General features: G+C 61.5%; 48 protein-coding genes and 1 tRNA gene (1 of these 49 running past the window's edge). 29 read left to right on the top strand and 20 right to left on the bottom strand.

Annotated elements, in window-relative coordinates:
- The 4 genes from RWJ89_RS12285 to RWJ89_RS12300 form a co-directional block, all read left to right on the top strand.
- A protein-coding gene (locus RWJ89_RS12285; RefSeq protein ID WP_316030956.1) for a CHASE2 domain-containing protein crosses the window boundary here: on the top strand, positions 1-389 show its 3' portion. Its footprint begins 1468 nt before the window's first position; 389 of the gene's 1857 nt are visible here — the last part of the coding sequence; the start codon falls outside the window, past its left edge; it ends in the stop codon at positions 387-389.
- A 99-nt stretch (positions 390-488) separates the two neighbouring features.
- Positions 489-2459 carry a DEAD/DEAH box helicase gene (locus RWJ89_RS12290; RefSeq protein WP_222011742.1) on the top strand — a complete coding sequence of 657 codons (1971 nt, stop codon included), beginning with the start codon at positions 489-491 and terminating at the stop codon, positions 2457-2459.
- Between the two features lie 65 nt (positions 2460-2524).
- Entirely contained in the window at positions 2525-2959 is a 435-nt protein-coding gene (locus RWJ89_RS12295) for a GNAT family N-acetyltransferase (RefSeq protein WP_222011741.1), read from the top strand.
- 25 nt (positions 2960-2984) lie between these two features.
- Positions 2985-3689 (top strand): class I SAM-dependent methyltransferase, encoded by a 705-nt coding sequence (locus tag RWJ89_RS12300; protein ID WP_316030957.1) that lies wholly within the window; start codon positions 2985-2987, stop codon positions 3687-3689.
- On the opposite strand, the gene RWJ89_RS12305 is transcribed toward RWJ89_RS12300, so the two are convergent.
- Genes RWJ89_RS12305 through RWJ89_RS12325 form a run of 5 tightly spaced genes read right to left on the bottom strand, consistent with a single transcriptional unit; the run spans position 3658 to position 9116 of the window.
- A complete protein-coding gene (locus RWJ89_RS12305; protein WP_316030958.1) occupies positions 3658-4881 on the bottom strand; it encodes a molybdopterin molybdotransferase MoeA in 1224 nt (407 codons plus the stop codon). The two genes, RWJ89_RS12300 and RWJ89_RS12305, sit on opposite strands and share 32 nt — an antisense overlap.
- Positions 4878-5375: a cyclic pyranopterin monophosphate synthase MoaC gene (gene moaC, locus RWJ89_RS12310; RefSeq protein ID WP_131665331.1), complete on the bottom strand. Its 498-nt coding sequence runs from the start codon at positions 5373-5375 to the stop codon at positions 4878-4880. Before moaC ends, RWJ89_RS12305 begins: the two co-directional genes overlap by 4 nt.
- Position 5376: 1 nt before the next feature.
- Positions 5377-6189, bottom strand: coding sequence for an indole-3-glycerol phosphate synthase TrpC (gene trpC / locus RWJ89_RS12315; protein ID WP_316030959.1), 813 nt, complete (start codon positions 6187-6189; stop codon positions 5377-5379).
- Between the two features lie 9 nt (positions 6190-6198).
- Complete coding sequence (gene trpD, locus RWJ89_RS12320) at positions 6199-7215, bottom strand: anthranilate phosphoribosyltransferase (RefSeq protein ID WP_316030960.1); 1017 nt, start codon at positions 7213-7215, stop codon at positions 6199-6201.
- 8 nt (positions 7216-7223) lie between these two features.
- Entirely contained in the window at positions 7224-9116 is a 1893-nt protein-coding gene (locus RWJ89_RS12325; protein ID WP_316030961.1) for a peptidylprolyl isomerase, read from the bottom strand.
- A gap of 219 nt (positions 9117-9335) precedes the next feature.
- On the opposite strand from RWJ89_RS12325, the gene RWJ89_RS12330 reads away from it, so the two are divergent.
- Positions 9336-9617 carry a hypothetical protein gene (locus RWJ89_RS12330; RefSeq protein ID WP_025394620.1) on the top strand — a complete coding sequence of 94 codons (282 nt, stop codon included), beginning with the start codon at positions 9336-9338 and terminating at the stop codon, positions 9615-9617.
- Positions 9618-9718: 101 nt separating this feature from the next.
- On the opposite strand, the gene RWJ89_RS12335 is transcribed toward RWJ89_RS12330, so the two are convergent.
- Together RWJ89_RS12335 and RWJ89_RS12340 are read right to left on the bottom strand one after the other, a co-directional pair.
- Positions 9719-9973: a GlsB/YeaQ/YmgE family stress response membrane protein gene (locus tag RWJ89_RS12335; protein WP_020050024.1), complete on the bottom strand. Its 255-nt coding sequence runs from the start codon at positions 9971-9973 to the stop codon at positions 9719-9721.
- 535 nt (positions 9974-10508) lie between these two features.
- Positions 10509-10646: a hypothetical protein gene (locus tag RWJ89_RS12340; protein WP_165504446.1), complete on the bottom strand. Its 138-nt coding sequence runs from the start codon at positions 10644-10646 to the stop codon at positions 10509-10511.
- Positions 10647-10735: 89 nt separating this feature from the next.
- On the opposite strand from RWJ89_RS12340, the gene RWJ89_RS12345 reads away from it, so the two are divergent.
- The 3 genes from RWJ89_RS12345 (at position 10736) to RWJ89_RS12355 (ending at position 13200) form a co-directional block, all read left to right on the top strand.
- Positions 10736-10891, top strand: a complete 156-nt coding sequence (locus tag RWJ89_RS12345; protein ID WP_018445292.1) for a hypothetical protein — start codon at positions 10736-10738, stop codon at positions 10889-10891.
- A gap of 492 nt (positions 10892-11383) precedes the next feature.
- On the top strand, positions 11384-12256 hold the full coding sequence (locus RWJ89_RS12350) for a transglutaminase family protein (RefSeq protein WP_131665335.1): 873 nt from the start codon (positions 11384-11386) through the stop codon (positions 12254-12256).
- 137 nt (positions 12257-12393) lie between these two features.
- Positions 12394-13200 carry a transglutaminase-like domain-containing protein gene (locus RWJ89_RS12355; RefSeq protein WP_131665336.1) on the top strand — a complete coding sequence of 269 codons (807 nt, stop codon included), beginning with the start codon at positions 12394-12396 and terminating at the stop codon, positions 13198-13200.
- Between the two features lie 78 nt (positions 13201-13278).
- Here RWJ89_RS12355 and RWJ89_RS12360 read toward each other — a convergent pair whose 3' ends face one another.
- Together RWJ89_RS12360 and RWJ89_RS12365 are read right to left on the bottom strand one after the other, a co-directional pair.
- Complete coding sequence (locus tag RWJ89_RS12360; RefSeq protein ID WP_020050017.1) at positions 13279-13500, bottom strand: alkylphosphonate utilization protein; 222 nt, start codon at positions 13498-13500, stop codon at positions 13279-13281.
- 104 nt (positions 13501-13604) lie between these two features.
- Entirely contained in the window at positions 13605-14495 is an 891-nt protein-coding gene (locus tag RWJ89_RS12365; RefSeq protein ID WP_131665337.1) for a LysR family transcriptional regulator, read from the bottom strand.
- A 144-nt stretch (positions 14496-14639) separates the two neighbouring features.
- On the opposite strand from RWJ89_RS12365, the gene RWJ89_RS12370 reads away from it, so the two are divergent.
- Positions 14640-16064: an MFS transporter gene (locus RWJ89_RS12370; protein ID WP_316030962.1), complete on the top strand. Its 1425-nt coding sequence runs from the start codon at positions 14640-14642 to the stop codon at positions 16062-16064.
- On the opposite strand, the gene RWJ89_RS12375 is transcribed toward RWJ89_RS12370, so the two are convergent.
- Complete coding sequence (locus RWJ89_RS12375) at positions 16034-16495, bottom strand: hypothetical protein (protein ID WP_316030963.1); 462 nt, start codon at positions 16493-16495, stop codon at positions 16034-16036. The two genes, RWJ89_RS12370 and RWJ89_RS12375, sit on opposite strands and share 31 nt — an antisense overlap.
- Before the next feature lie 92 nt (positions 16496-16587).
- Here RWJ89_RS12375 and RWJ89_RS12380 point away from each other — a divergent pair, with 92 nt between their 5' ends.
- Together RWJ89_RS12380 and RWJ89_RS12385 are read left to right on the top strand one after the other, a co-directional pair.
- Entirely contained in the window at positions 16588-16974 is a 387-nt protein-coding gene (locus RWJ89_RS12380; RefSeq protein WP_316030964.1) for a DUF3024 domain-containing protein, read from the top strand.
- Positions 16975-17063: 89 nt separating this feature from the next.
- The gene (locus tag RWJ89_RS12385) at positions 17064-18197 is read left to right on the top strand and encodes a hypothetical protein (RefSeq protein WP_316030965.1); all 1134 of its coding nucleotides are present in this window, start codon (positions 17064-17066) and stop codon (positions 18195-18197) included.
- 332 nt (positions 18198-18529) lie between these two features.
- Here the strand turns inward: RWJ89_RS12385 and RWJ89_RS12390 are convergent, their stop codons facing one another.
- Positions 18530-19255, bottom strand: a complete 726-nt coding sequence (locus RWJ89_RS12390; RefSeq protein WP_316030966.1) for a 3-keto-5-aminohexanoate cleavage protein — start codon at positions 19253-19255, stop codon at positions 18530-18532.
- Positions 19256-19660: 405 nt separating this feature from the next.
- Positions 19661-19750: transfer RNA gene (locus RWJ89_RS12395), tRNA-Ser, on the bottom strand.
- A gap of 271 nt (positions 19751-20021) precedes the next feature.
- On the opposite strand from RWJ89_RS12395, the gene RWJ89_RS12400 reads away from it, so the two are divergent.
- Positions 20022-20348 (top strand): GYD domain-containing protein, encoded by a 327-nt coding sequence (locus tag RWJ89_RS12400; protein ID WP_316030967.1) that lies wholly within the window; start codon positions 20022-20024, stop codon positions 20346-20348.
- A gap of 188 nt (positions 20349-20536) precedes the next feature.
- Here the strand turns inward: RWJ89_RS12400 and RWJ89_RS12405 are convergent, their stop codons facing one another.
- The 4 genes from RWJ89_RS12405 to RWJ89_RS12420 all read right to left on the bottom strand — a co-directional run bounded on the left by RWJ89_RS12405 (position 20537) and on the right by RWJ89_RS12420 (position 24433).
- Complete coding sequence (locus RWJ89_RS12405) at positions 20537-21499, bottom strand: formylglycine-generating enzyme family protein (protein WP_316030968.1); 963 nt, start codon at positions 21497-21499, stop codon at positions 20537-20539.
- Positions 21500-21609: 110 nt separating this feature from the next.
- Positions 21610-22134 (bottom strand): hypothetical protein, encoded by a 525-nt coding sequence (locus RWJ89_RS12410; RefSeq protein ID WP_170268509.1) that lies wholly within the window; start codon positions 22132-22134, stop codon positions 21610-21612.
- 71 nt (positions 22135-22205) lie between these two features.
- Entirely contained in the window at positions 22206-23843 is a 1638-nt protein-coding gene (locus RWJ89_RS12415; protein WP_316030969.1) for an arylsulfatase, read from the bottom strand.
- A gap of 386 nt (positions 23844-24229) precedes the next feature.
- A complete protein-coding gene (locus RWJ89_RS12420; protein WP_077978174.1) occupies positions 24230-24433 on the bottom strand; it encodes a hypothetical protein in 204 nt (67 codons plus the stop codon).
- Between the two features lie 403 nt (positions 24434-24836).
- Between RWJ89_RS12420 and RWJ89_RS12425 the strand changes: the two genes are divergently transcribed.
- From RWJ89_RS12425 to RWJ89_RS12440, 4 genes are all read left to right on the top strand, one after another.
- A complete protein-coding gene (locus tag RWJ89_RS12425; RefSeq protein WP_094085933.1) occupies positions 24837-25943 on the top strand; it encodes a septal ring lytic transglycosylase RlpA family protein in 1107 nt (368 codons plus the stop codon).
- Between the two features lie 71 nt (positions 25944-26014).
- Positions 26015-27208, top strand: a complete 1194-nt coding sequence (locus RWJ89_RS12430) for a D-alanyl-D-alanine carboxypeptidase family protein (protein ID WP_316030970.1) — start codon at positions 26015-26017, stop codon at positions 27206-27208.
- 131 nt (positions 27209-27339) lie between these two features.
- Positions 27340-28020, top strand: coding sequence for a dTMP kinase (tmk, locus tag RWJ89_RS12435; protein ID WP_131665344.1), 681 nt, complete (start codon positions 27340-27342; stop codon positions 28018-28020).
- Positions 28021-28028: 8 nt separating this feature from the next.
- Positions 28029-29054 (top strand): DNA polymerase III subunit delta', encoded by a 1026-nt coding sequence (locus RWJ89_RS12440; protein WP_316030971.1) that lies wholly within the window; start codon positions 28029-28031, stop codon positions 29052-29054.
- Between the two features lie 39 nt (positions 29055-29093).
- On the opposite strand, the gene RWJ89_RS12445 is transcribed toward RWJ89_RS12440, so the two are convergent.
- Positions 29094-29882 (bottom strand): sulfite exporter TauE/SafE family protein, encoded by a 789-nt coding sequence (locus RWJ89_RS12445; protein WP_131665346.1) that lies wholly within the window; start codon positions 29880-29882, stop codon positions 29094-29096.
- A 234-nt stretch (positions 29883-30116) separates the two neighbouring features.
- Here RWJ89_RS12445 and metG point away from each other — a divergent pair, with 234 nt between their 5' ends.
- From metG to RWJ89_RS12460, 3 genes are read left to right on the top strand one after another with little or no spacing between them, the layout of a single operon-like run.
- Positions 30117-31667 carry a methionine--tRNA ligase gene (metG, locus tag RWJ89_RS12450; protein WP_168283626.1) on the top strand — a complete coding sequence of 517 codons (1551 nt, stop codon included), beginning with the start codon at positions 30117-30119 and terminating at the stop codon, positions 31665-31667.
- 4 nt (positions 31668-31671) lie between these two features.
- Positions 31672-32454 (top strand): TatD family hydrolase, encoded by a 783-nt coding sequence (locus tag RWJ89_RS12455; RefSeq protein WP_168283627.1) that lies wholly within the window; start codon positions 31672-31674, stop codon positions 32452-32454.
- A 4-nt stretch (positions 32455-32458) separates the two neighbouring features.
- Entirely contained in the window at positions 32459-33277 is an 819-nt protein-coding gene (locus RWJ89_RS12460) for an MBL fold metallo-hydrolase (protein ID WP_077978167.1), read from the top strand.
- Here the strand turns inward: RWJ89_RS12460 and RWJ89_RS12465 are convergent.
- Complete coding sequence (locus tag RWJ89_RS12465) at positions 33274-33900, bottom strand: TerC family protein (RefSeq protein WP_025394600.1); 627 nt, start codon at positions 33898-33900, stop codon at positions 33274-33276. The two genes, RWJ89_RS12460 and RWJ89_RS12465, sit on opposite strands and share 4 nt — an antisense overlap.
- A 257-nt stretch (positions 33901-34157) precedes the next feature.
- Between RWJ89_RS12465 and RWJ89_RS12470 the strand changes: the two genes are divergently transcribed.
- The 3 genes from RWJ89_RS12470 to RWJ89_RS12480 all read left to right on the top strand — a co-directional run bounded on the left by RWJ89_RS12470 (position 34158) and on the right by RWJ89_RS12480 (position 36506).
- A complete protein-coding gene (locus RWJ89_RS12470) occupies positions 34158-34826 on the top strand; it encodes a hypothetical protein (protein ID WP_077978166.1) in 669 nt (222 codons plus the stop codon).
- 66 nt (positions 34827-34892) lie between these two features.
- A complete protein-coding gene (locus RWJ89_RS12475) occupies positions 34893-35270 on the top strand; it encodes a hypothetical protein (RefSeq protein WP_077978165.1) in 378 nt (125 codons plus the stop codon).
- Between the two features lie 414 nt (positions 35271-35684).
- Positions 35685-36506, top strand: coding sequence for a universal stress protein (locus RWJ89_RS12480; RefSeq protein WP_131665350.1), 822 nt, complete (start codon positions 35685-35687; stop codon positions 36504-36506).
- A gap of 82 nt (positions 36507-36588) precedes the next feature.
- Here RWJ89_RS12480 and RWJ89_RS12485 read toward each other — a convergent pair whose 3' ends face one another.
- A complete protein-coding gene (locus tag RWJ89_RS12485) occupies positions 36589-37113 on the bottom strand; it encodes a PAS domain-containing protein (protein WP_168287283.1) in 525 nt (174 codons plus the stop codon).
- Positions 37114-37413: 300 nt separating this feature from the next.
- On the opposite strand from RWJ89_RS12485, the gene RWJ89_RS12490 reads away from it, so the two are divergent.
- The 5 genes from RWJ89_RS12490 (at position 37414) to RWJ89_RS12510 (ending at position 41805) form a co-directional block, all read left to right on the top strand.
- Positions 37414-38193 (top strand): LamB/YcsF family protein, encoded by a 780-nt coding sequence (locus RWJ89_RS12490; RefSeq protein WP_316030972.1) that lies wholly within the window; start codon positions 37414-37416, stop codon positions 38191-38193.
- A gap of 111 nt (positions 38194-38304) precedes the next feature.
- The gene (locus tag RWJ89_RS12495) at positions 38305-39012 is read left to right on the top strand and encodes a 5-oxoprolinase subunit B family protein (RefSeq protein WP_170268500.1); all 708 of its coding nucleotides are present in this window, start codon (positions 38305-38307) and stop codon (positions 39010-39012) included.
- Positions 39000-39956: a biotin-dependent carboxyltransferase family protein gene (locus RWJ89_RS12500; protein WP_316030973.1), complete on the top strand. Its 957-nt coding sequence runs from the start codon at positions 39000-39002 to the stop codon at positions 39954-39956. Before RWJ89_RS12495 ends, RWJ89_RS12500 begins: the two co-directional genes overlap by 13 nt.
- Positions 39957-40067: 111 nt before the next feature.
- Positions 40068-40760 (top strand): DUF599 domain-containing protein, encoded by a 693-nt coding sequence (locus tag RWJ89_RS12505; RefSeq protein WP_316030974.1) that lies wholly within the window; start codon positions 40068-40070, stop codon positions 40758-40760.
- A 160-nt stretch (positions 40761-40920) separates the two neighbouring features.
- Positions 40921-41805, top strand: a complete 885-nt coding sequence (locus tag RWJ89_RS12510; RefSeq protein WP_316030975.1) for a LysR family transcriptional regulator — start codon at positions 40921-40923, stop codon at positions 41803-41805.
- 13 nt (positions 41806-41818) lie between these two features.
- Here RWJ89_RS12510 and RWJ89_RS12515 read toward each other — a convergent pair whose 3' ends face one another.
- Positions 41819-42766 carry an alpha/beta fold hydrolase gene (locus RWJ89_RS12515; RefSeq protein ID WP_221944254.1) on the bottom strand — a complete coding sequence of 316 codons (948 nt, stop codon included), beginning with the start codon at positions 42764-42766 and terminating at the stop codon, positions 41819-41821.
- A 128-nt stretch (positions 42767-42894) separates the two neighbouring features.
- Between RWJ89_RS12515 and RWJ89_RS12520 the strand changes: the two genes are divergently transcribed.
- Together RWJ89_RS12520 and RWJ89_RS12525 are read left to right on the top strand one after the other, a co-directional pair.
- Positions 42895-44205, top strand: coding sequence for an epoxide hydrolase family protein (locus tag RWJ89_RS12520; RefSeq protein ID WP_316030976.1), 1311 nt, complete (start codon positions 42895-42897; stop codon positions 44203-44205).
- Between the two features lie 139 nt (positions 44206-44344).
- Entirely contained in the window at positions 44345-46498 is a 2154-nt protein-coding gene (locus RWJ89_RS12525) for a mechanosensitive ion channel family protein (RefSeq protein ID WP_316030977.1), read from the top strand.
- Positions 46499-46778 lie beyond the last annotated feature (280 nt).

Genomic DNA, 46778 nt, shown 5'->3' on the forward strand with positions numbered 1-46778 from the left:
CCGATGACGACGCCGCCCGCGCCGTTGCCTGCGCGGTCAGCCTCTGCGAGCGCACAAGGGCCTGGCTTCAAGCGCAAGCGGGCTTTGCCCAGAAGAAGATCGGCTTCAAGGTCGGCGCCCATTGCGGCCCGATCGTTGCCTCGCGACTAGGCACCGGCGACCGGCAGCAGATCACGGCTGCAGGCGATACCATCAATGTCGGCAGCCGGCTGATGGAGGTCGCCGCCCGCCATGGCGTCGAACTGGCGCTGAGCGCCGAAATCGTCCGCGCCGCCGGTCCCGATAGCGTGCTTACGCAGTCCGGCCGCATGGAGGGACCGTTGGAAACGGAGCTGCGCGGGCGGGCAAGCCGCATCGACGCCTGGCTGTGGCGGAACCGCACGCTTTGACAATCGCCGCGGGAGCGGCTAGGAACGGCGCAAATACCCCGCCGGCTGGCTCCGGCCATGGCGCATCAACGCGCCTGACAGCTCCGAAAGATCGAACTCATGACAGAATTTAACGGCGTCGTTCCGGCGATCGCCAAGGCGTTGCAGAAGCGCGGTTACGCCGAACTCACCCCGGTGCAGAAGGCGATGCTCGATCCGGCGCTCGCCGCTTCCGACGCGCTGGTTTCGGCCCAGACCGGTTCCGGCAAGACCGTCGCCTTCGGACTGGCGCTGGCGCCGACGCTGCTTGAAGGCAGGGAGCGCTTCGGCAATGCCGGCGCACCGCTCGCCCTCGTCATCGCCCCGACGCGCGAGCTTGCCCTGCAGGTCAAGCGCGAGCTCGACTGGCTCTTTGAGATGACCGGCGCGGTGATCGTCAGTTGCGTCGGCGGCATGGACATCCGCAGCGAACGCCGGTCGCTCGAGCGTGGCGCCCATATCGTCGTCGGTACGCCCGGCCGGCTTTGCGACCATATCCGCCGCAGGGCGCTCGACATGTCGGAACTGAAGGCCGCCGTGCTCGACGAGGCCGACGAGATGCTCGATCTCGGTTTCCGTGAGGATCTCGAATTCATCCTCGATGCGGCGCCGGACGAACGCCGGACCCTGATGTTTTCGGCAACGGTGCCGGCTGCGATCGCCAAGCTGGCCAAGAGCTACCAGCGCAATGCCGTGCGCATCAGCACCGCGGCCGAGGAAAAGCAGCATATCGACATTGAATATCGCGCACTGATGGTCGCCCCGAGCGACCGCGAGAACGCGATCATCAACGTACTGCGCTACTACGAGGCGACCAATGCCATCGTCTTCTGCTCGACGCGCGCGGCCGTCAATCATCTGACGGCGCGGTTCAACAACCGCAATTTCGCCGTGGTGGCGCTGTCTGGCGAGCTGACGCAGAACGAGCGCACCCACGCGCTGCAGGCGATGCGCGACGGGCGCGCCCGGGTCTGCATCGCGACCGACGTTGCCGCCCGCGGCATCGACCTGCCGGGGCTCGATCTCGTCATCCATGCCGACCTGCCGACCAATCCGGACACGCTGCTCCACCGCAGCGGCCGCACCGGCCGAGCCGGACGCAAGGGCATCAGCGCCATGATCGTGCCGCTGAATGCACGGCGCAAGGCAGAGCGCCTGCTTGAGAATGCCGGTATTTCGGCTGCCTGGGGGCGCCCGCCTTCGGCCGAGGAGGTCAGTGAGCGCGACGACCAGCGTCTGCTCGCCGATCCGATCTTCCACGAAACGCCGCAGGAGGAAGAGCAGGGGCTGGTACAGCAGCTTCTCGCCAGCCATGGCGCCGAAAAGCTTGCCGCCGCTTTCTTACGTCTTTACCGCACCAATCACTCGGCGCCGGAGGATCTGCTCGAGGTCACCGTGCAGGACGATCGCAGCCGCAAGCGCCGCGACAATGCCGAGCCGTACGAGCCGGCGCAGAAGGGACCGCGCGAAGATTTCGGCGCCAGCGTCTGGTTCTCCGTCTCGGTCGGGCGCAAGCAGAATGCCGAGCCGCGCTGGCTGATCCCGATGCTCTGCCGCAACGGCAATGTGACGAAGCGCGAGATCGGCGCGATCAAGATGCAGCCCGAGGAAACTTTTGTGGAGATCGCCGCGGCGAGCGCCGAAAGCTTCCTGGCGGCGATCGGTCCGAACAAGGCGCTCGAACGCGGCATCCGCGTGACCAAGCTTTCCGGCACACCGGATTTCAGCCGGGCGCCTGCGCCGAAGCCTTATGCCGGCAAGCCATCCCGCGACGAGCGGCCCGACGACGCGTTCCGCGCCGAGCGGCCGAAGAACAAGTTCGGCAAGGGTCCGGGCGGCGGATATGCCGCGGCCGACAATAGCGGCGGGGACAAACGGGATAGCAAGCCCTGGAGCAAGAAGCCGGGCACCCCCCCTTTCGATGGCCCGAAGTCCGACAAGCCGAAATACGACAAGCCGAAATTCGAAGGCCCCAGATCCGACGCCCCCAAATATGAGGGTAAGGGCGGCGCCGGACCGAAAGCTAAGTTTTCAAAGAAGAAGCCCGGCTGATTTTGCCGGCAGCCCTTCGCCGGTCTGGCGGAGGGCTTTGGGCCGTATCCCTTAGGGAGGCAAGGATGGTGATGGAAACGGCGATCCTCAGCGTCCCGGTTTTCAGTACGCTCTGCAATGAGGCCTTCCGGCTGCGGCGCGCCGTTTTCGTGCATGAGCAGAAGGTTCCCGAAGCCGAGGAATTCGATGCCGACGATCTCAGCGCCCATCATCTCGTCGCCGTCACGGCAGGCGAGGTCTCCGGCACATTGCGGGTCATTTACGCCGAGGAACATGTGAAGATCGGCCGGGTTGCGGTTGCCGGCCAATGGCGCGGCCAAGGCATTGCGGCCGCAATGATCGGGCGTGCAATGGAACTGCACAGCGTTGCCCGCGACAACCGCTTCTATCTGACAGCGCAGGCCGACAAGCTGCCGCTCTACGAGCGTTTCGGCTTCGTCGCCTATGGCGCGGAATTTCTTGACGGTGGCATGCCGCATCTTGCCATGAAGAATTACTGAGCTTCGCCGGCAGGAGCAGACGACGATGAAACGCACGCGCACGCCACAACCCGATCTGGCCGCCTTCATCAAGGCCAACCTGCCGATATCACCCGTTCCATCCATCCCCGAGATCTGTCTCCATACGGCAGGACCTGCGAGCGGGCTCTGGCGGCTTGCCGGTCGCAGAGAGGCCGATCCGCCGCCTTACTGGGCCTATCCCTGGGCCGGCGGCGCGGTGCTTGCCCGCCATCTGCTCGACCGGCCGGAAATGGTGAGCGGCCGCCGGGTGCTCGATCTCGGCGCCGGCTCCGGGCTCGTGGCCATTGCCGCGGCGAAGGCCGGCGCAGCCACGGTGACCGCTATCGACATCGATGCCAATGCCATTGCCGCGATCGGCCTCAACGCAGCGATCAACGGTGTGAACATCGTGGCCTGGGCCGCCGATATCATCGCGGATCAGCCACCAGCGACTGACCTTCTGGTGGTCGGCGATCTGTTTTACGATCCCTCGCTTGCCTTGCGGGTGATGGCCTTCTTGCGGCGTTGCCAGGCGAGCGGCGTCGAGGTGCTGATCGGCGATCCCGAGCGCGCCTACCTGCCGCGGGGTGAACTCAGCCGGATCGCCACCCATGCGGTTGCGGATTTCGGCGGGGACACTGGCGGAGGTGCCGTGCCGGCGGGCGTCTTTGCCCTCTCCGGCAAAGCTGGAGGCGAGATTATGCCAGGAGGTCGGGCCGCAACAGCATGACCGGGCAGGGCGATCCGGCCGGCAATTCCGGCGCATGCGGTGGGCGGATGACGAGGCAGTCGGCTTCGGCGAAGACCTTCATCATCGAGGAATCCTGCTTGCCGAAAGGCTCGGCGAGCCAGTGGCCGGCGGCGGATTTCGAAAGTTTCGCCCTGATATAGTCCTGCCGGTGGTCGTTGGCGCGCAGTGTGACGGCCGTATCCACCGTTACCTCGCGCCGCACCGGCGGCAGGGAGGCGAGCTTGCGGATCAGCGGCTCCAGGAAGAGCAGAGAACAGACGAGGCTGGAGACCGGATTGCCGGGCAAGCCGAGCACATGGATCTCGCCGAAGCTGCCCACCATCAGCGGTTTACCGGGGCGCATGGTGATGCGCCAGAAATCGAGCTGCATGCCGGCCTCGATCAGCGTGGCCTGCACCAGATCATGGTCGCCGACCGAAGCGCCGCCAAGCGTGACGATCACATCGACCTTGGCGTCCCGCGCTGCGTCGATCGCCGCGCTGATCCTGGCCTTGTCGTCAGGCACGATGCCGAGATCGAGTACATCGGCGCCGGCTTTGCGGGCAAGGGCTGCAATACCAAACGTATTGGATGCGATGATCTGCGAAGGGCCGGGCGTGCTTCCGGGCGGCAGCAGTTCGTCGCCGGTTGCGAGGATGGCGATCAGCGGGCGCCGCAGCACCTCGACATCAGGTCGGTTCATGCCGGCAGCGACCGTCAGCCGCGAGAAATCGAGCACGGTGCCGGCCGACAGAACGGCTTCGCCTTCGGCGAAATCCTGACCGCGCGGACGCACATGCTGGCCCTGCCGTACAGGGAAACTGGTTCGGATACCGCCCTCGATCTTCTCCGCATCCTCCTGCAGCAGGACGCTGTCGGCGCCGGGCGGAACAGGCGCGCCGGTGAAGATGCGGACGGCCTCTCCCTGGCCGACGCTTCCCTCGAAGCCGTGGCCGGCGGAAGACGTGCCGATGACCTTCAGTTCGGCGCCCGGCTCCGGCGCGTCTTCGCGGCGTAGCGCATAGCCATCCATGGCGGAGGCATTGAAGGGCGGCTGGGTCAGGCCGGCCGTCAGATCGACGGCCAGGACGCGGCCCTCAACCTCGGCAAGCGGCAGCGTCTCGGACGCAGCAATGGGCTTTGCGCTGGAGAGCAAGCGGTTCAGGGCCTCGGCGACCGGGAGAAGGTTCATCTTGCCTCCGGATGACGGAAATCGCCGGATTTTCCGCCGGACTTTTCAAGAAGTCTGATGCCGCCGATCTCCATTGCCTTATCGGCCGCCTTGGCCATGTCGTAGATGGTCAGACAAGCGACCGAGACGGCTGTCAGCGCCTCCATCTCAACACCGGTCTTGCCGGTGAGCTTGGCGGTCGCCGTAACGCGCAGGCCGGGTAAGGCGGTATCGTCCTCGATCTCGACCGTGATCTTCGTCAGCATCAGCGGATGGCAGAGGGGGATGAGATCGGCGGTGCGTTTTGCCGCCATGATGCCGGCAAGGCGCGCGGTGCCGATGACATCGCCCTTCTTGGCATTGCCTTGGCGGATGAGAGCAAGCGTTTCCGGCGCCATCTTCACATGGCCCTCGGCAGTGGCGATGCGCACCGTCTCGGCCTTGTCGGAGACATCGACCATATGCGCCTCGCCGGAGGCACCGATGTGAGTGAGGCCTGGCTTTTGGCCGCTCATATCATTCGGCCGCGATGGCGGCTTCGCCAAAGAGCAGCGCGCGGGTGGCGGCGGCGACGTCCTCCTTGCGCATCAGGCTTTCGCCGACAAGGAAGGTATTGATGTCAACGGCCTGCAGGCGCTTGCAATCGGCATGGGTGAAGATGCCGCTTTCGCCGACCAGCAGCCGGTCGTCAGGCACCATGGGAGCAAGCGCCTCGCTGACCGTCAGGCTGACCTCGAAGGTACGCAGATTGCGGTTGTTGATGCCGATGAGCGGCGAGGAGAGTTTTAGCGCCCGCTCCATCTCCTCGGCGTCGTGGACCTCGACCAGCACGTCCATGCCGAGGGCGAAGGCCTCGTCCTGCAGGCGTTCGGCTTCACCGTCCGATAGCGAGGCCATGATCAGCAGGATGCAATCGGCGCCCCAGGCACGGGCCTCGTGCACCTGATAAGTCTCGAACATGAAATCCTTGCGCAGCGCCGGCAGCGCGCAGGCAGCACGGGCGGCGGTCAGAAATTCCGGCGCCCCCTGGAAGCTCGGCGTGTCAGTCAGCACCGAAAGGCAGGCGGCACCGCCGTCCTCATAGGCGCTCGCCAGCGACGGCGGATCGAAATCCGGGCGAATGAGACCCTTCGAGGGGCTCGCCTTCTTGATCTCAGCGATCAGGCCGAAGCGGCCGGCATCATGCTTGGCAATGAGCGCCTTGTGGAAGCCGCGCGGCGCGGACTGGCCGGCCTGCATTGCCTTGAGATCGGCAAGCGACACTGCCGCCTTGGCAGCGGCGATCTCCTCGCGCTTGTAGAGTTCGATCTTCTTCAGGATATCGGTCATCGGGCAATCCTAGTCGATATCGTTGGAAACGGCGATGAGTTTGTCGAGGGCGAGCGCGGTGGAGCCACTATCCAGCGACTGCATGGCCAGCGTCATGCCGTCGCGGATCGTCTCGACCTTGCCGGCGATGACGAGCGAGGCGGCGGCATTGGCGAGCGAGACATCGCGATAGGCATTCCTGGCGCCGCCGAGCACTTCGCGAAGCGCTGCGGCGTTGGCGACACCGTCACCGCCCTTGATGTCGGCGAGCACGCAAGGGCTGACGCCGAAATCGGCGGGTGAGAGTTCGAAGGTGCGGATCTTGCCGTCTTCGAGTGCTGCGACTTGTGTGATGCCGGTGGTGGTGATCTCGTCGAGCCCGTCGCCATGGACGACCCAGACGCATTCGGAGCCGAGATCGCGCATGACTTCGGCAAGCGGCACCAGCCATTGCGGCGAGAAGACGCCGAGCAGTTGGCGGCGAACGCCGGCCGGATTGGAGAGCGGCCCGAGCAGGTTGAAGATCGTCCGCGTGCCGAGTTCGACCCGCGAGGGACCGACATGGCGCATGGCGGAATGATGCATCTGCGCGAACATGAAGCCGACGCCGGCCTCGGCAATGCAGCGGGAGATGATTTCGGGACCGACGTCGAGCTTGACACCGAGTGCGGCCAGATTGTCGGCTGCGCCCGATTTCGAACTCAGCGCCCGGTTGCCATGCTTGGCGACGGGAACACCGGCCCCGGCGACGATCAGCGCCGCCAGCGTCGAGATATTGTAGGTGCCGCTGGCATCGCCGCCGGTACCGACGATGTCGATCGCATCGACCGGCGCCTCGACGGTCAGCATCTTCGAGCGCATCGCCGTGACGGCGCCGACGATCTCATCGACGGTTTCGCCGCGCACGCGCAGCGCCATCAGGAAGCCGCCGATCTGCGAGGGCGTCGCCTGGCCCGACATCAGGATGTCGAAGGCGGCGCGGGCCTCGTCACGCGTCAGCGGCTCGCGGCTTGCGGCCTTGGCCAGGAACGGCTTCAGATCGGTCATAAAGCCTCCTAGCGGACCGTCGCCTGTTCGGCGAGTGTCTGGTTGATCTGAGCGCCATACTGCGTCTGCAGCAGGTTGACCATCTGATCGAGAATATCGTCACCGGCGGCATTGGCCATAGCGGTGATCTGGGCATCGCGGTTGTTCAGCACGTCGCCGGTCGGCTGGGTGTTGACCTCGGTGACCTTCAGCAGAATCTGCGTCGAGGGATCGGCGCCGACGGCACTCGCGACCGTATCGACCGGACCCGAGAAGGCGGCGGTGACGCCGGCCCGGCCGAGAACTGCATCATCGGTGGAGCGGGTGACACCGCTCTTGCTTTCGACGGCAATGCCGAGCGGCGTTGCGATATCGGCAAGGGCCGTGCCTTTCTTCGCCTCGGCCTTCAATGCGTCGGCCTTCTTGGCGAGCTCGGCCTTCTGCTGCTCCGCCGTCCAGTCCTCGACGGCCTTTTCGCGCACTTCGGTGACTGGGCGGTCGCGGTCCGGCGTGATTTCGCGGACGTTGAACCAGACATAGCCGTCATTGCCGATCGGCAGCGGCGGCGCATCGACGCCGACCTCGGTCTTGAAGGCTTCGCCGAGCAGCTGCTGCCTGGCTGGGATATCCTTGACCTCTTGGCCATCCTTGTCGGCGCCGGTCATATCGACGGCATCGACAGTCACGGCCTTGAGATTCAGCTGGCCGGCAATATCCTCGAGCGTCGAACCGCCAGCGCGCAGGTCCTCGATGCGGTCATGAACGTTGATCACTTCCTGGGAGGCGTTGGAGAGCGCCAGCTGCTTGCGGATGTCCTCCTTCACCTCGTCGAAATTTTTCGTCGCTTCCGACTTGATGTTGGTGACGCGCAGGATGACGGGGCCGAAGGAGCCATCGACGACAGGCGTCGTGCCGCCATCGCGCGAAACCGCGAAGGCCGCATCGGCAACGGCCTGGTCGGGAACCTTGTCCTTGGTGAACTCGCCGAGCAGCACGTCGCTTGCCGTCTTGCCCTGGTCGGAGACCAGCTGATCGAAAGTGGTGCCGCTCTTCAGCGCCGTTTCGGCGGCGGCGGCCAGATCCTTGCTGGCGAAGGTCAGCTGTTCGATGGTGCGGCTTTCCGGCGTGCGATAGGTATCCTTGCTCTTGTCGAAGGCTTCGTGGATCTGGTCTTCGGTGACGGTCGCCGCATCGGCGATATCGCCAGGCTGCAGCTTGAGATAGACGAGCTTCCGGTATTCGGGCGCCCGATAGCGCTGCTTGACACCTTCGAACCACGTCGCCAGCACGTCGTCGGCAGGCGCCTTGATCGGCTCGATATTGGCATTGGTGAGCAGCAGGTATTCGATGCTGCGGCTTTCGTCACCATAGAGCTTCAGGGCGTCTACAAGCGTCTTCGGTGCGGTGAAGCCGTTCGAGATGGCATCGACCACCTGGCTGCGGACAGCGACCTTGCTGCGCTCCTTGATGTAATCATCCTGACGGATGCCGGCATTGCTCAGGCGCGAAATGAAGAGCTCGCGGTCGAACCGGCCGTTGACGGCCTTGAAAGCCGGATCGTCAGCGATCAACTGGGCGAGGCGATCTTCGGAAAGGCCGAGGTTCATGTCTTCGGCGAGCTGGTCGAGCGAGGCGCCGGCGACGAGCTGGGCGAGCACCTGCTGCTCGACGCCGAAGGCGCGGGCCTGCTCGGGGGTGAGGCGCGTGCCGAACTGCTGGCTGAGGCTTGCCACCTGGCGCTGATAGGCGAGGTGGAATTCGTTGACGTCCACATGCTGATCGCCGACGGTCACGACCGCGGTGCTGTTGCCGCCTGACAGCAGCTCATGCGACACGCCCCAGACGCCGAAGGACGCGACGAGCAGAAGCAGGAGGAGCTTGGCAACCCAGGTCTGAGCAGCTCTTCTCAGGATATGGAACATAGAAACGCAAACCTCGCAGTATCATTGACCCGCGCGCGGGCGGACATTCGACGTTCCTTAAAACAAACCCGACAGGAAATGAAGGGTTTGTCGCGCGAAAAGCTGCACAAGGCGGCTGCTCAACCACGGCGGCTTTGCGGCGAACAAAAGATCGGTCGCGGCGGAACCTTTCGGGCCGCCATTTCGTTGAAGCGGCATCCCATGAAACAGGAGCAGACCATGGCAGAATTGAAAACCGCTTCCGCCGAATCCACCGCTGCGCGCGTCAAGGCTGATATTGCAGCAGACGATCTGTCGGCGCAGGTCGCAGCCCTTCGCAACGATCTCTCCCGACTGACGGAAAGCGTGGTCGCGCTGGGGCAGGGGGCGAAGTCGGCGGTGACCGACGAGGCTTCGCTGATGACGGAACGGCTGCGCGACAAGGTGCGCGAAGAACCGCTCGTGGCACTCGCCGTGACGGCAGGCATTGCCTACGTGTTCGGCCTGCTCAGCCGTCGCTGAACGCGAATTCAGGGTAAGGAAAAGCCGGACGTCATGAACGCCCGGCTTTTGACATTTCCGACGACCGGCAAAAGCGCCGGAGGCCAGCTATCGCGACCTAGTCAGCGGCGGATGACGCGCCCGATCGCAATCAGGATGCAGGCACCGATGAAGCCGGTGATCAGATAGCCCAGCCAACCGGCAAGCGGCTGGATGTTCAACAGACCCAGGATCCAGTTGGCGACGATGGCGCCGACGATGCCGAGCAATATGTTCATGAGCAAGCCCATGCTGCTGCTCATGACCTTTTCCGCCAGCCATCCGGCGATGCCGCCGATGATAATGGCTGCAATCCAACCCACGCCTGCGTTTTCCATGGTTATCTCCCTCCTGGCAAAACGAGTCACAGAATGCACGAAACGAAACGAAGTTCCACTCCCAGTTACTGAGATCGCGTGCGCGTTCAGCAACTTATGTGACTCACGGCTGCAGCATGGTGACCGGAGAGTGCAGTGCGTGGGCGATAATCTGGAACAGCAGGCCGGAAATGGCGAGCAGGGCGAAGCCGAACGGCATAATCAGGCTCTTGCTAAACATCTTTCCTCTCCCCTTTTGCGTAAAGCATAAGCGGAAGCGGAAGGAGCGCAATGATATTGTTAACGGATAGTTAAGCTTGGCAATTAACTAAAATCAAATACATCAAAATATCTTAAAAATACTTGCGATCGTTGAAATGTTTGTTTTGCACCTTCCCGTGTTGTTGAAGGGATCTGCCGATCTCCGCCTTGTCGTCGAGGGCGGAAAATGGTCCTGCTATCTCTCCGGATCGCAAACAATGAGGCCGCAGAATGCCGTCGGCACTGGGTTTCAGTGATCGCGCGCCTTAGGGCTAATCTGTTTGCCGCGGGACAATCAGGTCCGGTGGACGATCAGCATAAAGACGAGGAAGGAGGCTGTTGCGACCGTCGCGGCGAAGGCAATCTGGTAGTCCATGTCGTTAACCCCGGTTGGATGGCTCCCGTAAACGAGTGTGGCGTCACGGAGTTCCACGTCGCGAGTTTGCGCTCAGCGCCCACGGATTGATTTTGGCGAAGAATGCGTCATCTTCCGTTGATCGCCTTCATTCGGGGGAACACTTGATGCCAAAAGCTGCAATCGCCATCGCCTGTATCTGCCTGCTGACACTTTCCGGTTGCGGCAATACCGCATACGGGCTGAAGAAGGATGGACAGGAAGCAAGCCACGCCATGGACAATGCGACACATCGGGTGCTTTCGGCCGGCGCCAAGAAGTGATGCAGGCGATGGAATAAAAAAGCCCGCCTGGGGTGAGGCGGGCTTAGGACTAACAGGGAGAATGGACGGATAGACTCCGCCTCAACTAATACAGCATTTTCTTAAGCGCATGACTTTACGTCATTCGACGTAACGGCGACCGGCAACGACCGATGCGGCCATGATTCGGAATCGAATCGGAGATATCCGGATCGAATCAGAAGTTGCCCCAGTTCTGAGCGCGGGCACGAGCGCGAATAATCCGGTATTCGCGACCGCCATAGAGCGAGCCGATTGTCAGCAGAAGCGTCAGGACGTCCCAGATGATATGCATGTTATCCTCTTAGGTTGGACGGCCCTGCCGTCGATCGGTGAAGATACAATAGCAATCTTTTGAACGTGCTTATATGACAAGAAATCGGGATGAGCGGGAAAGCCGGCAGGGCGCTTCCGCAGAGGAGAGGCGGCGTTGCCGCCTTGGAGCAGCAAAGTGAACAGATTCGACGGCGGCTTATGACGATTTTCTCCGTCCGCCACATCACGTCCTATCGTTACGTCAGGGACGTCGATTTCGGCGAGCATCGCTTGATGTTCCGGCCGCGCGACAGTTTCGACCAGCGGCTGATGGAGGCGTCGTTGACGATCTATCCTGAGGAAAGTCATGTGCGCTGGATCCACGATGTTTTCGGCAATTGCGTGGCGCTCGTCGATTTTTCGAGGCCGGCGTCCGAACTTCGTTTCGAAACCTGGATCACGCTCGATCATACGCCGCAGGTCGCCCTGGATCTCAAGGTGGACGACGCGGCCCTGACCTATCCATTCTCCTACGACAAGGACGAGATCGCCGATCTGACACCGGCGATGCAGCGCCATTATCCCGACCCTAACGACGAGGTCGGACGCTGGGCGCGTCAATTCGTGCGCCAGGGGCGTCCGACGGAGACCGGGCATCTGCTGATGACGCTCTGCTACGCCATTCGGGAGAGCTTCGTCTATGCGCGGCGCCAGGAACATGGAACGCAGACGCCGGTGCAGACCTTGCAGCTTCGCTCCGGCACCTGCCGGGATTTTGCGCTTCTGATGATGGAGGCGGCACGCATCCTCGGCCTCGCGGCGCGGTTCGTCACGGGTTATGTCTATGTTCCCGACCGGGACGGCTCCACCGTGCTCGGCGGCGGTTCCACGCACGCATGGTGCCAGATCTATCTTCCAGGCGCCGGCTGGACGGAGTTCGATCCGACCAACGGCATTGTCGGCAACCGCGATCTCATTCGTGTCGCGGTTGCCCGCGATCCGCGCCAGGCAGTCCCGTTGAGCGGCAGCTATGACGGGGATGGGAAAGATTTCGACAGCATGACGGTGCAGGTCAACGTCACCACGAGGTAATCTCGACTACCTCCGAGGTAATCTTGATTACCCCGAGCCGGCCGCGCAGTGACAGTCCCGCGGCCACGGAACCGGGTAGCGCGATCAACGTTCCATACTCACCTCCACAGATGCGGAGACGCGACAAGGAAGCGACAATGAAGATACGCGCCGGGTTTCATCTGGGCTATGAATGCACGCAGCCGACGCCGATGCTGCTCGTCCTCAATATCCATCCCTCCCGTCGCGCCGACCTTCTCAGCGATCAGACCCTGACATTCGACCGGCCGATCGAGGCTTGGAGCTACACCGATGTGTTCGGCAATGCCTGTAGCCGGATCGTCGCTCCGCCGGGGCTGACGACGATCTCCACGGAGTTCGAGATCTACGACAGCGGCCAACCCGACATCGTTCCCGACGATGCCGTTCAGCACGCGATCAATGACCTGCCGGACGATGTGCTGGTCTTCCTGCTCGGCAGCCGTTATTGCGACACCGACAGGCTTGCAGATTTCGCCTGGGCAAGGTTCTCATCGACGCCGCTCGGCTGGGCGCGCGTCCAGGCGATCTGCGATTTCGTCCATGACCACATCACCTTCGATTACCTGAAGGCCGACGTGCTCAGGACCGCGCATGGCGGCTTCACCGACAAGACGGGCGTCTGCCGCGACTTTGCCCATCTCGCCATCGCGCTTTGCCGATGCATGAATATCCCGGCACGATATTGCACCGGCTATCTCGGCGATATCGGCGTTCCGATCGATCCCAATCCGATGGATTTCAGCGCCTGGTTAGAGGTCTTTCTCGGAGGCCACTGGCATACGGTCGACGCCCGCCACAACACGCCGCGCATCGGGCGGATTCTGATGGCGACCGGCCGCGACGCCACCGACGTCGCCATGTCGACGGCCTTCGGCCCGGCAACGCTCTCCCGCTTCGAGGTGATCACCGAAGAAGTGCCGTAGGAGGCGGTGAAAGCCGATTGATCGGCAGGGGCAGGCCTTACGATGCTTTGACAACCAGCATCGCGGGCGAGGCGGATCCTATGCCTTCTTCAAAAACTCGGTTTTCAGCACGAGGCCTTTGACCTGCTTGGTGCTGCACTCGATCTCGCCCGGATTGTCGGTCAGACGAATGCCCTTGACCAGCGTTCCACGCTTCAGCGTCTCGGAAGTTCCCTTGACCTTGAGGTCCTTGATCAGCGTGACAGAATCGCCGTCGTGAAGCTGGCTTCCGTTGCTGTCTTTTACAATGATGTCGGTCATAACGTCCCCCTTTGGTGATCCGGACGGGAAATCATGGCGACGCGGAATAGTCAACCATACGAACGGATCAATCGCCTGACCTCAAATCCTACACAGCCCTTCAATCAACTCGCGCAGGCGTCCCGAACGCAGCCGCGCAGCCAGCGGTGCGCGGGATCGGCATCCATCCTGGGGTGCCAGAGCAATGACACCGTGATCTCAGGCGTCGAGACGGGGAGGGGAAAACTATGCATTCCCGCGCGCAAGGCTCCCGTGTGCCGTTCGGGCACGCTGGCGATCAGCTCGGAGTTCCGGGCGAGTTGCAGCGCTGTGGAAAAGCCGCTGACGATGGTGGCGATCTGCCGTTCCAGCCCGAGCGCGTTCAAGGCTTCATCGATCGGTCCCTTGTCGAGCCCGCGCCGCGAGACGTAGATGTGCTGACCGCCGGCATAAAGGGAGGGCGTCATCTCGCGCTCGCAAAACGGATGCCCCAAGCGCACGACGCCGATGAAACGATCGCGGAACAAGGCCTGCGCCCGCACCTCCGGACCGGTCGTCCCGCCGACGACGCCGGTTTCCAGATCGACGGTCCCGTCGCGAAGCGGGGCGCTGTCCTTGTCCGGCTTCTGCACGAAGCGCAGCCGCACACCGGGCGCTTGCCGGCCTAGGCGGGCGATGAGATCAGGCCCGAAGCTCTCGGCAAAGCCTTCGCTGGTGCGCAGCGTGAACGTCCGGACCAAGCGTTGAAGGTCAAGCGCCTCGGCAGGACGCAGGATCGCCTGCGCGTCCTCGACTGTCCGGCCGACCCGCTCGCGCAGTTCGAGCGCGCGCGGCGTGGGGACGAGGCCGCGGCCGGCCCGCACCAGCAGCGGATCGCCCGTCGTTTCGCGCAATCGCGCTAAGGCCCTGCTCATCGCCGACGGGCTGAGCCGCAGCCTTTGCGCCGCACGCGCAACGCTGCCTTCGGCAAGCAGCACATCGAGGGTGACAAGGAGGTTGAGGTCGGGTGTCGACATGCATCAAGTATAACACGCTTTCATCGTGATGTGGCGTCAGACGCATGGATTAAGTGCAAACCATGCGCCTTACGCCATATCAAGCAGAGGACTAGGTTTTCAGCAGTTCCATTCGGGGAACTACGAGAAAACGGAGTTCACGGGGTGAAATCGATCATTGCAGAGCGAAGCGAGGCCATCGCCGAACAGGCACCCTCCGTACGATGGGCGCTTGCCAGTCTTTCCCTCTCGATGTTGCTGCCGTCGCTCGGCACCAGCATCGCCAATGTTGCCCTGCCGAGCCTGGCGCAGGCGTTCGATGCGGCCTTCCAGGATGTGCAGTGGATCGTTCTCGCTTACCTCCTTGCCGTCACCACCCTGATCGTCAGCGTCGGACGGCTCGGCGACATCGCCGGCCGACGCCGGCTGCTGCTCATCGGCATCCTGCTTTTCACGCTGGCCTCGATCCTCTGCGGTGTCGCGCCGACGCTATGGCTGTTGATTGCCGCGCGCGCTGTGCAGGGCCTGGGTGCGGCCATCATGATGGCGCTCACCATGGCCTTTGTCGGCGAAACCGTGCCCAAGGAAAGGACCGGGAGCGCCATGGGGCTGCTCGGAACGATGTCGGCGATCGGTACTGCTCTTGGGCCCTCGCTCGGTGGCCTGCTGATCGCCGGGCTCGGCTGGCCGGCAATCTTTCTCGTCAACGTGCCGCTCGGCGTTCTGACCTTCGTTCTCGCCTATCGCCATCTGCCCGCCGATATCAGCAAGGGGAAGACGGATCGGAAGGGCTTCGACATGGCGGGCACACTGCTGCTTGCGCTGACGCTTTCGGCCTATGCGCTGGCGATGACGATCGGGCACGGCCGCTTTGGCCTGCTGAACGTCGCCCTGCTCTCGGCTGCCGTCTTCGGCACCGGTTTGTTCGTCTTCGCCGAGGCGAGAGCGGCATCGCCGCTGATTCAGTTGACGGTGTTCCGCAATCGCATGCTCACCGCCAGCCTGGCGATGAACGCGCTGGTGTCGACGGTGATGATGGCGACGCTGGTGGTGGCGCCGTTCTACCTTTCCCATGCGCTGGGGCTCAATCAAGCTCTCGTCGGCATCGTCATGTCGATCGGCCCCGTCATCTCCATCTTGAGCGGGGTCCCGGCCGGTCGCCTGGTCGACCGTCTGGACGCACCGTTCGTGGTCGTCGCAGGGCTCCTCGCCATGGCGGCAGCCTCCGTCGCCATGGCCGTGCTTCCCGGGATATCAGGCTACATCGCCGCCATTGCCATGCTGACACCCGGCTATCAGCTGTTCCAGGCGGCCAACAACACTGCCGTCATGGCGGACGTCCACCCGGACCAGCGGGGCGTCATCTCGGGCATGCTCAACCTGTCGCGCAATCTCGGTCTGATCACCGGCGCATCCGTGATGGGCGCCGTCTTCGCGCTTGCCTCGGGAACACCCGATATCACAGCGGCGCATCCCGAGGCCATTGCCTCAGGCATGCGGATCACCTTCGCCGTCGCGGCAGCACTGGTTATCGCCGCGCTCGCCATCGCGGCCGGGATTTATCGACGCCGAACCAATTCCGAAGCATGATCAGCGCCCGGTATGAACATGCGAGCAAAAGCCGCCGAGAATTCAACTGGACTCGAGCTTGCCGGTCCAGCGGTTTCGCCCCTTCCAATATGAGCAATTCGGGCAGGCCTCGCCGCTCGGATAGTCGATTCCTCCTCGTGGGGGCAGCCGATGATTGCGTCCACCATCACTACCGACTTCACCTCATTCTCGCGCAGGAATGCGGCGATCTCGGCGATAACGGTCTCGTCCATCCTGAGATCGCCGGTTTCGGCAAACCATCGGCGCAGATCGGCCGGATCCGCATGCAGCGCCGGGATGATGCTGACGGCAGCCTTGCTGGCGCGGCGGTTGTCAGGCCCATAATAGGCGATCGTACCCATGGGGTAGCCGCGGTTACCGCGCTTGCTCTTTTTCTCGAGCCATTTCCGTGGTTGCCAGCCTAATTTCATTGTCGCTGCTCGCTCTTTCAGTGGTTTGTTATTCTATTATCCAGCCTAATTCGCAGGGTAAAGTTCGGTAGCAATGAAAATGGGCTGAGGATATGGCCGGCAAGAGACAATGGATCGGGACGCGAATCGAGAAGCCGGCTCCGGCCGACAATCTTGAGAAGCAGGCGATTATCGCAGCCTGCGAGGCCTTCATTCGCGATATTCTGAAGCCGCGCTTCCTGCCAGAAATCCGGCCGACCGAGTGGAACTATGTCGTCGATATCAGGGGCTCATGGGCGGGAAATCGGTATCGGTTCATGCAGCGCTACAGATCCGGCTTTGAGGACAATCGCGGCGAAGAGTTCGATGCCCCCTTCGCCCGCATCGACCGCATGGGACCAGACCGGTTCGATATCTATTGGATGCGGCACACGGGCAAATGGTGGCGGCTCCATTCCGGGGGTGACGCTTGCCGAGGCGCTGCGAATCCTCGAAACTGACGGTATGCTGCATCCGGTCTGATCAAGACAGAACGGCGCCGCAGACTGGAACCGCCTTCGTCCACGATGAAATCTCGACCACCACGGCCATGAGCGAATATCAATATTACGAATTCCAAGCGATCGACCGCCCCCTCAGCGACGCGGATCGCCGCTCCCTCCGGGAGTTATCGACCCGGGCGCGGATCACCTCCACGAGCTTCACCAATTCCTACGAATGGGGCGATTTCAAAGGTGATCCGGCCGAGCTCATTGAGCGCTGGTTCGACTTGCACCTCTATCTCGCCAATTGGGGAACGAGGCGCCTGATGATCCGCTTTCCGAAGCGGCTCGTCGACCAGCAACGTCTCGACGGATTTCTCAGCGCGGTCGATGGCGCCGAACTCACCACCTCAGGTGAAAACCTGATCCTCGATATCATATGCGAGGAAGTGGAATCCGAGGATGATTGGGAAGAGGGGCCGGGCTGGCTCGCGGCGCTGATGCCGTTGCGCGCGGACGTGCTGGGCGGTGATCTCAGGCTGTTTTATCTGCTGTGGCTGATGGCTGTTCAGGCGGAGTCGCTCGGGCCGGAGGAGGTAGCGCCACTGCCGGGGCTAGGTCCGATGACCGATGCGCTTGAAGCCTTCGCGCAATTCTTCGGTCTCGATGCCGACCTCGTTGCCGCGGCCGCCGAACGCCCGGCCGAGACGACATTGGCCGGCTCCATGGCATCGGATGCCGTCCGAAGCTTCGTGGCAGCCATGCCGGACAACGAGAAGACGATGATGCTTACCCGTCTGATCGAGGGGGATCCGCATGTGGCAAGCGAGCTGCAGAAAAACGCCCGGAATTTCTCCGCCGGAACCAAGCCGGCCGCCGCCCCGCCCACGGTCGCGGAACTGCGAGCCCATGCCGACGCGATTCGCCACATCCGCGAGCGCAAGGAAAACGAGCGGCTGGCGGCGGAACGAAAAAAGCAAGAGGCGGAAGAAGCACGCGCCCGCCGCGCGCGGCTCAACGCGATCATCCAGCGGGGCGATGCGGTCTGGCGCGAGATCGAGGCCGAGATCGAGCGCCGCAACGCTTCCGGCTATGACAAGGCCGCCAGCCTGCTTAGCGACCTGAAGACGATCGCCGAACAAAATGGTGGCACTGCCGATTTCGCCCGCCGCCTGCATTCGATCCGTGAACGCCACGCTCAGAAGGGGCGCTTCATCGAGCGGCTGAACGTTTTCGGTTAGCCCGCGCCAGCGCAACTCAGACCAAGGTCCGATCCATCCCGGACTTCGTGCCCATAGCAACTTCCCATCGATGCAATAGGTTGCTTCGGCATGCGTGGAGGTGTCGGAGTTTTGCTGTGACTAAAATGATCGTTGCGGGGATGATCCTGGCGCCGCTTGTCTTCTGGGGCTCTATTGGCGTCCTGATATACGCGTACTTCTCGTGAGGGCTGCCCGTGGAATCATCGGCATCGCCGAGCCCGTATTTCGAAAACATCCTGTGCCTTAATGATACCGGCCTCGATGCCGCCGAAGAGATTTCGGGCTGCCGCCTGGCCGCCGACACATCGGGATCAGTTCGAGTGGCCACGGAAGATCGCAACGGCAGCAGTGACCAGTGCGGCATTGTCCCTCGCAATCGTTCCATCCGGGAGGTGTTTGCCGTCTTCCAGGCCGATCCGGGTTGAAAAGCGCCGCTCGCGCGCCGACCTAACGAAGGGCCAGACGGTGTCGTCGAAACCGTGCAGAAGAATGGGCCGATTGACCCGGCTATCCCTGAGCGCCTTGATGATGCCGTCTGCGATATCGCATGCGCGCTGCAAATCCTGTTCGTCATCGAGCTCGATAAGCACACGAAAGACCCGCTCATGATCATCGAGGCCGATGTAGCGCTCCGCATCGGCGACCGATGCCAGTCCGACTTCAATGCCGACACCCATCTGCTGCAGGAGCTGCATGACACCGGGCGCATCGTCTTCGGAAAGGTTCACCGAGGCATAATCCGGCAGGACACGCCAGCGGCGGATGGCTTCCCGCGTTTTCTGCCGATCGCCTTCGATCAAGGCGCTGGTGGACACACCGATCAGCGTTCCCGGACAGACACGGCGGATCGCGCCGACAGTGTCGTCGACGGCGGCAAGGCTCTCCCTGCCATCGGCTCCGCGCGGATGAACGTGGAGCTCCGCAGCGCCGGCAGCAACCGAAGCCGCGGCATCACGCACCATGGTATCGATCGTTACGGGAAGAAGGGGATGAAAATCGCTCGACCGCGCGCCGTTGATGCAAGCTTGAACGATCATAAAACGAGCCTCGCGCTTGTTGGGCCGCTTAAGACGCCGGGCATACCAAATTGGAAACCTGAAGACTTAGGGGCACTGCCGACAAAGTCATTTCCCTTGCCGTTGCAGCCCCAATAATATCAAATCAGTCGAGATAGGCGACTGCTGCTCTTGTGCAGGTCAAGCTGCGCGCACGCCGACCAGAGGACGGCCACGTGATCTCGTGGCAGCGACGTGACGTCAATCTGCCGCCCGACCCCATTCTTAAGTTAATGGCGGTCGCGTCCCGTTGCTGCCTGTATATCATCTCATCGTCAACGCAAAGGAGGAGGCGTGAAACTCATCTATTGCCTCAGGGAAGGCCAACCTTCTCGACGATTGCGATGACGGATGGATCTCGTGCGAATTTTCGAAAAAAACGGCATATGGCGGAAGAGGTGGGATTCGAACCCACGGTACGGTTTCCCGCACGCCGGTTTTCAAGACCGGTTCCTTAAACCACTCGGACACTCTTCCATCTGATTGAAAAGGTCGAGAAATCCACATTTTGTCGATTTCTGCGAACCGGTTGTTGCTACCGATTTGCGACCCAATCAGTCGATGGCTGGCGTTTTAGCAGCTTTGATAGCAGCGTCAACGTGCTCTGCAGCATTTGCCGACATCCCTGGGGTGACGTGCGAACAAATTCGAGCGTGAGCCGAGCGAGGCCCGTTCCGCTCATTGGAAATGACTGGCGTTCTGCCCGGCTTGAGCGTTTACTGTGTTGTTCTGGCGGAGGAAACAAACCATGGCCATGTATCTCACACGCTTCAGCTACACGCCCGAGACCTGGGCGCGGATGATCGAAAACCCCGAGGATCGCCGAGAGGCGGCACGCAGTTACATAGAATCCGTGGGCGGAAAGCTGCATGGGTTCTGGTACGCCTTCGGCGAGCATGATGGTTGGAATCTATGGGAGGCGCCTGATAACGTATCGATGGCGGCCGTCGCACTTGCGATCGGCGCGGGAGGCGCGCTCAGCTCCATGGAGACAACCGTCCTCCTCGGCGTCGAGGATACGATCGAAGCCTTGAAGAAGGCGAAGTCGGTTCGGTATCGTCCACCGGCAGGGTAGGTGCGGCACACCACTTCCGATTATGTCGAAGATGAGCGATTCGCGCGCATCTTTCCGGCGCTTTGTATAAATTGCCGCGGAGGCAACCAGGTGTCCCTATTGCGCTGGCGCAGCCGTTTGTAGCCGACGAAGCTGTCTATCTCCGATCTGAATCCCTCAGCCAGTGAAATCAGCGGGTCGCTGTTGCATTATGAACGGACAATACATCGGAAGCCTAGATGGCAAGTTGCTGTATCGACGGGTTGCGCCATGCGTGCGGCCGGCCGGTAACGGCGGCAATAATTGGGCGCGCAAAGATGCGAGCCGCCCTTCATGACTTTGCGTGGAATGCTGATCTGCGGTTGGCGCGGATCATAGCTGTTGGAGAGTTCAGCGCCGACAGGATTCGAGATCGTGCAGCACGGGCTGTCGATCATGCCATGCTCTTGATACCAGTCGGTCGTCCATTCCCAGACATTGCCGGCCATATCGAACAAACCGTAGCCGTTGGCGGGAAAGCTCCCCACGGGAGATGTGCCCTCGAAACCGTCCTCCCGACTGTTTTGGACGGGAAACTCGCCCTGCCAGGTGTTGGCCATATGCCGACCGCCGGGCAACATTTCCTCTCCCCATACGTAGTCCGCCGCCTCAAGCCCCCCGCGTGCGGCAAACTCCCATTCTGCTTCGGTTGGCAGTTCCTTGCCGGCCCAGGCCGCATAGGCTTGTGCGTCGTCGAAGGTGACATGGACGACCGGATGCTCCAATAAGCCCTTGATCGTGCTTGCCGGCCCTCGCGGATGCCGCCAGTTTGCTCCGCGCACATATTTCCACCAGTTGTAGTGGTTCGTCAGATCAACAGGCGACTTTGGCTTGATGAAAACGACTGACGATGGTGCCAGCATCTCCATAATGGCACCCGGATAGTCAGCCGGGTTGGCCGGCCGCTCCGCCGTGGTGACATAGCCGGTCTCCTCGACAAAGGCGGAAAACGCCCGGTTCGTCACTGGGCATGTGTCCACCCAGAACCCATCGACACGAACCCTGTGCGCCGGGGCTTCCTCCCGATAGTGGCGATCCGAGCCCATCAAGAAATCGCCACCGGGGATCCATAACATACGATCGCTCGCACGCGCTTTCACAATCGGTGGTTCCAACATGGCTTCGCGTTGCATTCGACCTTCACTGATCATTTATTCGCAAAGACCTTCACTCAATTGACCCCGGCTGGTCGCCGTCATCAGCGTCTGGAAGAGAACTCGTCTTTGCCGGCCTTCGCCCGCAATTACTGCACCTCGCGATGTTCGAAAAACAGACTCCAAAGCCTTCCTTTGCCGAGTGCGACTCCCAGTTCCCTCGATGCCAGATAAGGGATCAAGATCAACAGCATGATTGCGCTCATGGCCAAGAGCTCGGGCAGCCGACTGGCTATATCGCCGATCACAACCGAGAGTGCCCGGCCATGCACGAACCCAACGACGCACTCTTCAGCAAGCGACATGACGAGGATCAGGGACAGATAGAGTGCCGCCTTGTAGGCCACGACGCCGACGAGTCTCGAACTGCCGGACCGCTCTCCGAGGCCGATCGTATGACCGAGCAGGATGAACTTTCCGAGAATGAGAGCCTTGATCGCGGGTATGCCGAACACAAGAAATTCCACACCCTGACTACCGAGGACGGCCATTTTGTAGAGGAGGATTACCGCGAAACAGACATAGAGATAGGCGCAGAGGAAGGCGTACTCCTTTATCTCGTGCTTCGCTCGCTGGAGGATAGTCGTCGCTTGTCCGTTCTCATTCGCATTCATCGATCTTTTCCGATCACAGGCGGATGGCGCCGAACATTAACGGCGCCATCCTGGCCTTCGTCAACGTCTGATCACTGTCCGCCACCCCGCTGGAGTTTCTCGAGCACATGGTCCAGCGAGAAGCTTCCCGGCGCTTGGCGAGGCGGATATTTTACGTAGGTTTGAAGGTGTTTGGCCACAAATGCCTGGGCCGGAACCAGCGCAAAGGCATGTTCCACGCGCCATCTTGCATAATCCCCAGCTGCATGCTGGGCAATCTCGAACGGATCGGCGCGAAGGTCGATTAGTTTTGGAAATCTCAGTGTGATCAGAGGATCCTGCCACACGTCCAACCCTTCTGCTCGTTGTTCCATGAACACCAGCTTCCACCGGTCGTAGCGCAATCCTGCCAGGTTCCCCTCATCAGTCCAGTAAAAATACTCCTTGCGCGCCCCAGGCCCTGTGCCGTCAAACAGGTTGCGTTGATTGTAGCCGTCAAGATGCACGTTGAATGTCTTGCCCGCCGCTTCATAGCCGGCCAGAAGCTTGGCTGCGATGTCAGGCTCACCGGCTGCTGCAACCAAGGTCGGCAGCCAATCCTCGTGGGAAACAATCTCATTGATCTCGGTTCCCGGCTTGACGATGCCCGGCCAGCGGACCATCCCAGGCACGCGGTAGCCACCTTCCCAATTGGTATTCTTTTCGCCATGGAAAGGCGTTGTGCCGCCATCAGGCCAGGAAAACACCTCTGCACCGTTATCGGTCGTCCAAACAACGATGGTGTTTTCGGCGATGCCAAGTTCATCGAGCTGGTCGAGCAGTTGGCCAACCATACCGTCGAACTCAGCCATGCCGTCGGCAACGATCCCCAAACCCGTCTTGCCTTTCGACTCCGCCTTAAGGTGCGTATAAATATGCATCCGGGTCGCGTTGAACCAGCAAAAGAACGGCTTTTCGGCTTTGGCGCTGCGGTCGATGAAGTCCTTGGCAGCGCCTAGGAATTCCTCGTCGACGGTCTCCATGCGTTTTCTGGTGAGCGGTCCCGTATCCTCAATCGTCTGCTTGCCCACTCTTCCGAAACGCGGATCTTCGGTCGGATCGTCTGTCTCGCTCGCTTTGCATTTCAGCACGCCACGCGGTCCGAATTTTGCGCGAAACTGTGGATCCTTCGGGTAATCGGGGTTCTCCGGTTCTTCTTCGGCATTGAGGTGATAGAGGTTGCCGAAGAACTCATCGAAGCCGTGGACGGTTGGCAAAAATTCGTTGCGATCGCCGAGATGGTTCTTGCCGAACTGGCCGGTAACGTACCCTTGCGGCTTGAGCAGTTCGGCGATCGTCGGATCCTTCTCAGACAGGCCTTCCTTGGCTCCGGGAAGCCCGACTTTGAGCAGCCCCGTGCGAAAACAGCTCTGGCCGGTAATAAAGGCCGCTCGCCCCGCCGTGCAGGATTGCTGCGCGTAGAGATCGGTGAAGATCGCACCTTCGTCGGCGATACGGTCGATATTTGGCGTCTGGTATCCCATCTGCCCGCGATTGTAAGCGCTGGTGTTCCACCAGCCGATGTCATCGCCGAAGATCACAAGTATATTCGGCTTCTTTGCTCCTGCCTGGGCAAGCGCCGAAATGCTGGCGACCGGACAGAATGCCGCTAATGCGATTGCCGAGCCGCCGCCCAGCAAGATTTGGCGCCGGGTACTATTGAGTTCCGTCTTTCCCGTTTTATCGCTCATCTCATGCCTCCCTAACTGTCACAGAGATTTGGCGTCAGAAAGCAACCTAACGCATTCGAATATCCGCGCTATTGCACTTAGGGGCAGTTGCCTTGGCCATGGATATCGTTCGAGGATAATCAGACGCTGGAGGCTGAGCTTGCTGCGCCTGCGTTATGAGCACGATGAAACTGAGTTCCTGGTGCAGAACGGAGGTTGACGGGGAATTGGTCCGACGAAGATCTGCACCACTCGGCCGCTATCGAAATGCCACGCGCATCTCTCGCGCAGACTATGCGCATTTCGACCGAGGTCGCCGCCATAAGCAAGATCGCTGACCTCTCAATGATAGAAGCTCGGCCGGCCCTGCAATGAGAAGGTGGCCTACAACGGGAGATTCAACAGACTTAGCTTCCGTCAGATCCAAGGCCCTTCGGACCGTTGAGCTGGTTCATATCCTCGCCGAGAGATCGAACCGCCTCCATCGTCACGGCGAGGGCCGACATCAGGATTGCGATGTCGTTGTCTTTCTCCGGCTGGGAAAGCTGGCGAGATCGGGCGCGCAACTGCTGGCTGACCGTGTCGAGCCGCGTCAGGGTTTCATCGTTCATGGTGATCCTCCAAAGGTCTAAACCTTCAAAGCCCGCGGCGGACAATTCGTTCCCATACAGAAGGAAGTGCCGCCCACTGCCGCTCGTCAAATACGCGCAGACCGTGTTTCAATATGGAGCTTTTAGGGCGTCCGGAAGCACCCGGATGTTCACCATATGCCCCGCATCGGCACGATGATTTCGGGCCTCATTGCGGCGGCGGAAGGGTAGGCGGAAAGGGTTTTCGTTAGTGATTTATAAACCATAATCATTAGAATTGTCGCTATCGCTGCGAAATCGTTCGTAAATTTGCCACGAACTTAGCAAGATTAAAGCCTCGTTAGGCGGGCGGGAATAAGGCGCTATTGCCCCAGGATGGGGCAGGGTTCCTTAACCATAGCGATCTTTGAGCGGCGTGGGGCATATGAAACTGGATTACGGGGCGGCGTCTTTCGCAACGACAGCACGGTGGCTGGCGATCTCGGCGATGTGTGCGACGGTTGCGGCTTGCGGCACGACGCAGGCGGTGCCGAAGAAAAAATCCCACGGCAAAGAATATTTCTCCGAATCCGAATATGGCGTGAAGGCGAGCCCGCGGGTCGCCACCGGCAACAATATCCCGAAGGGCGGCGGCCGCTACATCGTCGGCAACGCTTACGAGGTGAAGGGCAAGTGGTATTACCCGAAGGAAGACTTCGCCTATAACAAGGTCGGCGTCGCCTCCTGGTATGGCTCTGCCTTTCATGGGCGCCTGACGGCGAACGGCGAAGTTTACGACCAGATGCATCTTTCCGCCGCGCATCCGACCTTCCCGCTGCCAAGCTATGCGCGCGTCACCAATCTCGAAAGTGGTTCTTCCGTCATTGTGCGCGTCAACGATCGCGGTCCCTATCACGAAGGCCGCATCATCGATCTTTCCAACAAGACGGCCGACATGCTGGACCTGCAGCACAGCGGCACCGGCAAGGTGCGCGTGCAATATGTCGGCCGCGCCCGCATGGACGGCCACGACATGCCCTATCTGATGGCCTCCTACGCGCCGAAGGGCAGCCGCATTCCCGGCGTCAATCCGGAAGGCCAGATCGCAACCGGCGTGATGGTCGCCTCCAACAGCCGAAAGATCACCCGCGACCAGTTGCAGAGTTCGGAAGACTACGAGACGCCGGCCAACGTGCCGGTGCCGAGGTCGGCCACCTCTTATGCCGGCTCGACGCCGAGCGCCCACAACAATGCGGCAGGCGCCGCAGCACCCGCTCAGGCACCGGCTGCCCATGTTCTGGTCGCGCCAACAGCGCCGTCCTTCAACAATGGCGCTCAGGCGATGGACCAGATGGTCGTGCTGCCGGAGATCGGTCCGATGCCTTACGAGCGGCCCCAGAATTCGCTGGCGCTCGGCTACCAGAACGAAGAGGTGAAGACGGTGACCGTCGATCTCGCCTTCGACGCGGTGATGGTGCGCAATGACGGGCTGACCCAAGAGTCCATCCTTGCCTCGGCCAAGCGCCAGCAGGCAAAGTTCGCCGCGCGCTGAGCATGGCATTGCATCGGATTCCCCCTCGCTCTAACCTCCCGACATACGCCGCTCCATAAGTGGAAATTGCGATGCTGAAGCCCGCGCTTCGCCTGCTTGCATGCCTGATGCCGTTCGCCACCGGAGCCTTTGCAGCCGATGGCGGTGCCGCCGGTTTCGCCACCAAGGCGGCGCAGGCCTATATGATAGAGGCCGCCACCGGCACGGTGCTTCTCGCCAAGAACGAGGATCAGGGCTTTTCGCCGGCTTCGCTCGCCAAGCTGATGACGATGGATCTCGTTTTCGACGCGGTGACCAAGGGCCAGATCACGCTCGACACCGAATATCCCGTTTCCGAATATGCCTGGCGGACAGGCGGCGCACCGTCGCGGACCGCAACGATGTTTGCCAGCCTCAAATCGCGCGTGCGCGTCGAGGACCTGATCAAGGGTGTCGCCATCCAGGGCGCCAATGACAGCTGCATCATTCTCGCGGAGGGCATGGCCGGAAGCGAGCAGCAATTTGCCGTGTCGATGACGCGACGCGCCCGCGAACTCGGCATGGAGAAGGCCGAGTTCGGCAATTCCACCGGCCTTCCCGATGGCAAGAGCAAGGTTACGGCACGCGAGATGGTGACGCTCGCCGCCGCCCTTCAGCAGACCTATCCGAACCTATATCCCTATTTCGCGCAGCCGGATTTCGAATGGAACAAGATCTTCCAGCGCAACCGCAACCCGCTGCTCGGGCTCGATCTCGGCGCCGACGGGCTGGCGACGGGCTTTACCGAGGGAGAGGGCTATTCGATCGTCGCTTCGGTTGAGCGCGACGGCAGGCGGCTGTTTGTGGCGCTTGCCGGCATTGCCTCCGACAAGGAGCGGACGGAGGAAGCCAAGCGCGTACTCGAATGGGGGCTGACGGCCTTTGAGAACCGGCAGATCTTCGGCGAGAAGGAAGTGATCGGTGCCGCCAGCGTCTATGGCGGCACGGCGCGCACCGTCGATCTCGTCGCCAAGGCGCCGGTCAGCGTCTATATTCCGATCAGCAATCCCGACCGGCTATCGGCGCGCATCATCTATCGCTGGCCGCTGACGGCGCCGGTCAAGCCGGATACCCAGGCAGGCACGCTGAGGATTTTCGCCGGCAGCCGGCTGCTCAGGGAAGTGCCGCTTTACACCGTGCAGGCGGTGGGCGAGGGCTCGCTCAGCAGCCGGGCGGTCGACGCCATGCTGGAACTCGGCGAATCGCTGTTCTTCTCCTGGCTCTGGGACAAGCCCGCGCCTGTCTGACGCCCGATTTCTGGTACAATTTGCCGGGAAAGGTGAATATGTCGGCGCGGCGAAAGGTTTTCCTCCCTGATATCTTCGGATAGATAGAAGGAGCGGGGCGCGTGCGGCGCCTGGAATGCGGGAAGTTGTCATTGTCATCGGGTACGGGATTGTTCGTTACGTTTGAAGGCGGGGAAGGCGCTGGGAAATCCACGCAGATCCGCCGCCTCGCCGAGGCGCTGAAGGGCGAAGGTCACGACGTGCTGATGACGCGCGAACCAGGCGGATCCCCGGGCGCCGAAGCCGTGCGCCACGTGCTGCTGTCGGGGGCTGCCGAAGCCTTCGGCACGCGGATGGAGGCGATCCTCTTTGCCGCGGCCCGCAACGACCATGTCGAAGAGGTGATCCGGCCGGCCCTGGCCGCAGGCAAGGTCGTGCTCTGCGACCGCTTCATGGATTCCTCCCGCGTCTATCAGGGCATCACCGGCAATCTCGAGCCCGATTTCATCGAGACGCTGCAGCGCATCGCCATCAACGGCGTCATGCCGGATTGCACCGTGATCCTCGATATCCCCGCCAAGGTCGGGCTGGAGCGGGCGCAGAAGCGCGCCGCGGACGATGCTCCCGATCGCTTCGAGAAGGAGCGGCTGGAAACGCACGAGAAACGGCGCGAGGCCTTTCTCGATATCGCCGCCCGCGAGCCGGAGCGCTGCCACGTCGTCAACGCCATGCAGACGGAGGAGGCGATCGCCGCCGAGATCCTGGCGATCGTCCATCAGCTGCTGTCGCCCTCAGGTCGTACGCGAATGCCGGAAGCCGCTCACCATGAGTGAGGCCCACCATGAGTGAAGAGAGGCCCGGACTGCTCGACGGCGCCATCTGGCCGGGGGAAAATACCAGGCTGTTCGGCCATGCGGAGGCGGAAGCCTTCCTTGCGCAGTCCTACCGGTCCGGCAAGGGCCACCACGCCATCCTGATCGAGGGGCCGGAAGGCATCGGCAAGGCGACGCTCGCCTTCCGCTTTGCCAATCACGTGCTCTCGCATCCCGATCCAGAGACAGCGCCGGAGGCAATCGGCGATCCGGATCCAGCCTCTCCCGTCAGCCGGCAGATCGCCTCCGGCGCCTCGCACAATCTCCTGCACCTTGCCCGGCCGGTGGACGAGAAGACCGGCAAGGTGAAATCGGCGATCACCGTCGACGAGGTGCGCCGCGCCGGCAAGTTCTTCTCGCAGACGTCTGGCACCGGCAACTGGCGGATCGTCATCATCGACCCGGCTGACGATATGAACCGTAATGCGGCCAACGCCATCCTGAAGATCCTGGAAGAGCCGCCGAAGCGGGCGCTGTTCCTGGTGCTGTCGCATGCGCCGGGACGGCTGCTGCCGACGATCCGCTCGCGTTGCCTGCCGCTGAAACTGGCGCCGCTTGCTGACGATGAACTCGTCGCTGCCCTTGCCCATCTCGGCATATCAGGTGAGGGCGGGGCGGTGCTTTCGGCCGCCAAGGGCAGCGTCGGCGAGGCGTTGAAACTGTTGAACTACGGCGGCGGCGAGATCATTGCCGCCTACGACGAGATGCTTTCCGCCGAGGGGCCGACAGCCCGCAAGGCGATGCATCGGCTGGCCGACGCGCTTTCGGGCCGGGAAAGCGACACGATCTTCGATTTCTTCGTCAGCCATGTCGGCGACGACATCATGAACCGTGCGCGCGCGGCGGCCGGCGAGGGGCGGATTGCCGCGGCAGAGCGGCTGGCACGGCTCTATTCCGAGATCACCGAACGGCTCACCGTTTCCGATGGCTACAACCTCGACCGCAAGCAGACGATCATCAGCATCCTTGCCGATATCAAGCAGCCGGGCCTTTAAAGCGCGTCACCGCTGACACTTTCCGGCACCGTGCTCTGGTCAGCCGGTCAGCAGCTTACCTGCGACAACGGCAAGCGTGGCGGCAAGGACGATGCGGATGGTGCGTTCGTGCAGCTTCGGCGCCAGAAGGCTGCCGATGATGATGCCGGGGATAGAGCCGATCAACAAGGCAAGCAGCATCGGCCAGTCGATCTCGCCGATCAGCCAATAGCCCGTGCCTCCGATCAAGGTCAGCGGTACCGCATGGACGATATCGGAACCGACGATCTCGCGCACATCGAGCCGGGGATAGAGGACCAGCAGGATCGTCACCCCCAGTGCGCCGGCGCCGACCGAGGTCAAGGTGACGAGGATGCCGAGAACGAATCCAAGAATGACGGTGAGGGCGAGGATGGTCGTCGGCTTCGGCGGCGTTCGATCGCCGATGGCGCGGCGCGCCAGTTCGAGGATCGGACCTCGGAAGACCAGCATGATCGCGGTCATGACGAGAAGCCAGCCGAGTGCCGTGGTAATCGTATTGGTCACGCCGATGCTTTTGCGATCGACGCCTGCCAGCAGCCACAGCATCAGCAAGGCGGCCGGCAGGCTGCCGGCTGCGAGGCTGCCGACGATCTTCCAGTTGACGCGCCCATGCATGCCGTGGACGGCAGTGCCCGCCGTCTTGGTGATTGCCGCATAGAGAAGATCGGTGCCGACCGCGGTGGCGGGATGGACGCCGAAGAGCAGTACCAGCAGCGGCGTCATCAGCGAACCGCCGCCAACGCCGGTGATGCCGACAAGGGCGCCGACGAACAGGCCGGAAAGCGAATAGAGCGGCTCGAATGTCAAGCAGGCGCCCCCGACGGCGCGCGGCCACGACCATTCCGGTAGATGAAAACTCGCACTTCGTTCTTGTCCCGCCCTCTTTCCCAAGACGGGTAGATTGGGCGAGAAGCCGAGTCAAGTTCACGCCCTCATCGTCCCGGAAATCATCGACGACTGGAAAGTTGAGGTTTCGCTTGACGATGACATGCGCTAAGAGCGGCTGACCATTTTTATAGAGTTAGCCGGACATTGGCCGCCATGACAGACAAGACACCCTTCTACATCACTACCGCGATTTCCTACCCTAACGGCAAGCCGCATATCGGCCATGCCTATGAGCTGATCGCGACGGATGCGATGGCGCGCTACCAGCGCCTCGACGGCAAGGACGTGTTCTTCCTGACGGGCACCGACGAGCACGGCCAGAAGATGCAGCAGACGGCGCGCGCCGAGGGGATCACTGCGCAAGCGCTTGCCGACCGCAACTCCGGCGAATTCCAGGCCATGGCGACGCTGCTCAACGCCTCGAACGATGACTTCATCCGCACCACGCAGGAGCGTCATCACGAGACGTCGCGGAACATCTGGAAGCTGATGGCCGACAATGGCGACATCTACAAGGATAGCTATGCCGGCTGGTATTCGGTGCGCGACGAGGCCTATTACCAGGAAAACGAGACCGAACCGCGCGCCGACGGCGTGCGCTACGGGCCGCAGGGCACGCCGGTCGAATGGGTGGAAGAGGCAAGCTATTTCTTCAAGCTCTCCGAATACCAGGACAAGCTTCTCGCCCATTACGAGGCGAACCCGGATTTCATCGGCCCGGCCGAGCGCCGCAACGAGGTGATCTCCTTCGTCAAGTCGGGCCTCAAAGACCTCTCGGTCTCGCGCACGACCTTCGACTGGGGCATCAAGGTGCCGGACGATCCCGCCCACGTCATGTATGTCTGGGTCGACGCGCTGACCAACTACATCACCGCAACGGGCTATATCGAGGACAGGAACGGCCCGCGGGCGAGATACTGGCCGGCCGACGTGCACATCATCGGCAAGGACATCATCCGCTTCCACGCCGTCTACTGGCCGGCCTTCCTGATGTCGGCGAAGCTGCCGCTGCCGAAGCGGGTCTTTGCCCATGGCTTCTTGCTCAACAAGGGCGAGAAGATGTCGAAGTCGCTTGGCAACGTCGTCGACCCCGTCAACCTGGTGAACCATTTCGGCCTCGACCAGGTGCGCTACTTCTTCCTGCGCGAAGTCTCCTTCGGCCAGGACGGCAGCTATAGCGAAGAGGCGATCGGCACCCGCATCAACTCCGACCTCGCCAACGGCATCGGCAATCTCGCCAGCCGCTCGCTGTCGATGATCGTCAAGAATTGCGACGGCAAGATCCCGGAATGCGGGGTGCTCAGCGACGAGGACAAGGCGATGCTGGCTGAGGTCGACGCGCTGCATGCCTCGACCCGCGAGGATATGGGCAAGCAGCAGATCCACCGGGCGCTCGCCTCGATCATTTCGGTCGTTTCCGAGACCGACCGTTATTTCGCCGGCCAGGCGCCGTGGGCGCTGAAGAAGACCGATCCGGTGCGTATGGGCACGGTGCTTTATGTGACTGCCGAAGTCGTGCGACAGATCGCCATCCTGCTGCAGCCCTTCATGCCGGAATCTTCGGCCAAGCTGCTCGATCTGGTCGCAGCACCCGACGACAAGCGCGACTTCGCCGCTCTTGGGCAAGCCGGCCGCCTCATTGCCGGAACGGCACTCGAAGCGCCGACGCCGGTCTTCCCGCGCTACGTGGCTCCGGAGGCTTGAGGCCGTGCTGATCGACACGCATTGCCATCTTGATTTCGCCGACTTCGAGGCGGAGCGGGACGAGATCGTCGCGCGCGCGCATCAGGCTGGCGTCGCGCAGATGGTGACGATCTCGACGCGGGTGCGCAAGCTCGAGACGCTGCTTGCCATCACGGAGAAATATCCTTCGGTGTTCTGCTCGGTCGGCACGCATCCGAACAATGCCGACGAAGAGCTGGATATTGAGACGGACGAGCTGGTGCGGCTTGCCAATGCCCATGAGAAGGTGGTGGCGATCGGCGAGGCCGGTCTCGACTATTTCTACGACACGCAAAAGCCTGAGGATCAGCAGACCGGCTTTCGCCGGCACATCGCGGCGGCGCGCGAGACCCAGCTGCCGCTCGTCATCCACAGCCGCAGCGCCGACGAGGACATGGCCGACATACTGACCGAGGAAAGCGGGAAGGGGGCCTTCCCCTTCATTCTCCACTGCTTCTCCGCAGGCCCGGAACTTGCCAAGACCGGCGTCGCACTCGGCGGCTATATCTCCTTCTCGGGCATCCTGACCTTCCCAAAGTCGGACGAGCTGCGCGAGATCGCCAGGACGATCCCGCATGAGCGGCTGCTGGTGGAAACGGACGCGCCCTATCTGGCGCCGAAGCGCTGGCGCGGCAAGCGCAACGAGCCGTCCTATGTCGTCAACACGGCCGAAGTGCTCGCCGATACGATCGGCCTTTCCAGCGAGGAGGTCGCGCGGATCACTACGGAGAACGCTTTCCGGCTGTTCTCGAAGATGCCGAGGATCTAGCGGCGTGCTCTACCGGCGACGTTTCACCATTCTCGGCTGTTCGTCGTCACCGGGCGTGCCCCGCATCACCGGCGACTGGGGCGCCTGCAATCCCGACAATCCGAAGAACCGACGCACGCGTGCTGCCTTCATGGTGCAGCAATTCGCACCCGATGGCGGCGTGACGACCGTCGTCATCGACACCGGGCCGGATTTTCGCGAGCAGATGATCAGGGCAGGGGCTGACCATGTCGATGCCGTTCTCTACAGCCATCCGCATGCGGATCATATTCACGGCATCGACGATCTGCGCGGCTATTTTCACAACACCCGCCGCCGGGTGCCGATCTTTGCCGACCAATTTACGATGGACAGGTTGCGGGAAGCCTTCGGCTATTGCCTGGAAACGCCGCCGGGCAGCAATTACCCGCCGATCGTGCTGCCGATCGTCATCGAAAACCTCGACGCGCCCGTCGAAATTCATGGTCCAGGCGGGACGATCGCCTTCCATCCGCATATCCAGCAGCATGGGGATATCCACTCGCTCGGCTTCCGCATCGGCGATGTGGCTTATTGCAGTGATATCAGCGATTTCCCACCGCAGACCGTCGAGAAGCTTCAGAACCTCGACATGCTGATCATCGACGCGCTGCAATATACCTACCATCCGAGCCATCTGTCGCTGGAACAGTCGCTCGACTGGATCGGCCGGTTGAAGCCCAAACGGGCGATCCTCACCCATATGCACACGCCGCTCGACTACGACGTGGTGATGGCTGAGACGCCGGACCATGTGGTGCCGGCGTATGACCAGATGAGTTTTGAGACCGAGGTCAGGCTCTAAAGCTTGAACCCGCTCGCTTGCACGTAGGGCAGCAGTTCGACGCCGCCGCGGTGGATCATGTCAAGCGAGACATAGAGGATGATCAGCAGGCCGACATAGGCGATCCAGCGATGGTTGGTGAGCAACCGGGCGATAAAGTTTGCGGCAATACCCATCAGCGCGATCGACAGGGCAAGACCGATGACCAGCACGCTCGGATGTTCGCGCGCAGCACCGGCAACGGCCAGCACGTTGTCGAGCGACATCGAGACGTCGGCAATGACGATCTGGGTCGCCGCCTGGAAGAAGGTCTTTTTCGGCGCACCTTCGGCACCCACCGCTCCGTGATGCTCGCCATGGCCGGCGCGAAGCTCGCGCCACATCTTCCAGCAGACCCAGAGCAGCAGCAGACCGCCGGCCAGCAGCAGGCCGACGATCGCCAGCAGGTAGACTGCGACGCTGGCAAAGAGAATGCGCAGAACGGTCGCGGCCACGATGCCGACGATAATCGCCTTGCGGCGCTGTGTCGCCTCGAGGCCGGCAGCAGCAAGACCGATAACTACGGCGTTGTCGCCGGCGAGAACGAGGTCGATAGCAATGACCTGCAGCAAAGCCGTCATACCGGCTGCCGTAAACATGTCCATATGAATATCCCCAATACGTCAAAGCCGTGCTAGCGTCTCGAAGGTTTGACGTCAACCGCTGAGCGATTTCGCAGGCGGCGTAATTTGCGCGTCTGCGCGTCGAAATGGCTGGCGGCAATGAAACAGCAGGCGATACAGCGGAGCATCGCCATTCCCTTGGAACATTCAACACAGCCGCCGGTTCTTCAAGTCAGGAAACCAGGCTTCGGCCAAACTTCGGCTTGGCGGCTGGATCCAGATACCGAGAGGAGAGTCCCATGGGCAGCATTTACAATGATACCAACCCGGCCTTTTCAGGCCCGACAGGCGGCAGCAGCCTTGCTGCATTCTTCGACAGCCGATCGGACGCCGAATCCGCCGTCTCCCGTCTTGAGGACGCGGGCGTGCCGGTTGCGAGAATAAGGCTGATGCCCGGATATGAGGCGGGCGCAAAAAATACCGGCGCGATGAGCGACGACCGCAGCGGCTTCTTCGACGCGCTAGCAGACTTCTTCTTCCCCGACGAGGATCGCGCGGTCTACGCAGAAGGGCTGCGGCGAGGCGGTTTCCTCGTCCAGGTCAATGATGTCGATGACGCGCTCTACGAGACCGTCCACGATATTCTGGACGACGAAGGCAGCATCGACATGGATGAGCGTGCAGATCTCTGGTCGTTGGAGGACAGGCAACAAGGCGCGTCCAATACCGGTTTTGCCGGCCAAGCCTCCGGCGGCAAATCGTCGGACGATCTCGCCGTGTCCGAGAGCGCATTCGACGACGCCCGCCCAGTGGCAATGCGCGACACCACGCATGGAAGCGCCAAAGTGCGCGCCTATACTTTGCCCGGCAGTAACGAGCCATCGGACGATGCCGATCGGCAATCGCAAAGCCAGTCGCAATCCCAGGGCGGGTCTCACCAGAGCCAGGGTTTCCGGCGCGACCATTGATATTATGAGGCCCGGCCCCAATGCCGGGCTTCATTTTTCTCGCTTACCCTATTCGAGGAGATGTCGATGCAATCATCCATCAACCGCCACGGCCTTCCGCCTGACCCCGACGAACTGATCGCGGAAGGCGATCCGCCCTTTGCCGATGCGGCTGAGCAGACCGCGCGTGAAAAGGCCGACGAGAGCCTGCATGCCCTGCAGCATGAGGTCAGGCTGCTGAATGCCCGTATAGGCGTGCTGCGCGAAGATGCCGAAGCGGCGCTGAAAGCCAAGGCGGTATCGGTCGATGCAAGCGCTCATGTCCAGCTTGGCGATTATCCCTGGCTGAAACTTGCCGCGGCGATCGGCACAACCTTCATTGCAGCCAGACTGGTTCGGCGTCTTGCGCTCGGCGTACTGCTTGCGGGATTTGTTGGTCATATCCAGGAGGTGAGACGGCAGTGACGGATCGTCGTTGATGATGGCTGTCTGGTGCGGGGGGCGAGTTTGCTACGCGAATAAGCGCTCATGCTAGAAGCAGGCCAGCAATTCCGGCAAACGTCCGACACCGCCAGGATCGCGAAACGAACCGCATAAGCGATACTCGCCATACTTGCTGCAAGGACGGCTTTCGCAAGAAGATTGGCGAAGCCCAGCGCAAAGACCGCCAATGCCGCAATGGTGCCGGTGGCGCTGCAATCCTCTTCTTGTGCCGCCTGCATCGATCTTTGCGCTTCGCCCAACGAATTCCGCTTGCTTCCTGATGAGGACCGTCAATATCACGTTCGCACTTTCGGGTGGAACGACCTTGATCTTCGTCAAAGCGCGGGAGACACCTCTGCGCTATGATAACCTCCAACCATTCGGAGGACATCAGCCGTGAAAGCGCAATTCCATTTACCGCTGGCCACCTATCCAGACGCAAGCTCCTTCTCGCTCCTTCAGAACGCTGTCGCTGTTTCCCTTCACCAGAAGGCCGGTTTGACGGCAAGCATACCGCTGGTCAGGGTCGAACCCTTTCAGCCGCGATTTCCATCACTCATTGACGTCGACAGAATGCGTGCGGAGGCGGAGCGCTTGAGTAAGGACAATGGAACCGTTCTCGGGCAGACGCTCCGTGATTATGCGAAAAAAGCCGAGGTCGAGGTCGATATCCAGCCATTCGATGCGAGGGAGCCATTTGTCGCACAAACTCTTGCCGAACTGTCGCGCGCATATGATCTTTCCATTTTGGAAGCATCTGTGCTGATGAGGCCGCTGATCGAGAGCGTGCTGTTTGAAAGCGGGAGACCGCTCCTGCTTTTTCCCCCGGATAATTTCTCCGGCCGGATCGATGCTGTCGCCGTCGCCTGGGATGGAGGAGCCACCGTCGCGCGGGCACTGACAGGCGCCAGATTGTTGCTGGAACAGGTCTCGCGTGTCGTCCTGATTTCCGTCACCGATGATAAGCAGATTGACGAGCGCGCCCGAGACCGCTTTGCGACCGCGCTTCGAAAGGCTGGTCTTGCCGTCGATATCGCAGCCGTGCAAACGAAGGGAAACTCACCGGCCAGCGTCATTCAAGCTGCCGCCCTGGAACGCAAGGCAGATTTGCTCGTCGCCGGCGCATTCGGCCATTCGAGACTACGCGAATTCCTCTTGGGAGGGGTGACACGGTCGCTGTTGACCCACCTCGAAATGCCCACTCTCCTTTGTCACTAATTCAGAGTGCGCGCGGCGCGTCGCCGATAGCAGCAATATCGTCATCGAAAGTCTGATGCCACAACCAAAGCTTTGGAACGAATCAATGAACCTTCGCGACGTCTGAAGGCATCGGCTTGGCAAGCTCCCTGACGATAGCTTCAAGCGCATCGGCCGTCGTCCGCAGGCCGGTTGACCGCGCAATTTTCAGTGCCGCATTGCAGTGAGCGGACAATTCGTCTTGCTCCCCGTGATCATTCGTCGGGAAGACGATACCCGCATATTGCGACGGGTTTCCGGCTTCATCCCTGAAGCAACGGCCCAAGGCCGCCACGGCGACTATTTGCCCGCTTCGATCAAATACCCGATAGTCACAGCGATACGGATTTCCTGTGATCACCGATTCTGAAATCGCCTTGGCCACAGATGGCTTGTCGTCCGGATGAATCCGGTCGAGGTATCTGATGACCGGCAACCCCGTGAGGGTCTCTTCCGGATCGAGCCCAAACAGATTTGCCAGCGCCGAATCCGCATAAACCTTGTCGCTCGCCAACTCCCAGGTGAAAATGCCAGGCTCGTCGGTAAAGGAAAATTCGGACGTTCCCAAAGCTCTGTTGACATGATTCATTTCCGCATCCCCGGCCTGCACTCCAATGCTGCCGGGTGGCTACGTCACCTGGCTCTCGAAAGAATACGATGCGCTCGATCAAATGACAGGGCGGTCGACCGTTTCGCCCCCAATCTTAGCCGCCTTTCGATCAGACGCAACGGCAAGGACAGTTTAGGTCGACAACGCACACAAGCTCGCTGCGCGCAGCCGACAGCGTCGTTTTCTTGACGCGCACGGCGAAGATGTGCTCCACCTCGGCTTCGACGTTCCAGCATGCGACGAAGCTGACAAGACCGGCGCGAAGGGTTGACGGAAATCATGACGAAAATCGATCTCAATTCTGATTTGGGGGAGGCGTTTGGACCTTGGCGCATGGGCGACGACAAGGCGATCCTTGACGTTGTCACCAGTGCGAACATCGCATGTGGCGGCCATGCCGGAGATCCGGCGACCATGGTGGAGACGCTTGCCTTGGCCAGCGAACGGGGCGTCGTCGCTGGAGCCCATCCGGGCTTTGCAGATCGCGAGGGTTTCGGACGACGCCTGATCCCCTTGAGCATCCGGGAGGTTGAGCAGCTTGTCGCGACGCAGACCGGCGCGCTGATGGGAGCTGCGGCTCTGGCGGGCGCCCGCGTCCGTTACATCAAACCACACGGCGCACTCGCCAATTGGGCGGCCGACGAACGGCCGGTCGCCGACGCCATCATCCGCGCAACCCGAGCGGTCTCGCCGGAACTTGCCATACTGGCGATCTCCGGGACAGAGCTGGAACATGCGGCCCGCGTTGCCGGGATGACCGTCTTCAGCGAAATTTTTGCCGATCGCGGCTATCTCTCCACGGGTCGGCTCGTTCCGCGTACCTTGCCGGGAGCGATGATCCATGACCCCGCGGAGGCGGCATCTAGATTGATCGGGTACCTATCCAGCGGCCTCATGCCGACGGTCGACGGCGTTCCGATCCCTCTCGATGCGCACTCGATCTGCGTTCATGGGGACAGCCCGGGAGCGCTTGCCATGGCCGTCCACGTGCGCCGGGAACTGCAGAAGGCAGGCATCGAGGTGGGTCCATTCCTTGAACAGACAAAGGAAAACAGGTGATGGCCAAAGGCTATCTTATCGCCCAGGCTGCCGTCACCGATCCGGAAGCCTACGGGACCTGCGCGCGGGCTGCGGATGCGGACTTCATTCTGATCGAAGGCGCCGACTGACGTGTCAGAGGACCCGTCCGCATCGTCCGGCAGCGTTCCGACCTACCGCCCGGTGGGCGGGCACGCGGTGCTCGTCGAATTCGGCGCGACCATCGATAAACGGATCCACGATCAGGTCGTCAAGCTGGATGCCGCCTTGAAGGCGGCACCCTTTGAAGGATTCGTCGAAGCCGTTCCGGCCTATGCCAGCATTCTCATATGCTTCGACCCGCTCGTGGCCGATCATCGGACGACGGAGGCGGCCATTGCCGAGCGTCTGACGGCCGAGGTTCCACAGACGATCGGAGCGATGCGCGAAGTCGACGTCTGCTACGATCCTGATCTTGCGCCCGATCTTGCCGCCGTCGCCGAGGCGAGTGGATTATCGCCCGAAGACGTCATATCCACCCATCTCTCCGGCGACTACAGCGTCTTCATGTACGGCTTCGCTCCAGGATACGCTTACCTCGCAGGCGTGCCAAAAGCCATTCAGCAGCCGAGGAAGCCGGCGCCTATTCGTGGCATCGCCGCCGGAAGCGTGCTGATCGCCGGTCCGCAATGCCTGGTGAGCACGCTCACCATGCCGACCGGCTGGTGGATCATCGGCCGCTCGCCGACAAAGATCCTCGACGCCGCGTCCAACGACCGTCCGTTTCTTTTCGACGTCGGCGACGCGGTGCGTTTCCGCCGCATATCCAGGGCCGAATTCGACGCGAGGTGCCTCGCATGAGCGAAGCCGTTCTTGCAATCAACTTCGCGGGTCCCCACGTCGCGGTCCAGGACGGAGGACGTCACGGATTGATGCGTTACGGCGTTCCGGCCTCCGGTCCGATGGACAGGACCTCGTTTGCAGCCGCCAACGCCGCCATCGGCAACCCTGCTGGTCAGCCGACAATCGAAGTCTCCATGGGCGGCCTGGTTCTCGACTGCATCTCGGGGGAGGTTACGTTCGGCGTCGCGGGAGGAGGCTTCATCGTAGAGCATGCCGGCGACAAGCGCGGCGCATGGATGGTCGCCACCTTGAAGGCCGGGGAGCGGCTGGCAATCCGTCCGGGACACTGGGGAAGCTGGACGTATCTGGCCTTCGCCGGTCATATCGAGGCGAAGACCTGGCTGGGCAGCATGTCGACGCACAGTCTCTCCGGCCTCGGCGGCGGGCGCCTTGCAGCCGGACAGACGCTCACTATAGCCGATCCGGACGTGCGGGATGATCGACATGGTCCAATCACATGTCCGGTCATCGCAAGACCGCGATCCGAACTGCGTGTGGTGGTCGGTCCACAGGATCGGTTCTTCTCGAAAGAAACCTTGTCGAATTTCCTTTCATCGCCTTTCCGCCTGAGCGACGCCTATGACCGCATGGGAGTACGCCTCCAAGGTCCGTCGCTTGCGCCAAGCGTCGCGCTGGACATGCCGTCGGAAGCGATCGTGCGGGGCTCAGTGCAGGTCGCCGGAGACGGTGTTCCCACCATTCTGCTGGCCGACCACCAGACGACCGGAGGCTATCCCAAGATCGCCACGGTGGTGGATTCGGATCTGGACGCCTTCGTCCAACTGCGCCCACGCGACCATATCGGTTTCCTGGCCTTGACACCGCAGCAGGCGATCGAACACATTCGGCTTCGGGCTTCGACGATGTCCCGTTACCTCGCGGCAGTCCGCGACGGACCATGACGCGCGAACATAGGCGTGTCGATCTGAAGGGTAGGGCGGCGATAGCCGCTTGGAGCTGCGGTTAGCTCGAAGTACTGTTCGGAAAAAATCCACATTCGGTTCGGGGGCACCATGGATTTTCTGAACGTCGCGGCGATCTTTTTCTTCCTTCTCGTCTGGGTGGCCGTCGAGCCTTTGATGGCAGCGGGGTGGCCGAGGAAGAACGACAGCCTTTCCATGGATATGGTGCGCATTCGCGCCGCCTGGATGCGGGAGGTGCTGACGCGAGACAACAACTTCATCGGCGATGCCGCGATCCTTGGGCACACGATCAATTCGGCGTCCTTCTTCGGCTCCGCCAATCTTATCGTCATCGTCGGGCTCAGCGGCGCGCTGTTCATGGAGCCGAACTATGGATCGGGTGGCGGCCTGATCGCGATGTTTGCGGCTCAGGACCCGGCATGGTTTTTCCAGTGCAAGGTCCTCTTGATCATGGCGACGCTGCTGCGGGGCCTATCCGATTTCATCTGGGCGGTCCGGCAGATCAACTACTGCCTGGCGGCGATCGGGGCGAGCCCATCCCGCGATGAGGAGAGGGACATCGCCGGCTGGACGAACGCCCTGACCCTGGTTTTGAACCCGGCGCTTCGATCGTTCAGCGTCGGTGTTCGGTCTTATTACTTCACCTTCGCAGCCGCCTTCTGGTTTCTCGGGCCAATCCCCTTCGCTGTTGCGACCATCCTCAGCGTCGGCATTTTGATCTGGCGTCAATCCTGGTCGGATGCTGCAAAGGGGATCATGGCCATACGCAAGCTGCTTGACTAGAACAGGATGATTTCAGGCGCGGTCGGCCTAAAATTTGAATCCTGTTCTAAATCTAAGAGTTAGAGCATGATGTCGTCCGAAAACGCGCACACTTTTCGGCATCATGTTCTAAAGCCTAACCTTAGGCTGGGTTGCACATAAGCGGTATTGGCGGTGTCCGATGGATCGTCTCGAAGCGATGCGCATATTGCTGGCGGTCGTCGACGCCGGGAGCATCTCGGCCGGCAGCAGGAAGCTCAACGCGCCATTGCCCAGCGTCAGCCGCAAGGTAGCCGAACTTGAGCGGCAGCTTGGGGCAAACCTCATCGTCCGCACCAGCCGCAATCTGCAGCTCACCGATGCCGGGCGCGACTATGTCGACGCCGCTCGAAAGATCATGGCGGATCTCGATGAGGCCGAACGAAGGGCGTCCGGGGAATATCAAACGCCCCGGGGCGTGCTGACGATCACGATGCCGATCGAATACGGGAGCCGATACGTACTGCCTGTTGCGCTGAGCTTCATGGACAAATACCCGGAGGTATCGCTGAACCTTCTGTCGGTCGACCGTACGGTTGATCTCGTGTCCGAGCAGGTGGATATCGCGATCCGTCTCGGCGACCTCGCCGACAGCGCCCTCCATGCCGCCAAGGTTGGGGAATTCTGCCTGCTGACCTGCGCGAGCCCTGCCTATCTCAAGCGGCATGGCATGCCCGAGCGTCCCGGCGATCTCATCGATCGCGACGGGATCATCTTCAACAAGCGAACATTCTTCTGGACGTTTGACGTCGACGGCACGCCGATAGAGGCGGCGCCTCGCAACCGGCTCGAGGTGAATACGGCGGCGAACTGTGTTGCGGCGGCGGTCGGCGGGGCGGGGATCGCGCGGCTATTCGACTATCAGATTCCAGACGAGCTGGCGTCCGGCGCGCTCGTTCCCATCCTCCGCGATTTCGACGGCCCACCCCAGCCCATTCATATCGTCTACGCGCGACAGGGGCTTCTCGCGTTGAAGGTACGGGCTTTCGTCGACTGGGCACTGCCGCGTCTGCGCGCATCCTCATGAAGATAATCAAACATTATCTGAATGATGCGTAGATCTCCTCAACTGTTTGTTTCGGGTTTTGAAGGTGCGGAAAGTGACCAATGCCTGACAGGACGTCGAGTTTCGCGCCGATCTTGCCGGCGAACTCGATGCCCATCTCGCTGCTGATATAGATGTCCTTCTCGCCCCAGATCACTTTCACGGGCGTTTTCAGCCGGTCGAGGTTGGCTTCCAGATAATGCTGATCGCGCGTAAAATTCGCGTAGTAGTGGGCGAAGGCGTCCGCCGACGTGACGCCGTCACGGCTCCACGAATGGCTCATGTCTTGCTGGACGTCGATCGGCAGATCGAATTGCTCCGCGGGTGAGAGGCCGCGCCTATGCACGTTCTGAAGGATCTCGTCGCTCGTCTTGTTCATGTAGGCGCGGGTCGGCGAGGCGGTCGGCTCGGCTTTGAGATTCTGCAGGTTCTCCCACATGTAGTGCGGCCGATCGAACGGCGCGTAGTCTCCGACGATGATCTGCCTGGCGATCGTCGGCTCATCGAGGGCAAGCAGCAGAACGGGGAGGGCAGCGATATCAGTGGCATAGATCACGAGCTTCGACCGGTCGATGCCTGCCCGCTCGATATAGGCCTTCAACACTCGGGCGTACGCCTTCGGCGAGTAGCAAAACCGGTTCAAATCCGGGCGCGACGACTGCCCGTAGCCCGGCCAATCGAAGGCATGGACGTCGTAGTCGTGAGCAAGCGTTGTCGCGATGTCCTTCCACACCGTCAGCGTTTCCGGAAACCCATGCAGGAAAAGCACGGTGCCTTTTGGCGCGGGGGCGCGGACAATCATCCTCCTCAGCGTCAGAATCTCGTCGATCTCGATGAAGTCGACGATGTCCTGCGCGGCTTGCGTAGAAGCGAAGGCTTCAGCCATGTGGGAAGACGGAGTTGCTGCGACTGATGCAGCATTTGCAGTTTTGTCCTTAGACATAGGATGTCCTTTCTGAACGGCGGTCAGCCAAAGCCCAAAAGCCGGCTGTCTCCACAAATAATTGAGCATGGCGTCAGCCCGCGGTAGCCGGAGAAAGTGAGAGGAACCCCACGAAAGGACACGGCATCATGGCAATGCTGAACGTTTTGAAACACCGCGACGTATCGCGCCGCTCACTGCTGTCAGGCTTTGCCGCGGCCGGCATAACCGCCGTTTTCCTTCCTCGCACGTCTAACGCCGCTGATGTTGTCGGCGTCGCGTCCGAGGAGGTTCGACCGTTCAAGGTTGAGGTCTCCGAGGCGGCGCTCGCAGATCTCAGGCGGCGTCTCGCCGAGACTCGGTGGCCCGACGGCGAAACCGTCATGGACCGTTCGCAGGGCGTCCAGCCCGACAGGCTGAAGGAACTGGTGCGCTACTGGCAGTCGCCCTACGACTGGCGGAAGGCGGAGAGCAGGCTGAACAGTTTTCCGCAGTTTCTCACCACTGTCGATGGACTGGACATCCATTTCATCCATGTCCGCTCCCGTCATGAAAACGCGCTGCCGCTGATCATGACCCACGGCTGGCCCGGTTCGGTCTTCGAGCTGCTTGATGTCATCGGGCCGCTCACGGATCCGATGGCGCATGGCGGCACGGCTGATGATGCCTTCCATCTGGTGATCCCTTCGATTCCAGGGTTCGGCTTCTCCGGCAAACCTCCATCGGCGGGTTGGAACCCCCAGCGGATAGCCGCTGCCTGGGACGTGCTGATGAAGCGACTGCATTATGACCGCTATGTCTCGCAAGGCGGTGACTGGGGCGCGATCATCAGCGACGCCTTGGGCCGCCAGGCACCCGATGGGCTGCTCGCGATCCACGTCAACAGGATCGAGCGGGCCACGACGTTTCCAGCGGACGCAGCCCAGGCTCTCAAAAATGGAGGGCCGGCTCCCGACAGCTTGTCTCAGGATGAGAAGGTCGTCTTCGACGAAGCCCGGAACTTCCTCAACAACGGCTTCGGCTACGCAGCGATCATGAGCACGCGGCCGGAGACGATCGGTTACGGCATTGCGGATTCTCCGGTCGGTCTCGCCGCCTGGCTTTACGACAAGATCGCCGACTGGGTATATACACGCGGCGATCCGGAACAGGCCCTTGGCAAGGATGCCATCCTCGACAACATCACGCTGTACTGGCTGACGAACACCGGCCCTTCCAGCGGTCGCATCTATTGGGAAAACGTCATGTCGGGCGCCAAGCTCACGCCCGTCCAAGTCCCGGTCGCCGTCACGGTGTTTCCCGGCGAGGTCTACAAGCCGCCAAAGCACTGGCTGTCGAAGGCCTATCCGAAACTTATCTACTACAACCGCGCCTCCAAGGGCGGTCACTTCGCCGCCTGGGAGGAGCCGGAACTCTTTAGTCAGGAGATCAGGGAGGCCTTCAAAAACTTGCGGTCTTGAAGTCGCCTGGCCTTTGGTTCGCAGCCTGAATCCCAGAGACCGGTTCGTCGATTGACGTTGGTCGTGCAACGCTTCACAAAGTCCGAAGTTTCGACCAACTCAGCAAAAGCGACGACACCATCGCAGGGACCACGGCCACATGCGCATCATCGACGACAGTCATCCCCGCCGCCGCAGACTGTGCGTATTCCTGACGCTGATATTTTCAACGCTTCTGCTGGCGAGTGCAAACCCCGCCTCGGCGGCTGAGCCGACCAATTCCTCGGCGCCGATCCGGGTTATTATCGAATTGCCGAATGATGATTCCGGGCGAGCGCTGGTCAATCGGATCGTCCCTAGCAATCAGGAACCGGCGCAGCCGGTAGCAGTCACGCAAGAGGCGGCACCGACGTCGATTGCCACGTCGCTACAGGATTTGCGCCAGAGGTTGCTCACACTCGTCGATGCCGTTCCGACCCTTCCCGGGCAGATCCAGTCGGCGATCCGGGTCTTCCAAACGGATGATCGTATCGAACCTGTCGGCCTGATCTTGGCGGTCATACTCTTCGTCGCAGGCGGGTTCGTTGCGCAGCGCCTCGCCTGGTGGTCAGGGCGAGGGCTGCTCCATTTTGTGCTGAACGCGCCCGCCGACACCGTCCGGCAGCGGATCAAGCTCCACGCCGCCCGGCTTTCAATGGGTCTTCTCGCCTTGGTCGGTTACCTGATCGGAAGCCTCGGCGCGTTTATCCTGTTTCCATGGCCTGCCGTGTTTCGCGATATCGCGCTGATCCTCCTATCAGCCGCGCTCATGGTGCGCCTTGGCGTGCTTGTGGGCCGCATTGTCATCGCGCCAGGCGCCCGCCTGCCGCATATGCGGCTTCTGACGCTTGTCACCTCGCTTGCCTGGTTCTGGTACTACTGGCTCCTCGGAATCGTCGCAGCGCTGGCGGCTGGCTGGGCCACCATTGAAGTGATCGGGACGATCGGGGCTTCACCTATCTTGGTCGACCTCTTTACCGCAGCATGGCTTGGTGTCGTTTCAATCGCTTTGGTCGTTATGATCTGGCTGCGGCACTTTCGTTCTGACGGACCGCCCGTGAGCCGGCTGATCTGTGTCGGCTTCAGCGCGAGCATCCTGCTATCGTGGCTGTTATGGGTATCCGGGCTCCGCGGTGCATTCTGGACAGTGGTCGTCATCACGCTGCTGCCGCTTACCGTTTCGGTGGCTCATGATATCATTCGTCGAATTGTACAATCCGGGGAGGGGGAGGCGGTCGAGGATCCGGCCATCGTCGGATGGTCCGTTGTCATCATGCAAACGCTGCGCAACGGTCTCATCGTGGTCGCTGCGCTGCTCATTGCCCGCGCATGGAATGTCAATCTCAGTGATCTCGCCGCTGCCGAAACGGTGACCACACGCTTGATCCGCGCCGGAATGCGCATCGTGATCGTGCTGCTGGTGACCGACGTAATCTGGAAGCTCGCAAGCACGCTGATCGACAGCCAGATGGCGGTGGCGTCGCGAAGCGAGCAGGGGGGACATCAGGATGGCCCCGAAGCGCGTCGGCGTCAGCGGTTGAATACTCTCCTTCCCATTCTTCGCAATGTACTCTTCCTGGCGATCGGCGCTGTCGGCTTCCTGATGATCCTGGATGCCGTTGGCATCCAGATCGGACCACTGCTGGCGGGCGCTGGCGTCGTCGGCATAGCGGTCGGCTTCGGTGCGCAAACACTCGTCAAGGACATCATCTCTGGCGTCTTTTATCTGTTCGACGATGCCTTTCGCATCGGCGAATACATCCAGGCGGCGAAATATAAGGGTACGGTCGAAGGTTTCTCGCTGCGATCGATCCGCTTGCGCCATCACCGCGGTCCGGTCACCATCGTTCCCTTCGGCGAACTCGGCGCGGTGCAAAACCTCAGCCGTGACTGGGTCATCGACATCATCACGCTCACCCTGAATTATGACAGTGACCTCGAGGAGGTCCGCAAGACCATCAAGCGCATCGGCGCTGAGCTTCTGGAGGATACCGAACTCGGGCCCAACATCATCGAGCCCTTGAAAATGCAAGGGATTGAGCAGATGGCGGATTACGGCGTGCAGATTCGGCTGAAGTTCATGACGAAACCCGGCGAGCAGTTCGGCGTCCGCCGAAAGGCGCTCGCCATGCTCAAGAAGACATTCGCGGAAAAAGGCATCCAATTTGCAACGCCGACCGTCCATGTTTCCGGCGGTCCCGCTGATGCCGCGGCAACCGCTGCCGCCTCGGAGCTGCAAAGACCATCGAAAGTCATCCCGCCACTTGAGGAATAGCAACGGCGAGCTTTCCGTCAATGCTTAACAGTCTGACCCGGACGTTGCCGCCAAGCACGCGTCGTCCGAGACACGGGTTTCGAAAGAGTCCGTTGGCTGGGATCAACTGTTCTATGAGGGCACGTCCGCAGATGAACTCGTCGATGTGCTGGATCGTCCAGGCGCAAATTCGATCGGGGCGATTTTAAAAGAGTGGGCTATAAGATGGATGACGAAGGTATGCCATTGTAATCAAAAGGCATCCAATGGTTCCATAATCTATCTTATGCCACATTGTGTT

The organism is Rhizobium sp. 10PS4 (assembly GCF_032464805.1).
GTDB classification, from domain to species: domain Bacteria; phylum Pseudomonadota; class Alphaproteobacteria; order Rhizobiales; family Rhizobiaceae; genus Rhizobium; species Rhizobium laguerreae.

Bases quoted from the DNA above. Each gene is read 5' to 3' on its own strand.
- RWJ89_RS12290 (WP_222011742.1), top strand. From the start codon at position 489: ATGACAGAATTTAACGGCGTCGTTCCGGCGATCGCCAAGGCGTTGCAG.
- RWJ89_RS12295 (WP_222011741.1), top strand. From the start codon at position 2,525: ATGGTGATGGAAACGGCGATCCTCAGCGTCCCGGTTTTCAGTACGCTC.
- RWJ89_RS12300 (WP_316030957.1), top strand. From the start codon at position 2,985: ATGAAACGCACGCGCACGCCACAACCCGATCTGGCCGCCTTCATCAAG.
- RWJ89_RS12305 (WP_316030958.1), bottom strand. From the start codon at position 4,881: ATGAACCTTCTCCCGGTCGCCGAGGCCCTGAACCGCTTGCTCTCCAGC.
- moaC (WP_131665331.1), bottom strand. From the start codon at position 5,375: ATGAGCGGCCAAAAGCCAGGCCTCACTCACATCGGTGCCTCCGGCGAG.
- trpC (WP_316030959.1), bottom strand. From the start codon at position 6,189: ATGACCGATATCCTGAAGAAGATCGAACTCTACAAGCGCGAGGAGATC.
- trpD (WP_316030960.1), bottom strand. From the start codon at position 7,215: ATGACCGATCTGAAGCCGTTCCTGGCCAAGGCCGCAAGCCGCGAGCCG.
- RWJ89_RS12325 (WP_316030961.1), bottom strand. From the start codon at position 9,116: ATGTTCCATATCCTGAGAAGAGCTGCTCAGACCTGGGTTGCCAAGCTC.
- RWJ89_RS12330 (WP_025394620.1), top strand. From the start codon at position 9,336: ATGGCAGAATTGAAAACCGCTTCCGCCGAATCCACCGCTGCGCGCGTC.
- RWJ89_RS12335 (WP_020050024.1), bottom strand. From the start codon at position 9,973: ATGGAAAACGCAGGCGTGGGTTGGATTGCAGCCATTATCATCGGCGGC.
- RWJ89_RS12345 (WP_018445292.1), top strand. From the start codon at position 10,736: ATGCCAAAAGCTGCAATCGCCATCGCCTGTATCTGCCTGCTGACACTT.
- RWJ89_RS12350 (WP_131665335.1), top strand. From the start codon at position 11,384: ATGACGATTTTCTCCGTCCGCCACATCACGTCCTATCGTTACGTCAGG.
- RWJ89_RS12355 (WP_131665336.1), top strand. From the start codon at position 12,394: ATGAAGATACGCGCCGGGTTTCATCTGGGCTATGAATGCACGCAGCCG.
- RWJ89_RS12360 (WP_020050017.1), bottom strand. From the start codon at position 13,500: ATGACCGACATCATTGTAAAAGACAGCAACGGAAGCCAGCTTCACGAC.
- RWJ89_RS12365 (WP_131665337.1), bottom strand. From the start codon at position 14,495: ATGTCGACACCCGACCTCAACCTCCTTGTCACCCTCGATGTGCTGCTT.
- RWJ89_RS12375 (WP_316030963.1), bottom strand. From the start codon at position 16,495: ATGAAATTAGGCTGGCAACCACGGAAATGGCTCGAGAAAAAGAGCAAG.
- RWJ89_RS12380 (WP_316030964.1), top strand. From the start codon at position 16,588: ATGGCCGGCAAGAGACAATGGATCGGGACGCGAATCGAGAAGCCGGCT.
- RWJ89_RS12385 (WP_316030965.1), top strand. From the start codon at position 17,064: ATGAGCGAATATCAATATTACGAATTCCAAGCGATCGACCGCCCCCTC.
- RWJ89_RS12390 (WP_316030966.1), bottom strand. From the start codon at position 19,255: ATGATCGTTCAAGCTTGCATCAACGGCGCGCGGTCGAGCGATTTTCAT.
- RWJ89_RS12400 (WP_316030967.1), top strand. From the start codon at position 20,022: ATGGCCATGTATCTCACACGCTTCAGCTACACGCCCGAGACCTGGGCG.
- RWJ89_RS12405 (WP_316030968.1), bottom strand. From the start codon at position 21,499: ATGCAACGCGAAGCCATGTTGGAACCACCGATTGTGAAAGCGCGTGCG.
- RWJ89_RS12410 (WP_170268509.1), bottom strand. From the start codon at position 22,134: ATGAATGCGAATGAGAACGGACAAGCGACGACTATCCTCCAGCGAGCG.
- RWJ89_RS12415 (WP_316030969.1), bottom strand. From the start codon at position 23,843: ATGAGCGATAAAACGGGAAAGACGGAACTCAATAGTACCCGGCGCCAA.
- RWJ89_RS12420 (WP_077978174.1), bottom strand. From the start codon at position 24,433: ATGAACGATGAAACCCTGACGCGGCTCGACACGGTCAGCCAGCAGTTG.
- RWJ89_RS12425 (WP_094085933.1), top strand. From the start codon at position 24,837: ATGAAACTGGATTACGGGGCGGCGTCTTTCGCAACGACAGCACGGTGG.
- RWJ89_RS12430 (WP_316030970.1), top strand. From the start codon at position 26,015: ATGCTGAAGCCCGCGCTTCGCCTGCTTGCATGCCTGATGCCGTTCGCC.
- RWJ89_RS12440 (WP_316030971.1), top strand. From the start codon at position 28,029: ATGAGTGAAGAGAGGCCCGGACTGCTCGACGGCGCCATCTGGCCGGGG.
- metG (WP_168283626.1), top strand. From the start codon at position 30,117: ATGACAGACAAGACACCCTTCTACATCACTACCGCGATTTCCTACCCT.
- RWJ89_RS12465 (WP_025394600.1), bottom strand. From the start codon at position 33,900: ATGGACATGTTTACGGCAGCCGGTATGACGGCTTTGCTGCAGGTCATT.
- RWJ89_RS12470 (WP_077978166.1), top strand. From the start codon at position 34,158: ATGGGCAGCATTTACAATGATACCAACCCGGCCTTTTCAGGCCCGACA.
- RWJ89_RS12475 (WP_077978165.1), top strand. From the start codon at position 34,893: ATGCAATCATCCATCAACCGCCACGGCCTTCCGCCTGACCCCGACGAA.
- RWJ89_RS12485 (WP_168287283.1), bottom strand. From the start codon at position 37,113: ATGAATCATGTCAACAGAGCTTTGGGAACGTCCGAATTTTCCTTTACC.
- RWJ89_RS12490 (WP_316030972.1), top strand. From the start codon at position 37,414: ATGACGAAAATCGATCTCAATTCTGATTTGGGGGAGGCGTTTGGACCT.
- RWJ89_RS12505 (WP_316030974.1), top strand. From the start codon at position 40,068: ATGGATTTTCTGAACGTCGCGGCGATCTTTTTCTTCCTTCTCGTCTGG.
- RWJ89_RS12510 (WP_316030975.1), top strand. From the start codon at position 40,921: ATGGATCGTCTCGAAGCGATGCGCATATTGCTGGCGGTCGTCGACGCC.
- RWJ89_RS12515 (WP_221944254.1), bottom strand. From the start codon at position 42,766: ATGTCTAAGGACAAAACTGCAAATGCTGCATCAGTCGCAGCAACTCCG.
- RWJ89_RS12520 (WP_316030976.1), top strand. From the start codon at position 42,895: ATGGCAATGCTGAACGTTTTGAAACACCGCGACGTATCGCGCCGCTCA.
- RWJ89_RS12525 (WP_316030977.1), top strand. From the start codon at position 44,345: ATGCGCATCATCGACGACAGTCATCCCCGCCGCCGCAGACTGTGCGTA.